At 63.7% G+C, this 57,671-nt stretch carries 46 protein-coding genes (1 of these 46 running past the window's edge); 22 read left to right on the top strand and 24 right to left on the bottom strand.

Annotation, left to right across the window (positions count from 1 at the left end; genetic code table 11):
* The 5 genes in view from GY769_06020 to hybB are tightly spaced (at most 35 nt apart) and all read left to right on the top strand, a layout consistent with a single transcriptional unit that may run on beyond the window.
* A protein-coding gene (locus GY769_06020) for a response regulator (protein MCP4201477.1) crosses the window boundary here: on the top strand, window positions 1-137 show its 3' end. It extends 658 nt beyond the left edge of the window; the window shows 137 of its 795 coding nt (coding positions 659-795); its start codon lies beyond the left edge, outside the window; the stop codon is at window positions 135-137.
* A gap of 4 nt (window positions 138-141) precedes the next feature.
* Complete coding sequence (locus GY769_06015; protein MCP4201476.1) at window positions 142-1,302, top strand: response regulator; 1,161 nt, start codon at window positions 142-144, stop codon at window positions 1,300-1,302.
* A 35-nt stretch (window positions 1,303-1,337) separates the two neighbouring features.
* Window positions 1,338-1,823, top strand: coding sequence for a hypothetical protein (locus GY769_06010; protein ID MCP4201475.1), 486 nt, complete (start codon window positions 1,338-1,340; stop codon window positions 1,821-1,823).
* Entirely contained in the window at window positions 1,816-2,664 is an 849-nt protein-coding gene (locus tag GY769_06005; protein MCP4201474.1) for a 4Fe-4S dicluster domain-containing protein, read from the top strand. Before GY769_06010 ends, GY769_06005 begins: the two co-directional genes overlap by 8 nt.
* Window positions 2,665-2,675: 11 nt before the next feature.
* Window positions 2,676-3,929 carry a Ni/Fe-hydrogenase cytochrome b subunit gene (gene hybB, locus GY769_06000; protein ID MCP4201473.1) on the top strand — a complete coding sequence of 418 codons (1,254 nt, stop codon included), beginning with the start codon at window positions 2,676-2,678 and terminating at the stop codon, window positions 3,927-3,929.
* A gap of 142 nt (window positions 3,930-4,071) precedes the next feature.
* Here hybB and hypE read toward each other — a convergent pair whose 3' ends face one another.
* The 4 genes from hypE to hypF are packed head-to-tail and all read right to left on the bottom strand — an operon-like array spanning window position 4,072 to window position 8,914.
* Window positions 4,072-5,163 carry a hydrogenase expression/formation protein HypE gene (hypE, locus tag GY769_05995; GenBank protein MCP4201472.1) on the bottom strand — a complete coding sequence of 364 codons (1,092 nt, stop codon included), beginning with the start codon at window positions 5,161-5,163 and terminating at the stop codon, window positions 4,072-4,074.
* Window positions 5,164-5,189: 26 nt separating this feature from the next.
* The gene (hypD, locus tag GY769_05990; protein ID MCP4201471.1) at window positions 5,190-6,284 is read right to left on the bottom strand and encodes a hydrogenase formation protein HypD; all 1,095 of its coding nucleotides are present in this window, start codon (window positions 6,282-6,284) and stop codon (window positions 5,190-5,192) included.
* Window positions 6,281-6,574: a HypC/HybG/HupF family hydrogenase formation chaperone gene (locus GY769_05985; protein ID MCP4201470.1), complete on the bottom strand. Its 294-nt coding sequence runs from the start codon at window positions 6,572-6,574 to the stop codon at window positions 6,281-6,283. Before GY769_05985 ends, hypD begins: the two co-directional genes overlap by 4 nt.
* 3 nt (window positions 6,575-6,577) lie before the next feature.
* The gene (hypF, locus tag GY769_05980; GenBank protein MCP4201469.1) at window positions 6,578-8,914 is read right to left on the bottom strand and encodes a carbamoyltransferase HypF; all 2,337 of its coding nucleotides are present in this window, start codon (window positions 8,912-8,914) and stop codon (window positions 6,578-6,580) included.
* A gap of 397 nt (window positions 8,915-9,311) precedes the next feature.
* Between hypF and GY769_05975 the strand changes: the two genes are divergently transcribed.
* Window positions 9,312-11,243 carry a GAF domain-containing sensor histidine kinase gene (locus tag GY769_05975; protein ID MCP4201468.1) on the top strand — a complete coding sequence of 644 codons (1,932 nt, stop codon included), beginning with the start codon at window positions 9,312-9,314 and terminating at the stop codon, window positions 11,241-11,243.
* A gap of 83 nt (window positions 11,244-11,326) precedes the next feature.
* Here the strand turns inward: GY769_05975 and GY769_05970 are convergent, their stop codons facing one another.
* From GY769_05970 to GY769_05915, 12 genes are all read right to left on the bottom strand, one after another.
* On the bottom strand, window positions 11,327-11,719 hold the full coding sequence (locus GY769_05970; protein MCP4201467.1) for a response regulator: 393 nt from the start codon (window positions 11,717-11,719) through the stop codon (window positions 11,327-11,329).
* The gene (locus tag GY769_05965) at window positions 11,716-12,243 is read right to left on the bottom strand and encodes a hydrogenase maturation protease (GenBank protein ID MCP4201466.1); all 528 of its coding nucleotides are present in this window, start codon (window positions 12,241-12,243) and stop codon (window positions 11,716-11,718) included. Before GY769_05965 ends, GY769_05970 begins: the two co-directional genes overlap by 4 nt.
* Window positions 12,243-13,697: a Ni/Fe hydrogenase subunit alpha gene (locus GY769_05960; GenBank protein MCP4201465.1), complete on the bottom strand. Its 1,455-nt coding sequence runs from the start codon at window positions 13,695-13,697 to the stop codon at window positions 12,243-12,245. Before GY769_05960 ends, GY769_05965 begins: the two co-directional genes overlap by 1 nt.
* Before the next feature lie 9 nt (window positions 13,698-13,706).
* On the bottom strand, window positions 13,707-14,252 hold the full coding sequence (locus GY769_05955; protein MCP4201464.1) for an NADP oxidoreductase: 546 nt from the start codon (window positions 14,250-14,252) through the stop codon (window positions 13,707-13,709).
* A complete protein-coding gene (locus GY769_05950; GenBank protein MCP4201463.1) occupies window positions 14,249-14,962 on the bottom strand; it encodes a 2Fe-2S iron-sulfur cluster binding domain-containing protein in 714 nt (237 codons plus the stop codon). Before GY769_05950 ends, GY769_05955 begins: the two co-directional genes overlap by 4 nt.
* Window positions 14,962-16,803, bottom strand: a complete 1,842-nt coding sequence (locus GY769_05945) for an NADH:ubiquinone oxidoreductase (GenBank protein MCP4201462.1) — start codon at window positions 16,801-16,803, stop codon at window positions 14,962-14,964. Before GY769_05945 ends, GY769_05950 begins: the two co-directional genes overlap by 1 nt.
* A 156-nt stretch (window positions 16,804-16,959) precedes the next feature.
* The gene (locus tag GY769_05940; protein MCP4201461.1) at window positions 16,960-18,573 is read right to left on the bottom strand and encodes an OFA family MFS transporter; all 1,614 of its coding nucleotides are present in this window, start codon (window positions 18,571-18,573) and stop codon (window positions 16,960-16,962) included.
* A 405-nt stretch (window positions 18,574-18,978) separates the two neighbouring features.
* Window positions 18,979-19,449: a GNAT family N-acetyltransferase gene (locus tag GY769_05935; GenBank protein ID MCP4201460.1), complete on the bottom strand. Its 471-nt coding sequence runs from the start codon at window positions 19,447-19,449 to the stop codon at window positions 18,979-18,981.
* Window positions 19,450-19,502: 53 nt separating this feature from the next.
* Entirely contained in the window at window positions 19,503-19,943 is a 441-nt protein-coding gene (locus tag GY769_05930; protein ID MCP4201459.1) for a hypothetical protein, read from the bottom strand.
* Between the two features lie 70 nt (window positions 19,944-20,013).
* Entirely contained in the window at window positions 20,014-20,334 is a 321-nt protein-coding gene (locus tag GY769_05925) for a carboxymuconolactone decarboxylase family protein (protein MCP4201458.1), read from the bottom strand.
* Window positions 20,335-20,353: 19 nt separating this feature from the next.
* On the bottom strand, window positions 20,354-21,094 hold the full coding sequence (gene deoD / locus GY769_05920) for a purine-nucleoside phosphorylase (GenBank protein ID MCP4201457.1): 741 nt from the start codon (window positions 21,092-21,094) through the stop codon (window positions 20,354-20,356).
* 31 nt (window positions 21,095-21,125) lie between these two features.
* Window positions 21,126-21,725 (bottom strand): hemerythrin, encoded by a 600-nt coding sequence (locus tag GY769_05915; GenBank protein MCP4201456.1) that lies wholly within the window; start codon window positions 21,723-21,725, stop codon window positions 21,126-21,128.
* A gap of 71 nt (window positions 21,726-21,796) precedes the next feature.
* Here GY769_05915 and GY769_05910 point away from each other — a divergent pair, with 71 nt between their 5' ends.
* The 11 genes from GY769_05910 to GY769_05860 all read left to right on the top strand — a co-directional run bounded on the left by GY769_05910 (window position 21,797) and on the right by GY769_05860 (window position 36,041).
* The gene (locus GY769_05910; GenBank protein ID MCP4201455.1) at window positions 21,797-22,531 is read left to right on the top strand and encodes a TetR/AcrR family transcriptional regulator; all 735 of its coding nucleotides are present in this window, start codon (window positions 21,797-21,799) and stop codon (window positions 22,529-22,531) included.
* Window positions 22,531-23,580: a 6-hydroxycyclohex-1-ene-1-carbonyl-CoA dehydrogenase gene (gene had / locus GY769_05905; GenBank protein MCP4201454.1), complete on the top strand. Its 1,050-nt coding sequence runs from the start codon at window positions 22,531-22,533 to the stop codon at window positions 23,578-23,580. The genes GY769_05910 and had overlap by 1 nt, the downstream gene beginning before the upstream one ends.
* A gap of 62 nt (window positions 23,581-23,642) precedes the next feature.
* A complete protein-coding gene (gene oah, locus GY769_05900) occupies window positions 23,643-24,755 on the top strand; it encodes a 6-oxocyclohex-1-ene-1-carbonyl-CoA hydratase (GenBank protein MCP4201453.1) in 1,113 nt (370 codons plus the stop codon).
* Window positions 24,752-25,513 (top strand): hypothetical protein, encoded by a 762-nt coding sequence (locus tag GY769_05895; protein MCP4201452.1) that lies wholly within the window; start codon window positions 24,752-24,754, stop codon window positions 25,511-25,513. Before oah ends, GY769_05895 begins: the two co-directional genes overlap by 4 nt.
* 8 nt (window positions 25,514-25,521) lie before the next feature.
* Window positions 25,522-26,682, top strand: a complete 1,161-nt coding sequence (locus GY769_05890) for a hypothetical protein (protein ID MCP4201451.1) — start codon at window positions 25,522-25,524, stop codon at window positions 26,680-26,682.
* 14 nt (window positions 26,683-26,696) lie between these two features.
* Complete coding sequence (locus tag GY769_05885) at window positions 26,697-27,989, top strand: hypothetical protein (GenBank protein ID MCP4201450.1); 1,293 nt, start codon at window positions 26,697-26,699, stop codon at window positions 27,987-27,989.
* A 28-nt stretch (window positions 27,990-28,017) separates the two neighbouring features.
* Entirely contained in the window at window positions 28,018-28,851 is an 834-nt protein-coding gene (locus GY769_05880) for a 2-hydroxyglutaryl-CoA dehydratase (GenBank protein MCP4201449.1), read from the top strand.
* Entirely contained in the window at window positions 28,851-29,693 is an 843-nt protein-coding gene (locus tag GY769_05875; GenBank protein ID MCP4201448.1) for a 2-hydroxyglutaryl-CoA dehydratase, read from the top strand. The genes GY769_05880 and GY769_05875 overlap by 1 nt, the downstream gene beginning before the upstream one ends.
* A 193-nt stretch (window positions 29,694-29,886) precedes the next feature.
* The gene (locus GY769_05870; protein MCP4201447.1) at window positions 29,887-32,610 is read left to right on the top strand and encodes a vitamin B12-dependent ribonucleotide reductase; all 2,724 of its coding nucleotides are present in this window, start codon (window positions 29,887-29,889) and stop codon (window positions 32,608-32,610) included.
* Between the two features lie 23 nt (window positions 32,611-32,633).
* Window positions 32,634-34,172: a multicopper oxidase domain-containing protein gene (locus GY769_05865; GenBank protein MCP4201446.1), complete on the top strand. Its 1,539-nt coding sequence runs from the start codon at window positions 32,634-32,636 to the stop codon at window positions 34,170-34,172.
* The gene (locus GY769_05860; protein MCP4201445.1) at window positions 34,173-36,041 is read left to right on the top strand and encodes a GNAT family N-acetyltransferase; all 1,869 of its coding nucleotides are present in this window, start codon (window positions 34,173-34,175) and stop codon (window positions 36,039-36,041) included.
* Between the two features lie 58 nt (window positions 36,042-36,099).
* On the opposite strand, the gene GY769_05855 is transcribed toward GY769_05860, so the two are convergent.
* Window positions 36,100-36,243, bottom strand: a complete 144-nt coding sequence (locus GY769_05855; GenBank protein ID MCP4201444.1) for a hypothetical protein — start codon at window positions 36,241-36,243, stop codon at window positions 36,100-36,102.
* A complete protein-coding gene (locus tag GY769_05850; GenBank protein MCP4201443.1) occupies window positions 36,240-37,478 on the bottom strand; it encodes a TonB-dependent receptor plug domain-containing protein in 1,239 nt (412 codons plus the stop codon). The genes GY769_05855 and GY769_05850 overlap by 4 nt, the downstream gene beginning before the upstream one ends.
* A 188-nt stretch (window positions 37,479-37,666) precedes the next feature.
* Between GY769_05850 and GY769_05845 the strand changes: the two genes are divergently transcribed.
* The 3 genes from GY769_05845 to GY769_05835 all read left to right on the top strand — a co-directional run bounded on the left by GY769_05845 (window position 37,667) and on the right by GY769_05835 (window position 44,025).
* A complete protein-coding gene (locus tag GY769_05845; GenBank protein MCP4201442.1) occupies window positions 37,667-38,485 on the top strand; it encodes a Crp/Fnr family transcriptional regulator in 819 nt (272 codons plus the stop codon).
* Window positions 38,486-38,949: 464 nt separating this feature from the next.
* Window positions 38,950-41,958, top strand: a complete 3,009-nt coding sequence (locus GY769_05840) for a TonB-dependent receptor (protein MCP4201441.1) — start codon at window positions 38,950-38,952, stop codon at window positions 41,956-41,958.
* Between the two features lie 60 nt (window positions 41,959-42,018).
* Window positions 42,019-44,025 carry a tetratricopeptide repeat protein gene (locus GY769_05835; GenBank protein ID MCP4201440.1) on the top strand — a complete coding sequence of 669 codons (2,007 nt, stop codon included), beginning with the start codon at window positions 42,019-42,021 and terminating at the stop codon, window positions 44,023-44,025.
* Window positions 44,026-44,045: 20 nt separating this feature from the next.
* Here GY769_05835 and GY769_05830 read toward each other — a convergent pair whose 3' ends face one another.
* The 3 genes from GY769_05830 to GY769_05820 are packed head-to-tail and all read right to left on the bottom strand — an operon-like array spanning window position 44,046 to window position 49,385.
* Window positions 44,046-45,797 (bottom strand): hypothetical protein, encoded by a 1,752-nt coding sequence (locus GY769_05830; protein MCP4201439.1) that lies wholly within the window; start codon window positions 45,795-45,797, stop codon window positions 44,046-44,048.
* A 38-nt stretch (window positions 45,798-45,835) separates the two neighbouring features.
* A complete protein-coding gene (locus GY769_05825) occupies window positions 45,836-47,677 on the bottom strand; it encodes a hypothetical protein (GenBank protein ID MCP4201438.1) in 1,842 nt (613 codons plus the stop codon).
* Window positions 47,678-47,681: 4 nt separating this feature from the next.
* Entirely contained in the window at window positions 47,682-49,385 is a 1,704-nt protein-coding gene (locus tag GY769_05820; GenBank protein MCP4201437.1) for a VWA domain-containing protein, read from the bottom strand.
* Between the two features lie 202 nt (window positions 49,386-49,587).
* Between GY769_05820 and GY769_05815 the strand changes: the two genes are divergently transcribed.
* Window positions 49,588-50,568 (top strand): tetratricopeptide repeat protein, encoded by a 981-nt coding sequence (locus GY769_05815; protein ID MCP4201436.1) that lies wholly within the window; start codon window positions 49,588-49,590, stop codon window positions 50,566-50,568.
* A gap of 64 nt (window positions 50,569-50,632) precedes the next feature.
* On the opposite strand, the gene GY769_05810 is transcribed toward GY769_05815, so the two are convergent.
* The 3 genes from GY769_05810 to GY769_05800 form a co-directional block, all read right to left on the bottom strand.
* Window positions 50,633-51,853, bottom strand: coding sequence for a PLP-dependent transferase (locus GY769_05810; protein ID MCP4201435.1), 1,221 nt, complete (start codon window positions 51,851-51,853; stop codon window positions 50,633-50,635).
* A gap of 168 nt (window positions 51,854-52,021) precedes the next feature.
* On the bottom strand, window positions 52,022-54,142 hold the full coding sequence (locus GY769_05805; GenBank protein ID MCP4201434.1) for a TonB-dependent receptor: 2,121 nt from the start codon (window positions 54,140-54,142) through the stop codon (window positions 52,022-52,024).
* Window positions 54,143-54,316: 174 nt separating this feature from the next.
* Window positions 54,317-55,195 carry a hypothetical protein gene (locus GY769_05800; GenBank protein ID MCP4201433.1) on the bottom strand — a complete coding sequence of 293 codons (879 nt, stop codon included), beginning with the start codon at window positions 55,193-55,195 and terminating at the stop codon, window positions 54,317-54,319.
* A gap of 665 nt (window positions 55,196-55,860) precedes the next feature.
* Here GY769_05800 and GY769_05795 point away from each other — a divergent pair.
* Window positions 55,861-57,671 (top strand): HDOD domain-containing protein (locus tag GY769_05795; protein ID MCP4201432.1); only part of this gene is annotated, 1,811 nt, incomplete at its 3' end.

Below are 57,671 nucleotides of genomic sequence, written 5' to 3'. Positions count from 1 at the left end.
CCAATCCGCTGATCCGCGACTCGATCGAGCTCATCAATCGAGATCCGTTCGGCAAGGGCTGGCTGACCCGGATTATCCCCGACAACCTCGACCGCGAGCTCGATTTCCTCGATCAACGCTGGCTTCAGATGGAGTAGCACCATGGTTGCAGTTCTCGTCATCCTCACAGTTGTTGTCTTCTTTCTCGTCGACCTGGCACTGCGCGTGTCGCTCAAGAAGATCGAGCAGTCTCGCCAGCGCAGAGAGCGGGAGAAGGCGCTGGACATCGGACTCAAGCTCGAGTTCGCAGACGAGGCCCGGAGTCTGAAGCGGGTGACCGTCGAAAAGCCCAAGGCCAGAATCCTGGCGATCGACGACGAACCGGTAATCCTCGACAGCTTCCGCAAGATCCTCGTCCTGGCAGGCTACTCGGTGGACACCGTCGAAACGGGCCAAGAGGCTCTGAGCCTGTTACGAAAGAACGACTACGACTTCGTCTTCACCGACTTGAAGATGCCGGGTCTCGACGGGTTGGACGTCACCAAGGCCTCGAAGCATCTGAGACCCGACATCGACGTCGTGATGATCACCGGCTATGCCACGATCGAGTCCGCGGTCGACGCGATGAAGTACGGCGCCATGGACTATGTGCAGAAACCGTTCACCGAGGACGAGTTGGTCGATTTCACCGACCAACTCGTCATCCGGCGCCAGGACCGAATCGAGCGGCAGACCCCACCCAGGGTGCGCCTGGTCACCGCCTCGTCTCAAGAATCCGAGTCCAATCATGTGGTCAACGTTCCCGGCGGCATCTTCGTCTCGCCCCATCACACCTGGGTGAGCGTCGAAGTCAACGGCGAAGCCCGAATCGGCCTTGACGACTTCATTCACAAGTCGCTCGGACCGACGGACGACATCACCTTCCCCGATCCGGGCACCAAGGTCAGAAAGGGGGCACCACTGTTTACGATCTCGAGGGGCGAGCGCTCGCTCACCTTTCCTTCGCCACTGGACGGAAAGATCACGCGGGCAAACCACGAGCTCACCTATCACCTCGACCTGCTCAGGCGCCGTCCCTACCAGCTGGGCTGGATCTGCTCGGTCGAGCCCGACAACCTGAGTGCGGATCTGACCGAGCTGACTATCGGCTGCGATGCGGTGCCCTGGTACGAGCAGGAGATCGTGAAACTTCGTTCCGCTGCGCAAGCTCTCGAACAGGAAGCGGGCGACGCGCAGGAGCCCGGCGCAAACGAGGAGAGTCGCTCCTTCGACCTCGCGTGGTCCGCTTTCGCCCACGCCTTCCTGAACTCGCAAGCCGCATGACCGGCGGTCGGAAGCATCGGACGAGCCGAAGAAAAATGTTCGCGTTCCGCCCAGCCGTCGTCCTGACCGCTCTTCTGATGGCGCTGCCGGCCGAAAGCCAATCCCCGGAGCTCGATCGCGAGCCGCCCGAGGTCATCACCAGTTTCACGGTCGCGGGAACCGTCGACTTTCCTCACTCGATGCACGCCTCCGATTTCGAGATCGAATGTGTTACCTGCCATCACGAGACCAACGCCGCGGCACTGAGCATTCCCCATCAGGAGTACTTCGATGACTTCTGGATCGAGTGCCAGACCTGTCACCTGTCCGAAGCTCCGCCCGCCTCTCCTCAGGCCTGCTCAGCCTGCCACCACTCGTCACCCACCACCATTGCCGACGAGACCCTGAGTGCCAAGGTCGTCATTCACCGGAGTTGCTTCGAATGCCACGAAGGCGGCACCGGCCGAGACGCGTCACGCGGTTGCAGCCTCTGCCACAAGGCAGACGCTTCCGACGCGAAAGAAGGGGATCAGCATGGATAGGAGAGGGTTTCTCAAACTCGCCGGAGCGGCCGGAGCCGCGGCGGCTACCGGGCCGGCCAGAGCTGACTCCCCTCCGGAACCGGACAGCCCTGAGTTCTGGGGCGTTCTCGTCGACACCACCCGCTGCATCGGCTGCCGCGCGTGCGAGCGCTCGTGCTCGCTGACTCACGATCTCCCCGTACCCGACATCGAGAACGACGATCTGCTCGAGCACGAAAGACCGACCTCAGACCATCAGTGGATGGTGGTCAATCGCTATGAAACCAGCCGCGGCGAGGTGTTCGTCAAGAGACAATGCATGCATTGCTGGCAACCGGCTTGCACCGCGGCGTGCCTCACCAACGCCATGCACAAGACCCGCAAAGGGCCGGTGATCTGGCATCCGGACAAATGCATGGGATGTCGTTTCTGCATGGTCTCCTGCCCCTTCGAGATCCCCAAGTTCGAGTACAACTCGTGGAATCCGAAGATCCAGAAGTGCAACATGTGCTGGGAAAGGCTGGGAGAGGGCAAGAAACCGGCCTGTGTCGAATCCTGCCCGACCGACGCGCTGATGTTCGGCAGGAAGCGCGACCTGATGGAGATCGCCCGCATTCGTATCTACAACCATCCAGACAAGTACGTTCACAACATCTACGGCGAGCACGAAGTGGGAGGTACCGGCTGGCTGTATCTATCGGCAGTGCCCTTCGAGGAGTTGGGTTTCCGAACCGATCTCGGGACGACTCCCTATCCCGAGTTCACCCGTGATTTTCTCTACGGCGTGCCGCTTGTCCTTTTCGGACTGCCGGCACTGCTTCTCGGCTTGAGCTTGCTCGCCGAGAAGGAGTCGGAGCCGTGAGAAGGCCGTCGATGCTGGAGAATCGCGATCTTGGTGGAGAGCTCAGGCGCTTCGGCAGGTTGCTGCTCTCCGAGGCCAGGCCCAAGGGCAAGCTGCTGACTCCTTTTAACGTCATCTCGATCCCGGTCATCCTGCTCGGCCTCGGCATTCTGGTGGTCCGGTTCACAAAGGGCCTGGGAGCGGTCACCAACCTCTCTCAGGAATTCCCCTGGGGGTTCTGGATCGGCTTCGATGTCGTCACTGGCGTGGCCTTCGCCGGCGGTGCCTACGCAATCACCTTCGCCGTCTACGTGATGAAGCTCGAGAAGTACCACCCCATCGTCAGGCCCACGGTGCTCTCCGGTCTTCTCGCCTATGTGTTCTATGCCGGGGCGCTGGTTCTGGATCTCGGCCGGCCCTGGCACATCATCAATCCGATCATCGGCAACTCCTTCGGTTACAACTCCGTGCTCTTCCTCGTGTCGTGGCACTTCATGCTCTACATGCTGGCCGAGCTGGTGGAGTTCTCCCCGGTGATTGCGGAGTGGGCGGGCTGGAAGAAACTCCGCCGGATCCTGGGCGCGCTGACATTGGGAACCGTGATCTTCGGTGTCACGCTGTCCAGCCTGCACCAGTCCGGCCTCGGCGCCCTGTTTCTCATGGCCAAATCGAAGATCCATCCCCTGTGGTACTCGGAGTTCATCCCGATTTTTTTCCTGGTATCGAGCATCTTTGCCGGTCTGTCGATGATCATCGTCGAGGGCACGATCAGCCATCGCGTGTTCAAGGACCAGATCGATCCCGCCAAGCACCATACTTTCGAAGACATCATTCTCGGGCTCGGCAAAGGAGCCGCGATTTCGCTCTTCGTTTACTACTTCTTCAAGTTGCTCACTTTCGTCCACGACCGGCAGTGGACCTTGCTCACCGACGGCTGGGGCGCCTGGTACCTGGTCGAGATACTGGGCTTCGTGCTGTTTCCGTGTGTACTTTTCGCCTATGGCGTGCGCAACCGCAGTGTCGGCACGGTGCGCGTTGCCGCCGTCATGGCTCTGGTGGGCATCATCCTCAATCGTCTCAACACCTCGGTCATCGCCTACAACTGGACCGCGGCGGTCCGCTACTACCCGTCCTGGCAGGAGATCGTGGTGACGCTGATGGTGGTGTTCACGGAAATCTGGGTGTTCCGCTGGATCGTGCTTCGAATGCCGGTTCTCCGGGAAGCGCATGAGCTGCCTGCGCAGCGAGCCAGAGCCGGCGCGCCGATACCATCGACCACGGTGTAGGGAGCACGAGAAATGGAGACCTACTACTACGTCAATATCTTCGAGACCAAGGGGCTGGAGTACCTGCTTCTCATGGCCTTCCTGGTTCTTTTTGTCTTCCTGGTGAGGTACCTCAGAGGCCCCGACAAGGAACCTTGACCGGTCAGCAGATGCGTGGCAGCTGCTCGCCGGAGAGCATGTCGACGACTCGCAGGCCGCCGATGGACGAGCGCAGGACGACACGGCCGGGGTGGTCGTCGACGACCTCGCCTATGATTGCCGCCTGGGCGCCGAGGCGGTGCGAGCGCCAGAGCTCGAGCGCTTCCTCGGCACGATCGGCGGCGATGATGGCCAGACATTTGCCCTCATTGGCTACGTAGAGTGGATCGAAGCCCAGGATCTCACAGGCACCGCGGACCTCCTCGGACAGTGGAATCCGATCCTCTTCGAGAAGGACGCCCGCGTTCGATTGACCGGCGATCTCGTTGAGAGCGCTCGCGACTCCTCCGCGGGTGGGATCCCGGAGCACCCGCAGGTCATCCGGCAAGTTGTCGAGAAGCAGCTCGACCAACGGATAGAGGGCCGCCGAATCGGTCTCGAGCCGGGTCTCGAACTCGAGGCCCTCCCGAACCGACATGATCGCGATGCCGTGCTCGGCGATCGGTCCGTTGATCAGGATCTTGTCGCCGACCGACGCCCCCTCGGGCGAGATCTCGACGCCGTCGCGCAGCAGACCCACGCCGGTGGTATTGATGTAGACGCCGTCCCCCTTGCCCTTGTCGACCACCTTGGTGTCGCCGGTTACCACCCAGACACCCGCCTCTAGGGCGGCATCCCGCATCGACTCGACGATTCGCCAGAGATCTCCCATCGCGAAGCCTTCTTCGAGAATGAAGCCGGCCGAGATCGCCATCGGCTTGGCGCCGCACATCGCGACGTCGTTGACCGTGCCGTGAACCGCGAGCGATCCGATGTCGCCACCCGGAAAGAAGAGCGGCCGCACGACGAACGAGTCGGTCGAAAACGCCAGCCGCTGCTGCCCGGGAGAGCGCTCCGACCCCGAACTCAGGCCCAGCACCGCCCCGTCGTGGAGATTCTCGAGCACCGGATTGTCGAAGGCCGGAACGAACAGCTTCTCGATCAGCATCTGGCTAAGTCGCCCACCCCCTCCATGGGCCATTTGCACCATCGGATAGTCGCTGATCGGGATCGGGCAGGAGCCGGCGAACCTGGGCAGTGGATCTTTGTCGGACATGACTCCCCTACTCTCCGAGTGGTCGGTCAGGAGACTTTCACCCGGCCGTAGTGGTAGTACGCCGCGCAAGCGCCTTCCGACGACACCATCGGCGCGCCCAAAGGATTCTCCGGTGTGCATTTGGATCCGAAGGCCGAGCACTCGTGCGGTTTCCGCAAGCCCTGCAAGATCTCGCCGGCGATGCACTCTTCGGATTCTGCGGCCTCGATATCGCCAACGTCAAATCGGGTCTCGGCGTCGTAGGTGGCATACTCAGATCGCAGCCGATACCCGCTCTCCGGGATCGAACCGATGCCCCGCCAGGCACGGTCGCACGGCTCGAAGACTTGGCGAAGCAGTCTCTGCGCGGGCCGGTTGCCTTCGTAGGTGACCGACCGTGTGTACTGATTCTCAACGCCCGAGCGTCCTTCCTCGAGAGCCTTCAATGTCATGTAGCAGCCCTGGAGCAGATCCAACGGCTCAAATCCGGTCACCACGATCGGAATCTCGTACTTGTCGGCGATCGGCCCGTACTGCCAGTAGCCCATCACCGCGCAGACGTGCCCCGCGGCCATGAAACCCTGTACCTGATTGTGCGGCGCGCTCAAGATAGCCTCCATCGCCGGCGGCACCAGAACGTGCGAGCACAGAATCGAGAAGTTCTCCAATCCTTGTCTGTGGGCGGTCCATACCGACATGGCGTTAGCAGGCGCCGTCGTCTCGAAGCCGACGGCGAAAAACACCACCTGACGGTTCGGATTCTGCTCCGCGAGTTTAACCGCGTCCAGTGGCGAATAGACGATGCGGACGTCGCCGCCTTGCGACTTGACACTCAGGAGATCCGCCGACGTTCCGGGCACTCTCAACATGTCGCCGAAGGAGGTGAAGATCACCTCCGGCCGCCGGGCGATCGCGAGGGCGCGCTCGATCTGCTCGAGCGGCGTCACGCACACCGGGCACCCCGGGCCGTGAACCAACGTCACCTGCTCCGGCAAGAGCCGATCGATGCCGGACTTGATCAGAGTGTGGGTCTGGCCTCCGCAGATCTCCATCAAGCTCCAGGGCTTGGTAACAACACCATGGATCGCGTCGACGAATTTCCGGGCCTCGGGCTCGGAGCGATACTCGTCGACAAACCTCATGCCGCGCCCCCACGAGTCTCGTCCCCTGGGACCTCGCCCGGCTGCGGCACTTCGAGCTCGCCGAGCTCGTCCATCTCCCTCAGATACTCGAACACCTTCGCCGCCTCGTCTTCATCGATCTTGCTGATCGCGAAGCCGACATGAACCACGACATAGTCCCCGATCTCGGCCTCGGGCGTGTAGGCGAGGCACACCTCCTTGACGATGCCGCCGAAGCTGACTCGGCCCATATTCATGCCGAGCGGATTCTCCTCGATCGAAACCACCTTGCCTGGAACGCCAAGACACATTGTTCAGACTCCTCTCTCGAGCCGGGCCGCTGCAACAACCACCTGTCCAAAGCTGATACTGCCATCGTTGGGCGGCAACCGTCGATGCATCAGAACCTCGAAGCCGGCCCGACGCAACCGCTCGGCCGACCACTCCGACAGCAGCCGGTTCTGAAAGCACCCTCCGGCGAGAGCCACGCGCTCTTCTCCCAGCTCGCTGGCGACGTCCACGATGGCCTCGACCAGAGCACGATGAAACCTGGCCGCAATGATACCCACTGCGATGCCCCGCCGGAAATCGCCAAGCACCGCCTCGACCAGAGGCCGCCAGTCCAGTTCGAGCGCCACCGACAAGCCGTCGTGATGGCTCGTCTCGCTACCGGCTTCACGTGACTCGAGAGGCAACGGATAGGCACCCCGCTCCTCGCGGTCCGCGATGAACTCGAGCGCCATCGCCGCCTGCCCCTCGAACGCCACCCTCTGGCGCAAATCCAGCAGTGCGGCCACACCGTCGAACAACCGGCCCGCGCTGGTGGTCACCGGCGAGCCGAAACCGCTCGCGAGCATCCGGGCCAGTGGCGCCCGCTCGCCGTTCTCGAAACTTCGAACCGAGGCCAGATCGTGGCGCTCGAACCCAGCCTCGCCGAAGGTCTCCCACAACAGAGCCAGCGCGACCCGTCGAGGCTCTCTCACCGCGGCATCGCCGCCCGGCAGTCGGAACGGTCGCAGCGAGGCCACGCGCTCGAAGGCGGCCGCGTCCCCCGAGAGAAACTCGCCGCCCCACACCGAGCCATCGGTGCCATAGCCGGTCCCGTCCCAGATCACGCCGAGCGCCTTGCCCGGCTCGTCGTTATCCGCCAGGCAGGCGGCGAGATGGGCGTGATGATGCTGCACCGCGATCGTCGGAAGCGCTGCCAGTGGTTTGAGAATCGTGGCCGCCGGCCAACGAGACGAGTGGTAGTCGGGATGAAGATCCCGCGCAATCGCTACCGGCAGCACCTCGTAGAGATCCAGAAAGTCCTCGATCACGCGCTCAAAGGCCGCGACCGCCTGGGGCGTCTCCATGTCGCCGATGTGCTGGCTGATGAAAACCTTGTCACCGACGGCGAGCGCTACGGTGTTCTTGAGATGTGCACCCACTCCCAGAATGCACGGCAACTCCGCCGGCACCGAAACCGGCAGTGGTGCCCAGCCTCGCGCCCGCCGAAGTGGCTGGGCCTGTTCTTCCACCATGTGGAACACGCTGTCGTCGACATGACGCTCGATCGGCCGGTCGTGTAGGAGAAACAAGTCCGCGATTCGAGCCAGCCGCGCCAGTGCCTCTTCATTGTCGATCGCAATCGGCTCGTCCGACAGATTGCCGCTGGTAGCTACCACCGGCTTGTCGATTTCAGCCAGTAAGAGATGGTGAAGCGGGGTGTAGGCGAGCATTACACCCAGGTTCGGATTCCCGGGAGCCACTCCGTCGGCGATCTCCGACTCGGCAAGCCTGGGCAGAAGCACGATCGGGGCCCGTGACGAAGTCAGGAGATCAGCCGCCGCGGTCGCGACCTTGACCAGGGCGCGGACCTCGTCGAGATGGCGCACCATCAGAGCCAGTGGTTTTTCATAGCGACCCTTGCGCCGACGCAGCAAGGCCACTGCCTCGCCGTCAGTCGCATCCACCATCAAGTGGAACCCGCCCAGGCCCTTGACCGCGACGATTCGTCCCCGGCGAACCGCCGCCGCCGCCGCCTTCAAGGCTGCTTCCCCGCGAGCCAGTTCTCTGCCCACGCTATTCGCGAGAGTGAGGCGAGGACCACACTCAGCACAGGCGTTGGGCTGAGCGTGGAAGCGCCGATCGGCGGGGTCCTCGTATTCCCGCTGGCACCGCTCACACATGATAAAGCCGCGCATGGTCGTATTGGGGCGGTCGTACGGCAGCGACTCGATGATCGAGAACCTAGGTCCGCAATCGGTGCAATTGGTGAACGGGTAACCGTAGCGTCGATTGTCCCTGCCGAGTACCTCCCGAAGGCACTGGCCGCAGGTAGCGATGTCCGGCAGCACCGACACTGTCTTGTCTCCAGCTCCTTCGCTCGATCGGATCTCGAAGCCGCTCAGGCCCACCGGCTCGAGCCAGGCCGAGTCGAAACGATCAAGCACTGCATGCTCCGGATGCTCACTCCGGACTCTCTCGGCAAATCGCTCGAGCACCGCATGCCCACCCTCCACTTCCAGGATGACACCCCGGCTGTCGTTGAGGACCCAGCCCGCAATCCGTGCTTCACGGGCGAGGCGATACACGAAGGGCCTGAATCCAACCCCCTGAACCGCGCCCGAAATCTCGAGGCGCAAGCGCTGTGTCGTAGCCGAAGACAAGGTCAACCTCGAGCGTGATCATACGCTCGCTACTCCCGTCCTGGCAGCAGGCACGGTGACCCGCTTGGACTCCTGGCCGGTGGCGGCGCTGGTTCCGCCGTCGTGAGGCCCACCCCTTCGGGTATTGCCGCGCACCGGGCCGCATTTCATGCTGAAATGCGGTTTCTTCGAACGGTGACGTCCCGCGCCGGGTCCGTCGACAACGGCTTGAGCGCCGCCGGATCAACAGCGAGACTTGAGAGCTCAGTATGGCCCATCGTCTTTCGTCGCCAATTCTCACCGAAGTCTCAGAGCGCGCCGAGTGGTGCACCATGGAAGCCGCCCGCGGGCCGGCCACTACTCCGCCAACCGATCAGCCGAGGGTACCCTTGGTCCGAGCTTGGGCCTGAGGACGGTGATGAACATCGACCGCCGCAAACGTCCCAGAAGGCGATTCACGTTGGACCTGGCTGCAGGACGTGACGGTCTGCCGCGGCTCTGGGGACATCAGGGCTTCTGGCAAATCCGCCTGCGCTGGGCCGTGGCTCCACTGATGATCGTCGCGGTCGCCGCCGGGAGAGCACTGGGCTTCGAGTTTCAGGTCGTGCCGATCCTGATCATTGCTCTTGCGAGCCCCGCCTACAACGCTCTGTTTGCCTGGGTGTACAGCCGTCATCGCAATCGGATCGAGGCCGATCCGCGCCTGAATCGGATCTTCACTACGACTGGGGTGTTCGTCGACTACGCGGCGATGTTCCTACTCATTTACTACACCGGCGGTGTCTCGAGCCCGCTATCGGTGTTCCTCATCTTCCACGTCATCATCGCCGCGATCCAGTTTCCGACCGGCACCGCTTACGCCCTGGCCGGTGTCGCCGCCGGAGGACTCTGGATCTTTCTCATCGGACAGATCGGAGGCTGGCTTCAATGCCACCATGTCGCCTACCGCGCGGCGCCGCTCCACTATCTCGATCAGCCGCCCTACGCGATAGTCGTCCTGTCGGCTTTCACTGCAACCCTCTTCTTTACGGCCGGAATTGTCGGCCGCCTCGCGGACCGTCTCCGGGCCAGGGTCGGAGATCTCGCCGACGCGACCTCCAGCGTCGCGCGGGCCAACGTCCGACTGAGAAGCCTCTACCGCATGCTCTCGGCAATCGGCGCGGAGCGGCGGATGCAGCCGCTACTCGAGACGGTCACCGAAGAGCTGTCCAAGGTCACGAAAGTCCAAGCCGTCGCGGTCAAACTCCTGAGCGAAGACGGCAAAGAGCTTCGTTACGTGGCGGCTCATGGCCTTCCCGCCAGTGTCACCGCCGACAAGGTCGTCTACGTGGACCAAAGCCCGATCAACCAGCGGGTCGTCGAGGAGAAGATCCTCTTGGAGAGCCGCCTCGAAAGCGGCGACCAGATGCAGCTGCAGGAAGAGCTGCGCGAGCTCGGGATCCGGTCCGCGGTGCTGGCGCCACTGAAGGTCGAGGACCGGGTGATCGGAACCTTGGGCTTTTACGACCGCTCGTGCGACCGGTTCAGTGCTCGCGATCACGACTTTCTTCAGCTCGCAGCCGAGCTCGTGGCCATCGCCATCGATCACGCCCGAGCCTATGAGGCAATCGAGACCCTGATGCGCGAGCGCACCGAGTTCATGCTCGAGGTTGCGCATAACTTGCGGGCTCCCCTGGCCGCGGGCCTGAGCATCATAGACCTCCTGACCGAGGGCTATCTGGGTGAGCTGGCCGAGCCGCAGAGAGATCACCTGGATCGTCTCGAGAGCCGGCTGAGAGCGCTCAACCAGACCATCGGCGAACTCCTGGCCATTGCCCGGACCCGGGATCGAAGCCGCGAGATCGAAGACGTGGTCGTCGACCTCGGCGCTTTGGCGCGCTATACCGAACAGACCTTCAAGAACGAAGCCGCCGCACAGGCTCCCGCCTTTCGGGTCCCCGCCGATGCCGACCTACCCCCAATCGCCAGCGGCCTCGGGCTTCTCGAGAGCCTCATGGACAACCTGGTCTCGAACGCGATCAAATACACGCCCGAGGGAGGCCGGGTCGAAGTCCGTTTCGAGCACCCCGACACCGCCTCGGTGAGGATCGAGGTCGAGGACACCGGCATCGGAATCCCCAGCGACGAGAAGGGCAAACTCTTCCGCGAGTTCTTCCGAGCGAGCAACGCCCGCCGGACGACCGCACTCGGCACCGGCCTGGGTCTCGTACTGGTCAAACAAACGGTCGAACGTCACGCCGGCGAGCTCGATCTGAGCAGCGAGGAGGGGCAGGGCACCAAAGTCACGATCACGCTTCCGCTCGATCGGGAGGCAGCCCTCAACGCGCGACCGGAAAGGACCCCCTCTTAGATCGCGGCGCGGTTCGGTCGGCACGGAGACCGACCGTCTTGGCTACCGATGGTAGGCCGCCGGTGTCGCCTCGGCGCGAGGTCTCAACCTGTAGCTTCGACGGCCGGCAGCGCCGCACGCAGAACCGCTAACAGGCGGTCCTTCTCGAGCGGCTTCTGGAAGATCCCGGCGAGCCCCAGGGCGGCGTAGTCGGTCGTCATGCTGAGATTGTCGCCGACGGAGCTCAGCATGAAGACCGGGGCCTCGTTGTCGAGCAGCTTGAGCTCTCTCGCGAAACCGGTCCCGGCATCGACCTCTTCCATCATCAAGTCGAGAATAATCACATCGGGAACGGCCTTCTTGTACTCGAGCAGTCCTTCTTCGGCGCTCGCGGCGCCGGCGAAATCAAATCCTTCGGCTTCCAGGACGATCTCCAAGTACGAAAGAATATCGGGGTCATCGTCGATACACAGAACCAACGGCTTCTTCTCGGTCATTTCACATCCTCCGAATCGGCCGGTCGGCCGCCGCATGTTGACTCGCTCCGCCCCGGACCCGGTCGTTCCTCAAAACACCCATCGCGCAAGGCGTCGCTGAGAAAACCTGCAGTCGCTGCCAGGTTGGCCCGCGCGCGCGGGCTCAGAGTCTCGTCAAACGTGTCAAAGTCATAGCCTCGAATCCCCACCAACCAGGTTTCCGGCTCTCTGCCGAACAGCTCGCCGGTCAACTTCAGCAGAGCCTCGGGGCTGACGCTGTGGGAAGTGAAGCTGAGCCCCGTTTCGGCCGGGGCGAGCCGGCGGCACGAGAACGGCTCGGGGCCGCTTCGGTCCGCATCGACGAAGACAACCCGGTCGTGGCGCGCGATCTCGGCCGCATCCTCGACCTGCAGTTGGTAGTCCGACTCGACCGTGAGGCCGTCGTCGGCCTGGGCCTCGATTATTCCGGCCAGAGCCGGACCCAATCCGTCATCGCCGCGGCCGGGGTTTCCCCAACCCAGGACCAACGTCCGGAAATTCGGCATTAGGGCTTGGTTCTCCGATCGATGGTCTGGCCGTCGGCGGTTTGCAGGGTCACCTCGAGCGGCATCTGTCCCATCGCGTGAGTCGCGCACGACAGGCAAGGATCATACGCGCGAATCCCGACCTCGATGTGGTTGAGAAGGCCCTCGGTGATCTCGGACACTCCGGACAGGTGCTCTTCCGCGATTCCCCGCACAGCGCGGTTCATCGGTTCGTTGTTGCAAGTGGTCGAAACGATCAGATTCGCCATGGTGACCTGGTCGCTCTCATCAACCCGGTAGTGGTGGGTAAGTGTTCCCCGCGGCGCCTCGATCATGGCCACGAACTCCTCCCGGCGCTCGCCCGGCGGAACCACGATGTCCTCGCCCTGAAGGTCGTGGTCGTGGAGCAACTCACCGATCTTCTCGGCGGAGTGCAGGAGCTCGATCATCCGAGCCCAGTGGTAGGCCATGGTGACGTTGCAGGGAGCGCCAACCCCGCCTCCGATCGCCTCGAAGAACTCCTTCCTGGCCCCCTCGGCAAGCGGCGTGTCGATGAAGTCGCAAGTGTTGACTCGCGCCAGCGGCCCGACCCGGTACCAACCGGTCTCCGGTCCGAGTTTCTTCAAGAACGGGAACTTCATGTACGACCAGGGCCTGACTTCTTCGGCGATGACGTCCAGGTAGTCGTTCGGATCCACCTGATCGATGATCGAGTCGCCCATGGAGTCAACCGCCCTGAGATTGCCGTGGTACAGGTCCATGGCACCGTCCGGTCGAACGATGGACAGGTGGTTGGAGTCGAAAGAGCCGAAGGCCGCCACCCAATCGATATTGTCGAGGGTATAGCCCTTGGCGAGTTTCACGGCTTCGAGGCTCCACCCCAGCATCTGGTCCATTTCGGCCAGTAAGACGTCGCGCTCAGCGATCGACAGGTTCTTGTTGATGCCGCCCGGAATGGCGCCGGTTCCGTGCACCTTCTTGCCGGCCGTGACCTTGATGATCTCTTGGCCGAACTTGCGCATCATGACGCCTTGGACGGCCAGGTCCGGATGCTCAGCAATGACGCCGATGACGTTGCGCTTCTCCACGGGGGCGTCGAATCCGAACAAAAGATCGGGCGAGGCCAGATGGAAGAAGTGCAGTGCGTGAGACTGAAACATCTGGCCGTAGTGCATCAGCCGACGCATTTTCTCGGCGGTCGGAGTGAGCTCATCCGCTCCAATAATGCCGTCGACCGCCTTGGCGGCGCAGAGATGATGGCTCACCGGGCAGATTCCACACAGGCGCTGCACCAGCACCGGCAGCTCCCAGAACGGACGGCCCTGAATGAACCGCTCGAAACCGCGAAACTCGACAATATGGAGGCGAGCCTCCGAGACCTTTCGGTCTTCGTCGAGCAGGATCGTCACCTTGCCGTGACCCTCGACCCGGGTGACGGGCTCGATGACGATTCTCTCGGTCTTGGTGTTCGGCATGAGTATCTCCTAGTCGTACTTGACGAGCTCGTAGGGCAGCTCGACCGGCTGGTCCGTCAGGAGCGCGCTGAGCGCCGCCCAGAGGGTGTCCGCAGACGGCGGGCCCCCGGGCAGGTGGTAGTCGACCTTGACCACCTCGTGGCAGGGGTAGACCTTGTCGAGAAGCAGCGGGATCTCGACATCGTTCGGCACCTCACCGGTCGGATTCACCACGGTCGGGCCGTTGACAAAGGCCTCTTCGTAGCATTCCTCGAGCGGCACCATGTTGCGCATCGCCGGAATGCCGCCGTTGATCGCGCAGTCGCCGACCGAGATCAATACTCTGCAGTTCTTGCGGAACTCCTGCAGTACCTTGACGTTCTCCTCGTTCGCGCAACCGCCCTCGACGAATCCGATGTCAACCGGGCCCTGAATGTGCTTGAGGTCATTGATCGGTGAGCGGTCGAAGTCGACCAGCTCGATCAGCTTCAAGATTCGCTCATCGATATCGAGTAACGACATGTGGCAGCCAAAGCAGCCACACAGCGAGGTCGTCGCGATTTTAGGTTTGCTCATTTCGCCGTCCCCTCTTCCACGTCCGAGCCAATCGTCACGTGATCGAAACGCCGCGCCCCAACCGGCACCTCAAACCCGACCCGCTTCTTCAAGAGCGAGCCGGTCGGGCAGGCACCGACGGCCTCGTCGTCCACCGCAACCTCTGTATCACCCAAACCTCCCTCGGCGTTCACCGCGAGTCGCTTGTCCGGACCGCGGCCGACAAAGCCAAAAGCGTGCTTACCGTCCAACTCTCCCGAGGCTCGAACACAGCGGCTGCAGAGGATGCAGCGGTTGCGGTCGATGAACACCTCGGGATGGGTGGCGTCCAGCTCACGTTGTGGGAACATGAACGGGTACTTCGGTGCCGTGATGCCGAATCTGTAGGCAAGAGCCTGAAGCTCGCAGTTGCCGCTCTTCTCGCAGAACATGCAGAAGTGATTACCCTCGACGAAGAGCATGTCGATCAGGTTCCGCCGCAGGCCGCGCAGCTCTTCGGTGTCGTTCTCGACGATCATCCCGGGAGTCACGGGCTGCGTGCAGGCCGACTGAGGCCGCCCGTTCACTCGCACCGTGCACACCCGGCACGAGCCCGCCGGCGACAGGCCCTTCATCCAGCACAACCGCGGGATGTAGACGCCGGCGTCTTCGGCGGCCGCCAGGATGCTCTGTCCGGAACTGGCCTCGATCTTCCGGCCGTCGATGGTCAGTTGGATCCTCTGGTTTGTCATCACGACTCCCGTTCTGCGCCGAAATGAACGGATTCGCGGCCGGTCAGGCTCTTTGCCTCACCGAGCGCCGCCTGGATATCGAAGGTGGCGAGCTGACCGTCGGTGGGCTCGCTCAAGAGCTTCTCGTACTCGCCGCGAAAGTTCTCCAGGGTCGAGAGCACCGGATGCGGCGACGTCTGACCAAGTCCGCAGCGGCTCGTGGTCTTGACGGTCTGCGCGAGCTCTTCGAGGTACTCGAGATCGGCCTCCTCGGCGTTGCCGGCCAGGATCCGGTCCAGCCGCTCCTTCAACAGCACGTTGCCGACCCGGCAGGGCGTGCAGTAGCCGCAGCTTTCATGGATGAAGAACTTCAGATACTCGCCGGCGATCTCTGGAACGTTGCGATCGGGGCCGAAAACGGCGATCGCCCCACCGGTCGACAGATCGTCGAAACAAATGGTCCGGTCGAAGTCTCTCTCACCCACCATTCGACCGCTCGGGCCGCCGACCTGAACCGCGAACGGCTCGTCCGCTCCGCATATCTCGAGAACTTCGCGCAATCGGATTCCGAACGGCACTTCGTAGACACCCGGGCGTCGAATGTCGCCCGAAACCGAAAGCAGCTTGGTGCCGGTCGCTGCCGGAGTCCCCATCGACGAAAACCAACCCGAGCCCATCTCCAGAATGCGCGCCGCGCAGCAAAGCGTCTCGACGTTGTTGACCGAAGTCGGCTTGCCCAGGTAACCCTGCTGCGCCGGAAACGGCGGACGGGTCTTCGGTTCTCCGCGAAGCCCCTCCATCGAAGTGATGAGCGCCGTCTCCTCGCCACAGATGTAGGCGCCAGCGCCCATTTGGATACGAATATCGAAGTCGAAACAGTTTCGGCCGCAGACGTTCTCGCCCAGGAGGCCAAGGCGCCGGCGTTCCTCGAGAACGTGCTCGAGGAACTGTCGCAAGTACGCGTACTCGGCTCGCAGATAGACGATGCCCCGTCGGGCTCCGATCGCATAGCCGGCCACGGTCATCCCCTCGAAGAGCAGATCGGGTCGCTCGGTCAGAATCACGCGGTCCTTGAAGGTCCCCGGCTCGCCCTCGTCGGCGTTGCAGATCAGGTAGCGCTCGTCTCCGCCCGCGGCACGGGTGAACTCCCACTTCATGCCGGTCGGAAACCCGGCGCCACCTCTGCCACGCAGCCGAGCCGTCTTGATCTCGCGAATCACCTCGACCGGACTCATGGCCAGTGCCCGCTGCAGCGCGGAGCCCGGCGTCATCTTCCCGAAAATCACCGGGCCCGGCTGGCGCAAGTTGTTGTGCACCGCCGAGCGCACCAGGTCGTGGGCGTTGTTGCCGTCACCGTAGTCACGGATCAGGAGCTTCCTGAGGTCATCGGCGTTGCCATTCTCCTTGAGCACCTGGATGCCGCGCCGAGCGGTGCTCGGACCCAACTTCGGCATCACCAGGTCATTGACCATAGCCGCAGGCGCCTGATCGGACATGCCGATGCACGACGCGTACTCGAGGCTGAAGAGGCCATCGGCAGTCGTCTCTCCGAAACGGATCCCCAGTTCCTCCTCCAGGCCCGCCGCGACCCGATCGGCTCCCTTGAGCCGGTCGATCACGTCGTTGCACAGGCGAATCACGATCTTGCCACGCGGCTCCGAGTACAGAAACGTGTAGAACGAGACCACGCCCTCGACCTCCACCCTCGAGACTCCGAGCTGCGCCGCCACGAGGTCCATCGCCTCGCCGGCCACGCACCCGTGCTGTTCCTGCACCGCAATCAGGATGTCGAGCAGGCGGGTTCGATCGCTGTCGAAGGACTCGCAGATGTCGGTGACAGCTTCTTGGCTCAAGGCATTCATCCGTTTACCTCCTTGGAACCTTCGCCTTCTTTAGGGATTCTAGGGAGCTTCCCGATCCTCCGCACGACCCTAATGACGGAGGCCCGAAGCCCCGTCTTAGGGTGGGTGGGGAGCTACCCGACCCGTGAGGGGGTAGAAGCCAACGCCGACCGGTCGTCAGGCCCCGCCGACCGGCTCCGGGCGGTGCGGCAGATACTTGAGGGATAGCGCCAGTGCCGCCGACACCAGGCAGAGCACGGCCGCGAGCGAGAACGCCGCGGCATAACTGCCGGTCATGACCTTGGCGGCGTTGCCGGCAATGATGCCGACCACACCGGCGATGCCGTAGGAGGTGAACACCCAACCGTAGTTCGCGCCCAGGTTGCTGGCACCGAAGAGATCCGCCGTGGCTGAGGGAAAGAGCGCGAAGTTGCCGCCGAAGTTGAATCCGACGACGGACGCCGCGATCGCCAGCGTGACCTCGGTTTGCATGCCCGCGAGCACGAACAACGTGATCGCCTGCAAGGTGAACATCGCAACGAACGTCATCGTGCGGCCGATCGAGTCCGAGACAAAGCCCCAGACAATCCGGCCCAGGGCATTGAAAATCGCTAGCCAGCCGACCGCGGCTGCGCCTTTCAGCATCAGGCCGCTTTGATCGGCGGACGTCAGCGAACCCACGGCTTCGGCCGCGGCAACGAGCTGCTCGCCCGCAAACACCTTGATGATGCCGATCACCATCAAACCCGCCATCGCGCCGCTGAAGAACATCAACCAGAGGGCGTAGAAAGCCGGTTGACGCACGGTCTGCTGCCAGGTGGATTCCTCCGTGTCCGCAACGGTGGCTGCCTGCGCGGTGGCGCTCGCCTGCTCGACGGTCGGCGGGTTCTTGAGTAGCAGCGCCCCGAGGGTCACGACCACGAAACACACGAGACCGTGCACCACGAAGAAAGGCACGATGCCGAATTCGCGGATGAAGCCGAGAGCTCCGAATTCACGGCTGAACAGATAAGCGCCGAAGCCGAAGCCTGCAACCGCCAGACCGCTGACCAGTCCCTTGTGCTGCGGGAACCACTTGACCAGAGCCGCGATCGGGCAGACGTAGGCAAAGCCGATCCCAGCACCCACCACAAAACCGATCGTCCCCCAAAGCACGAAGAGCCGATCAAGAGACTCGAGCTTGCCCACGTACTGGTTGCCCAGCAAGACCGCGGCCACGATCACCGTGGTGGCGATCGCGATCGGACCGTAGCGCGCCATCACACGCCGCTCGGTGTCGAGGTGGCCGAAGAGAGCGTGGTAGAGCATGAGCGCAACCAGGCAGACGAATCCCGCGAAGACCGCATGAGCAATGTAGAACACGATCGAGTTGTTCATGAAGGCGCTCAGGAGGAAGCCGGCGCCCATCAGGACGGCTCCGATGATCGCGGGAAGACGTGGCCCCTTGAGGTCCTGGAACCTCCCGGCGACCACCATCACCAGAGCAAACGTCAGAATGCAGATCGAGAACGCGTACTTCAAGTAACCCTGTGAGACCGCCACCTCTCGGGCCACCTCTTCCTCGGTGGCAACCACCTTGAGGCTCGCAACCGGTTCACCTGACGCTACGAGATCCGCATAGGTAGCCTCGGAGATGACGTCGGGAAACACCTCAGCTGTCAGCGGCTCCCAGAAAATGCTGTAGCCGTACACCGTTCCCAAGATGAGCTGGACCATGATGGCGCCGACCAGAACGCCGAAGCGCGTGTAGCCGGTTGAAGTTGTCGAAGATGAGGTTATGGGGGCTGGCATGGGAAGGGGCTCCTGTGGTTGGTAAGAACGCCGAATGCGAGCCTAGCGGTCGTTCTGCCCGGAGTGCACCACCCTCGCGGGCAGGAAAAGCAGAGAGCCCTCTCACCCAATGGACCGTCGCCAGGCTTCCCGCCATCAACAGCGCCAGCAGGAGCACGAGCCAGACCGAGAGCGCAGGGACATGTAACGACCAGGATGGACACTCCTCGACTCGCCTCCACTCGCCACGCCGGATCCTCGCACCGCCTCACACTGGCTCAGCCACGACGAGGTCGACACCGGCGTCTAGGCCCGAAAGCACGCGGAGACCACTGACGGTTTGCGCGAAGCGGCGCGCAGGCGAGAGCCCGATCCGTTGAAGGCCTCCTAGCTCGAGCCGGCCCCTGGAGAATCGCCTGCCGACAGCTACGTCGTCAGTTCCTTCTCGAACCAGAGGTGGGCACACGGATTGTCATTGAAGGGCGCGACTTCCTGATAGCCGCGTTTGCGATACATCACCTGGGCCTCGTGAAGAGCTCGATTGGTGTCGAGCCGAACCATCCGGTGGCCGAGTTTCACCGCATGGGCTTCCAGTGCCTCCAAGAGTCTTCCACCCAAACCAGTGCCACGGACCGACGCTGCAACCCACATCCGCGTGATGAGTCCAATTCCGGGCCAGCCGGTCGTGAGTGCCCCGCATCCCACCGACTCATGCCCCAGCCTGGCGACGAGAAACACTCCAACCGGCGGAGTCAGTTCCTCCGGGCTCGGCCCGGGGTGGCTGTCGGGATCGAAGCCGCCCTCGAACCTCTCCTCGAGCTCCGAGTAGTACTCGGCCAGGCACCAGCGGGCATCGACGCTTCGAGGGTCAGCCACTACGATCTTTGCGGCTATCATGGCACTTCGACTCTACTCCCCACCATCGCGGCCAGCCAGAGCCCGGACGGTCACTAGAGGTCGCGCAGATGCGCGGCCGTCAGATTGAAGGTGCTGCCGAAGCCCGCGACCAAGCGGCCCTTGCTCACCTCCAGCTCGATCAGCGAGAAGTCAGCGAGTGCAAAGTGCCGACGGCCTGACGGGAGCCGTTCGAGATAGACAGCGCGCGCCTCTTCATAGTCGTTGTCGGCTCTCCCGATCCGGCGGACCGTGCCCTCCAGGCTGACCCTCGGAACCTGAAAGGGATCACTCTCGGGTTCGGCCGCCGCGCCGACGAGACCGCTCCATGGGGCCCCGTCTCCCAACCCGCGACTGTGGCGCGCCAGCGCCGAAACGTGAATCAGGAGAGATCCCCGACCGGGCCAGGCGGCGAACGGCACTTGCCCGACGTAAGGCCGGTCCTCGGCCAGCACCCCGAGCGCAAGCAGGCGCGCCCCTCCGAGCAGGCGACGCAAGTGCTCTCCCCCTTTCGAGTCTGCTGTCGGTCGCCTGCTGGATTCGGCCATTACCGGTTCCGGGGTTGCCCTATTCCTTGCCCACGATGTCCTGAACCCAGCAGTATGCTGCCACGGTCGACGGCATCCCGAGAGTCCCGGCTGCCAGAGCGACCGTCTGCGCCAGCTCCTCAGGCGTGATTCCCATGGCCAGAGCCTTGCGAGCGCTCGAATGAACGGCGCCCTGGCGAAGCGCTCCGATGGCGACGCCGAGCTTTACCAAACGGGCCGTCTTCTCGTCCAGTGGCCCGGATTTTCCCTCCTCATGGATCAGCTCCCACGCCTCGGCGAGTCTTGGATACCTCTGGGTGAACGCGATAAAGGCCTTGGGGGGCTTTGGCTCTGAGCTCATGCAGTCTCCTTTGATCTTGCTAGTCGGTCCGCCCGGACAAATGGCCATCCAAGAGGAGTGCCTCCAGAGCCAAGTGCACCATGCCGTCGAACGTCGTCTGACGCTCGTCCGAACCCAGGTGCTCATCGGTGACGATCTGGTCGCTGACCGTGAGAATCGCCAGACAGCGCGCGCCACGCTCGGCGGCGAGACCGTAGAGCCCGGCCGCCTCCATCTCTACCGCGAGAACCCCCATTCTTCGCATGGCTTCAAAGGGTTCGGGCCGCATGTCGTAGAACAGATCGGAGGTGTGAACCAACCCGGCCCTGGTCGCGATTGCTTGCTCGTCGGCAACCCGCGCCGCCGCTCGGAGTAACCAAAAATCGGCAACCGCGGCGAAGTCATCGCCACCATAGCGACGGCGGTTCACAAACGAATCAGTGCAGGCTCCTACTGCCAGAATTATCTCTCGCAGCTTCACGTCGCCTCGTACCGCACCGCAGCTACCGACCCGCACCAATCGACGCACTCCGTACTCCGCGATCAACTCGGTGGCGTAGATAGAAGCCGAGGGGACTCCCATCCCGGTTCCCATTACCGAAACCGGCATGTCTTTGTAGCTTCCGGTGAACCCCAGCATACTGCGCACGGCCGTGACTTCTCTGGCGTCGTCGAGGTGATGCTCGGCGATGTGCCGAGCTCTGAGAGGATCGCCGGGGAGCAGGACGGCTTCCGCAAAGTCGCCGGATTGTGCACTGATGTGAGGTGTAGGTGTCGGCATGGTGGCGCTGCCCCTCCGGAATTGGGGTGACCTAGGCGAGATTCCACCTGGTCTCGAGCCGAACGGCGATTTCCTCGAGCTGCTCTCGGGTCTTGCCGTCGAACGCTCTGCAACCGACGTCGCAGAACTTCAGTCGCAGCGACTCCTGGTCCGCCTCGCTCAGCACTCGGTCTCCCATCTGAAAGAGAACGTTGTCCTCCTTGAAGATGTGATTCGTCAACAGCAACAGGTAGTTGTCCGCGGCAGCGAGGAAGCGATCCTCAGCTTCGTCGGCTCCTGCTCCGGCATTGGCGCTCCTGGCCTCCAGGGCCTGTCCCATCTCGCGCGTGTAGCCACGGGCGAGACGATGCTCCTCGAGCATGACGCCGATCGGACCGCCGTCCCTGGGGATGCCACGGACCTCGAGCACCGGAAAGAGCAGATCTTCCTCCTTGGCATGGTGGCAGGCGTCGGCGAAAAGGCGGAAGAACTCGACCGCGCTGGCAAACGAGTCGGCTTCGAAGCCTTCCCCGGCGCGAGCCCTCCTTACCAGCGCCTCCAACACCGCCAAGACTCTCAGGATGACTTTGTGCTCGTTCTTGAGCTCGGCGGTCGGGGCGATCTGCGCTTGTGAACCCTCTGCTTGCGTCATGTCGGGACCTCCTCGTCGGGCGCAGTCTAGCACAGTTGACTAACGAACGTTCGTTAATCTAGACTGGGCTCATGAAACGAAATGATCCCCGCCGGCTGCAACAGCAGAGACGGAAGATCCTGGAGGCCGCGGCCCGGTTCATCGCCAGAAACGGCTACCACGGGATGACCATGCGCGCCCTGGCCAAGGCCACGAGCAGGAGTCTCGCGACCGCATACAACTACTTCTCATCAAAGGAGGAGATTCTCTTCGCCCTGCAAGAAGAGGCGTTCAAGTCTTTGATCCACGCGGCCGAGAGGGCCCTCGAAGAGGTCCGGCCGCCGAGCGAGCGGCTGTATGTGTTCATTCTCAACCACATCTCCTACTTCACCGCTCACGCCGACGTCATGCGCGTGTTGGTTCATGAAGCCGGGTCGCTGCCGCCGGCCAAGCGGAGCGTGATCCGGAAACTCAAGAGGCGCTATTTCGAAGTCGGAAGAGAGGTGCTTGAGCAGGTTCTCGAGGAAGGCTGTGGCCGGCCGGGCGCCTCGGGACGATCGGCCACGGACACGGCGAGCCCGGTCGAGCTCGAGCGCATTACCTACAGCCTTTTCGGAATGCTCAACTGGATCTACAGCTGGTACGAGCCCAAGCGTCACGGAGACGCTCGCGAGCTGGCTCGCACGATGCGCCACCTCATCCTCTGTGGCGCTGTCAAGAGCTGCCCCGCGATCGAATCGCAAACCGAGCTCGAGCCCAACCTCGAGGTAATCGAAACGCTGCCGCTGGTCGGCGGTCCGGCTTCGAGGCAAAGGAGGGCCAGCTGATGACCGCCGATCGCCTCTCTTCCTGGCGCATGACCGAGGCCGGCCAGCCCCTGGAGCTGCAGGAGAATCCCCTACCCAAACCAGAGCCAGGTGAGGTGCTTTTGAGAATCACGGCCTGCGGCCTTTGCCATACCGACTTCTCGTTTCTCTACGGAGGAGTCCGGCCGAACGCACCGCTGCCCTTGACACTCGGCCACGAGATCGTGGGACAAGCGGTCGCGGCCGGCCCCGGCGCCGAGGATCTCGTCGGCAGGAACCTGCTGGTCCCGGCCGTCCTGCCTTGCGGCGACTGCGCCCTTTGCCGCTCCGGCCGCGGCAACGTTTGCCGGCGACAGAAGATGCCCGGCAACGACTTCCACGGTGGCTTCGCTTCGCATTTTCTCGGCCCCGCTCGGTTCCTGTGTCCGGTCCCTGAGAGCCTGACCAAGCTCGAGAGTCTGTCCGTCGTCGCCGATGCCGTCGGCACCGCCTACCAATCGGTACTGCGTGCCGGAACTGCCGCGGGCGACCTGGTCGTCGTGGTCGGCGCCGGCGGTGTCGGCACCTTTGCCGTCCAGACAGCCAAGTACCTGGGTGCGCGGGTCGTCGCAATCGATATCGATGAGGGTCGTTTGCAGGCGATCTCGAGCTACATCGACTTGCCCCTGAACGCCGCCGAGTCGAGCGTCAAGGAGATTCGGAGTGCGATCGCGGACTTCGAGGGCAGAGAGGGCGGCCAACGCCATCGACGAAAAATCATCGAGTGCTCAGGTACCGGCGCCGGTCAGCAGACCGCCTATTCGCTTCTCACCCACAACGCATCGCTCGCGGTCGTCGGCTTCACCATGCAGAAAACCGAGCTCCGGCTTTCCAACCTGATGGCCTTCGACGCGACGGCGTTCGGCAACTGGGGTTGCTTGCCCGAGCACTTCCCCGAGATCCTCGATCTCATCGCCGGAGGTGAACTCGAGATCGAGGCCTTCGTCGATTACCACCCGATGCGACGCCTCAACGAACTCCTGGCCGACGAGCACCATCGCCGCCGGCCGATCCTGATTCCGGACTTTTAGCAGCCCGTGCTAGACGGCCAGATGACCGAGCGCCCTATCACGGACTGCTGAGGAGATCTCTGATGCGAGAACCAGCCACCAAAAACCACGAGCTTCTGGCCGACGTCGAGTTTCGGCACATTCAATACGAGCGCCGACCCCTGCGGCAGCCGGACGGCCAAGCGGTCGAGGGACTCTTCAACGCCTGGGTCGTACTCGATAATCCTCGCCAGCTCAACTCCTACACGACGGATGCGGTGAAGGAGCTGATTCTGGCCTTTCGCCGCGCGTCCATGGAGCGCGACGTGGTGTGCGCTGTCTTCACGGCGGTCGGCGACCGCGCCTTCTGCACCGGCGGCAACACGGCCGAGTATGCGGAGGTCTATGCCGGCCGACCGCTCGAGTACCGCCAGTACATGCGGCTCTTCAACGACATGGTGACCGCGATTCTCGAGTGTGACAAACCGGTGATCAATCGCGTCAACGGGATGCGGTTGGCCGGAGGGCAGGAGATCGGCATGGCTTGCGACTTCACCCTTGCCGCGGACACCTCGGTCTTCGGTCAAGCCGGCCCCAAGCACGGTTCCGCGCCGGACGGCGGATCGACCGACTTTCTTCCGCTCTACGTCGGCTTCGCCCGAGCGATGGAGTCTTGCACTCTGTGCGAGGTATGGAGCGCCTACCAGGCCGAGCGCTTCGGGCTTGTCAACGGTATCGAGCGAGTGCTCCGAGACGACGGCGAGTGGGTCGCCGACCCGCGGGTGATCACCGACCGCTGGCTCGACAAGGAGGGTCACATCGTTCATGGCGAGCTCAAGCAGGGCGAAGAGCTCGTTCGAGCCAAGGAGCGCTTGCGCGCCTGCCAGATCGACTTCTCCCGCCTCGACGCCAGCGTGGAAGAGCTGGCCTGGAAACTGGCACTCACGATGCCCGACTGCACGACCAAAACGATCGAATCACTGCGCAAACACAAGCTGCAGCACTGGCACCGCAACCGCGAGTCCAATCGAGCTTGGCTGGCTCTGAATATGGCTACCGAAGCCAAAGCCGGATTCCCGGCCTTTCATTTCGGAGAGCGTGGTCATCGGGAAGTCGACTTCCTCGACCTTCGACGCCGCCTCGCCGCCGGCCAGGCCTGGAACGACGAGTTGATCGCCGCGGTCTCGCCTCCAAAGAAGAAGGAGATTGCCCGATGACCCTGACCGTTCACAGAACCTCCGATGTCTGCCGGCTGCACCTCGATGCGCCACCCGGCAACATCCTGGATCACGCGCTCTGCCTCGAGCTGGCCGAAGCCATCCGGGTGCACGGAGGCGATGCCGATCTCAAGGCCTTCCTGCTGACGGCCGGCGGCAAGAACTTCTCCTACGGAGCCAGCGTCCAGCAGCACGTTCGAGGGGAGGTAGAGACCTTTCTGCCGGCTTTCCACGACGTCTTCGAGGCCTTGATGGCGAGCGACGTACCTGCGGTTGCGGCGGTGCGCGGCCGATGCCTGGGCGGCGCCTTCGAACTGGCGGGTTTCTGCCACTTCCTTGTCGCGGAGACCAACGCCGTCTTCGCCTTACCCGAGATTCAGCTCGGCGTCTTTCCGCCGGTGGCCTGCGCTATCTTCCCGGAACTGCTGGGACCGGCGATTACGGATAACTTGGTCCTGGGGAGTCAACAGCTTGCCGCTGGAGACGCGGTCGCCTGTGGCCTGGTGACCCGGCTGTGTGAGGAAGGTGAGCTCGAGCAGGCCGTCGACGCGTTCCTCAAGCAGTCGATCCTGCCGCGCTCGGCGAAAGCCTTACGACTGGCGACGCGCGCACTCCGGGAGACGCTGAACGAAACGGTCCGCCATCGCCTGCCGGAGCTCGAGCGTCGTTACCTCGTCGATCTCATGGCCACACAGGACGCCGAGGAGGGCATCAGCGCCTTCCTCGACAAGCGTGATCCAGCCTGGGTCAACGCCTAGAGAGAGCCGTGAGCCGAGTCTTCAGCTGGAAGAAAGACGATCCGGACGGGGTCCTCGCGGCTTGCCGTGAGCTGCTCGAAGATACGAGCTTCCCGACCGTCAGGAAGTGGCGTCAGAGTGGCGGCAAGGTAGTGGGCCATTTTCAGGTCTACTTCCCCGAAGAGCTCGCACATGCCGCGGGCCTTTTGCCGGTCAAGGTGCGGGGGGCGGTCGTCGAAGCCACCCAGGCGGAGTCGCGATTCGGCTCCTATCTGTGCTCGATCCTGAAGACCTCCCTGGAGTTGGCCCTTTCCGGGAATCTCGAGCTCGACCTCTTCGTCAGTCATCCGATTTGCGACGCCGCCCGCAACCTGGCCGCGATCTGGGGACGGAACGTCGACTATCCCAGCCAGATTCTCTATTTGCCCCAGAATGCCAACTCGGCCCACACCGCCGAGTACCTCACCCAAGAGTACGCTCGCATGCTGCGCACTCTCGAGAAAGTCGCCGGCCGATCGGTGAGCGAGACCGACCTGCGCGCCTCGATCGCCGTCTTCAACGAAAACCGAGCACTTCTGCGCCAGCTCTATGCCATCAAGCGCGACACACCCTGGCTGCTCTCTGCCGAGGAAGGCTACGTCCTCACCTCGCTCGCGGGCATCTTGCCGCGCGAGGAGCACAACGAGCTTCTCGAATGGCTGCTGCCGTTGATTCGAAAACGCGACCGCAAGCGTCAAGACCGCATCCGGGTGGTGTTCGAAGGCGGCTTCTGCGAACAGCCGCCGCTCGACCTCATTCGAACCATCGGCCGCTCCTGCTACCTAGTCGACGATGACTTCCTGATCGGCCTTCGCTGGCTGGTCCAAGACGTGATCGCGACCGGAGACCCGCTGGCAGATCTGGCGCGGGCGTACCTGGAGACCTCGTCCTATAGCCCGGTCCAGCATGACCTACGCAAGCCCAAAGAGAAGATGCTGCTGGCCCGGATCGAAAGCTCGGGAGCCGACGCCGCGATCGTTGGGGCCGCCAAGATGTGCGAGCCAGGCCTCGAAGAGCAGGTCGCCTACACGCAGGCTCTCGACGAGCACGACATCCCCTACTTCGTCACCGAGTTTCAGGAATCGATGTCGAGCTTCGAGCACATGGAGCTTCAGCTCGAGACCTTCGCCGAGAACCTTCTCTTCGCCTGAGAGGTGCCCAACAGATGGAAGCACACGACACCACGAAGATCATCGGACGCGGCCACGAGCAGGGCTCATTGCTGTTCAAGAACTGGTTCGATGGTCTCTCGGGAGTTGCCGAGCGCAGCGAGGCATCGGCCTACGTCTTCGTAATGGGCAGCTTCGTCGAGATCCTCCGCTGCTTCGACCTGCCGGTGGTCTTCCCCGAGATCAACTCTCTGCAGATGGCGGTCCGCCACGTCGCCCACGATTACCTCAACGAAGCCGAAGACTTCGGCTTTTCACCCGATATCTGCGGCTACGTCAAAGCCGACGTGGCGGTTCAGCTACGCGGGGGCGAGCACCCCGCCGGCCGCATTCCGACTCCCACCCTGGCGGTTTTGACCAACGCCTGCAACACCTACATCAAGTGGGCCGAGATCTGGGAGCGCCTGCACGGCACCCGGGTCTTCACCCTGGACGTGCCTGGGACTCGGGAGGTGGGTGCCACCAGCCGCCCCGGTAGCAGCGACTTCGAGACCGACCGACGGTACGTCGAGGGGCAGATACGCGAGTTGATCGGCGCCTGCGAAGAGATCACCGGCAAGGCCTTCGATATCGACCGCCTACGCCAGGTACTGAGCGACTGCAACACGGTCAGCAGCTCCTGGAAGCGAATCATCGATCTCAACCGGAGCCGACCGGCGGTGTTCAACGCGCTCACCGACGGTACCGTGTTTCTGGGTGTGGCCAACGGCCTGAGAGGCACTCCCGAAGCGGCGGGCTATTTCTCCGACCTGGTCGAGGAGCTCGAGTACAAGGCTGAGAACGGCATCGGCACGCGCACCGAGGAGGACTACCGGTTGACCTTCGTCGGCGTTCCCTGCTACCCGATCTTTCGCCGGTTCAACGAGCTCTTCACCGACTGGGGTGGTGTCTTCGTCAACTCCACCTATCTGTGGTTCGCTTCCGGGGGCACCAATCTGGGTTTCGAGTACGACCTGGAGCACCCCCTCGAGAGCCTGGCGGAAGGCGTTCTGCTTTCGGTCCGCGATGCCATGGACTCGATGTTCCAAAGCGATCGGGTGATCGGCAGCATGATCGAAGAGTTCTCCATTGATGGCGTCGTATACCACCCAATCAAGAGCTGCCGCACGGTTTCGACCGGCCTTGCGGACAGCCGCCGGGCGTTGCTGGCGGCCCATGATGTACCGACGCTCTTCATCGAGTCGGACATGATGGACAAGCGCGTCGTCTCGGAGGCCCAACTCAAGAACCGCGCCGACGCCTTCTTCGAAGGCCTCGCCGCGCGCCGGCTGCGAGAGGCGGCTGGCTAGGCCGCGAGCCACAGGAGAGGAGTAGTCAATGGCTTTTGCAGCTGGAGTAGACATCGGCTCGACCCAGACTAAGGCGGTCGTGCTCGACGAGCACGAGCGGATCGCCGGCCGCGCCCTCATCGACACCGGCGCCAACGTCGTGACCGCGGCCGAGAAGGCCTTCGAGCTCGCCATGGCGGACGCCGAAGCCACCGACCAGGACATCGAATGCGTGATCGGAACCGGTTATGGCCGCTATCAGATCAACTTCGGCCACGACCAAGTCACCGAGATCAGCTGCCATGCGCGGGGCGCCACCCACATGTTCCCGGAAACCCGCACCGTCCTCGACATGGGCGGCCAGGACACCAAGGCAATCAGCGTGGCCCCGGCGGGAGACATCCTGGATTTCTGCATGAATGACAAGTGCGCTGCCGGCACCGGTCGATTCCTGGGAGCGGCCTCGACCGCCCTCGAGATCCCGCTCGACGACCTCGGCCCCACCGCTCTAGCCGCCCAGAAATCGGTTCGAATCAGCACGACATGTACTGTCTTCGCCGAATCCGAGATTCTCTCGTGGCTCGGACGCGGGCAGAAGATCGAGGACATCCTTCTGGGCGTTCACGAGTCCATCGCCTCGCGCTCGCTCGGGCTGTTGAGGCGCGTCGGAATAGAGCAAGAACTGACGTTCAGCGGCGGCGTCGCGAAGAACGTCGGTATGGTCAAGACCCTCGAAAGGAAGCTCGGCTTTCCGATCAACGTCAGCTCCGAATCGCACTTCCTGGGCGCCTTGGGCGCAGGCTTGTTCGGTCTCGATCGAATTCGAGCAGGCCAGCGCCCGGCGCTCCTCCGATCGAACCGCCTGCGCCAGGAGGTCTCCTGATGCTGACCGCCGGAATCGACGTCGGATCGACCTACGCCAAGGCGGTCATCCTGGCGGACGGCAGAGAAATCGTCGGCACTGCGATCGCTCGAACCGGATTCCGCCTGCCCGAGGTTTCACGACGCGTTTACGGTGAGGCTCTCGAAGCCGGCTCTCTGCGTGAGAAACAGGTTTCCTACGTCGTCGCCACCGGTTTCGGCCGCCATCAAGTGCCCTTCTGCGACGTCCGGGTCACGGATCTCACCGCTGCCGCTCGAGCCGCAAGCTTCTTCTTCCCCGCGACCCGCACGGTGCTCGACATCGGCGGCCAGACCATGAAGGCATCCAGGATCGACGACGCCTCCAAGGTCAAGTCCTTCCGCCTCAACGACAAGTGCGCCGCCGGAACCGGCGCCTTTATCGAGAAGACCGCCCAGTACATGGGCTATCGCACAGACGAGGTCGGCGCCTTGGCGGCGACCTCCAAGGACCCGGCCCCGATCTCGGGCGTATGCGCGGTCTTTGCCGAGTCGGAGGTGATCAACCACTTGTCTCTTGGACGGCCTCCCGCTGACATCATGCAAGGCGCGATCGTCTCGCTGGTGGGACGCGCCGTGCAGCTCATGAAGCGAGTGAGGATGGAGCCCGAGTACACGCTCCTGGGAGGAATCCTGCGCTTCCCGACGATGGCCACCGAAGTGCGGCGTAGCCTCGGCACTCTCGGCAGCCGTGTCAACGTACCGGAGGGCGACCTGGTTCAGTTCGCCGGGTCCCTTGGAGCGGCCTTTCTCGGCTATCGGCGACTTACCAGGCCCGATCCGGCCGTCTTGCCAGCTGCAACCCCCACCGCTGCAGGGGTTTAGGCACTGTGACTCGCATCCATCTAAATAGCTTTCAAAAAAGAACTTTTTGCCCTACCCTACCCGTTGGGGTGTGGCGGGGGCACCGTCCCCTCCGTAACCTCAAACCGCCCAATCGGGCAGCACGAACAAGAGCACGAAAGGTCGGGAAAAACCGGGGCGGGCGGTGGCAAAACCGGCGCGGAACTCAGGAGGAATCGTGGATCCCAATAGGCTCAACCAGCAGGACGCCGAGCAGGCAGAACCCAAAGACCGACCGGCACTGCGCTTCGGGCGTCGGTTCACCGAGCCCGGTGTCCACCCCTACGATGCTGTCGCATGGGAACGGCGTGACGCCGCGATCAAGGACGAGAGCGGCAACACCGTATTCGAGCAGAAGGGCGTGGAGTTTCCCGAGTTCTGGAGCTTGCAGGCCACCAACGTGGTCACGAACAAGTACTTTCGCGGAACCGCCGGGACCTCGTCGCGCGAAAACACTTTGCGCCAACCGTTCGATCGCGTCGTGAACACGATCACGGGCTGGGGCCGGGCCGATGGCTACTTCGCCACCGACCAGGACGCGGAGGTCTTCGCTTCGGAGCTGTGTCACATCCTGCTCCACCAGATGGCCTCGTTCAACTCACCGGTCTGGTTCAACGTCGGTATCGAGGACCAGCCGCAGTGCTCGGCCTGTTTCATCAACTCGGTCGAAGACACCCTGCCGTCGATTCTCGACCTGGCCAAGACCGAGGGCATGCTGTTCAAGTACGGCTCCGGCACGGGTAGTAATCTCTCGACGCTGCGATCCTCGCGAGAGGGTCTCAAGGGCGGCGGCACCTCTTCCGGTCCGGTGTCCTTCATGAGGGGATTCGACGCCTTCGCCGGCGTCATCAAGAGCGGCGGTAAGACGCGGCGCGCCGCCAAGATGGTCATGCTCGACATCGACCACCCTGACATCGTCGAGTTCATCGACAGCAAGGCCAACGAAGAGAAGAAGGCCTGGGCCCTGATCGAGGCCGGCTACGACGGAGGTTTCAACGTCCCGGGCGGCGCCTACGACTCGATTCTCTTCCAGAACGCCAACCACTCGGTCCGGCTCACCGACGAGTTCATGGAGGCGGTCGAGCACGACGGCGAGTGGACGACCCATGCCGTTCAGGGCGGCCAGGCGATGGACTCGTACTCCGCCCGTCACCTGATGCGCAAGATCGCCGAGGCCACTTGGGTCTGCGGTGACCCCGGTGTCCAGTTCGACACCCGGATCAACGAATGGCACACCTGTTCCAACACGGCTGCCATCACCGCCAGCAATCCTTGCAGCGAGTTCATGTTCCTGGATGACACCGCCTGCAACCTGGCGTCGCTCAACCTGATGGCCTTTTACGACGGCGACGAGGAACGCTTCGAAGTGAGCCGCTTCGAGCGTGCCTGCGAGATCTTGATCACGGCCCAGGAGATCCTGGTCGACAACGCCGGTTATCCGCGTCCTTCGATCGCGAAGAACTCCCACGACTTTCGTCCCCTAGGGCTCGGATTCGCCAATCTGGGCGCCCTGCTGATGGCTCGCGGACTACCGTACGACTCGGACGCGGGCCGGGACTACGCCGCCGCGATTGCCGCGCTCATGTCGGGAGCGGCCTACGCCCAATCGGGCCGGATGGCGGCGGCCCGAGGTTCCTTTCCAGGCTTCGACGAAAATCGCCGTCCGATGCTGCGGGTCCTCAAGAAGCACCGTGACTCCATCCAGCGCATCGACGCCGCGCACGTGCCGCTGGAGATTCTCCAGCGCGCCAAGGAAAGCTGGGATGAGGTGATCGAGCTCGGCAAAACCCAGGGAATGCGCAACAGCCAGATCTCGGTGATCGCGCCAACCGGCACCATCGCTTTCATGATGGACTGCGACACCACCGGGATCGAGCCCGATATCGCCCTGGTGAAGTACAAGCGCCTGGTCGGCGGCGGCATGCTCAAGATCGTGAACCGCACGGTACCGCTGGCGCTCAAACGTCTCGGCTACAGCGCGTCCGAGGCCGAGAGGATCGTCACATTCGTGAATGAGAGCGACACCATCGAGGGCGCACGCGACCTGCGGCCCGAGCACCTGCCGGTTTTCGACTGCGCCTTTAAACCGGCCAGTGGCAAGCGCTCGATCCACTTTCGGGGCCACCTCGAGATGCTCGGAGCGGTGCAGCCCTTCGTTTCAGGGGCAATCAGCAAGACCATCAACATGCCCGATGAGGCGACCCCCGAGGAAATCGAGGCGGCCTACATCGAGGGCTGGAAGCTGGGCTTGAAGGCGATCGCGATCTATCGCAACGGCTGCAAGCGCAGCCAGCCACTCTCCTCGAAGGTCTCGGCGACGGCGAAGGCCAAACCGGTTCGCCGCAAGCTCCCGGACGAGCGCCGGGCAATTACCCACAAATTCGTAGTCAGCGGCCACAAGGGGTATCTGACGGTGGGTCTCTACGATGATGGAACTCCCGGAGAGATCTTCGTGGTCATGGCCAAAGAAGGCTCGACCATCTCCGGTCTGATGGATGCCTTCGCCACAGCCATCTCTATCGCTCTGCAGCATCACGTGCCGCTCGAGACTCTGATCGCCAAGTTCGCGCACACACGCTTCGAGCCCTCGGGCTTCACCAACAACCCCGAGATCCCGATCGCCAAGTCCGTTTCAGACTACATGTTTCGCTGGTTGGGCTCGAAGTTCCTGAGTCCCGAGAAGAAACGCGAGCTGGGCATCGTGCTGCGTGAATCGGCAGACGGCGGGGAGGAGATCGCGGCCGCGGAGGTTGACGAAGACGAGCTCACGACGAGCGCGGCCGCTACGTTCCAGTTGCAGACCGATGCGCCCAGCTGTCAGGATTGTGGCTCGATCATGGTGCGCAATGGCACCTGTTACCACTGCCTCAACTGCGGTGCCACCAGCGGATGTGGTTAGGCCCGCTCGCTTTCTCTAACTAGATACACCGGCGACGGTTTCTGGACTTGTCTGCCCGTTCGCTCGTGGCCTTGCTCGCGGTCCCCGCCGGTCGGGCCCTTGGCCTCGAGCGACGGCTGGAGGCCCTTGCGGGGGAAGCTGCCGCGATCGCTCCAGATGTCAAGCTCACCCTCAAGGCCCGGCCGCGCAGAGTGGCCATTTTGCCCGGCGCCCGCACTCCGGTCTGGTCTTTCAAGGGCCGAGTCCTTGAAGGCGGCAAAGATCGGCTCGAGTCGATCCCGGGCTCGTACCTGGGACCGATCCTGCGGCTCGACACCGGCGACCGCGTGGCGCTCACCTTCAAGAACCGTCTCGCCGAGCCGAGCATCGTGCACTGGCACGGCTTGCACGTGCCGGAGGCGGCCGACGGCCACCCGCGACTGGCGGTGGGACCGGGAGATAACTACCACTACTCGTTCGAGGTCCACAATCGCGCCGGCACCTACTGGTACCACCCCCATCCCCATGAGAGAACCGGCCCGCAGGTCTATCGGGGCTTGGCGGGGCTGATCATCGTCAGCGATGCCGAAGAACGAGCGCTGGACCTTCCCCGCGGCGACTACGACGTTCCCCTGGTCATCCAGGATCGAAATTTCAACTCGACGAACGAGCTCCGCTATGACGGCAATGCCCGGGTCGGCTTCCTGGGCGAGACGATTCTCGTCAACGGCCGCCCCGACTACGTCCTCGACGTCGACAGCCGCCCTTACCGCCTGCGACTGCTGAACGGCTCCAACTCGCGGATCTACAAACTCGAGTTCAGCGATCGGACACGGGTGCGGGTCATCGGCACCGATGGTGGTCTGCTGCGCAAGCCGCTCAAGCGGCCCTATCTGACACTGGGTCCGGCCGAGCGGCTCGAGCTCTGGGTCGACTTCGGAAACCGAAGCGCCGGAGAGGAGCTCGTGCTCCGCAGCCTAGAGTTCGACCACGGCGGTTTCGGCATGGGAATGACGGGCGGCGCGCTCCCTCAGGGAGCGACCTTCGACGTCATGCGCTTCCGGATCGCACGTGAGGTCGACACTCCTCAGCCCGTCCCCAGGCGGCTTTCGAGATTCCCGAAACTCAAGCTTGCCGACTCGGTCAATGCCGACCGGCCGAAGAAGTTCCGCTACCGCATGGATGCCGGGCGCTGGACCATCAACGGTCGCACCTTTGAGATGGAAGCCGTCGCGAAGGAAGAAACATGCGACCTTGGCACCCAAGAGGTGTGGGACGTGGTCAATCAATCGGGCGATTCGGGTACCGGCGAGGGCGGCATGCTCATGCCTCACCCGGTCCATCTCCATGGGCAACAGTTCCAGGTGATCGAGCGCTCGGTGCCGGATCGCTACCGAGCCGTCTGGGACACGGTCGCGGACGGCTATGTCGACAAGGGCTGGAAGGACACGGTGCTCTTGATGCCGGGGGAGCGCGTTCGGTTCTTACGTCGCTTCGACGATTATCGCGGGCTCTTCCTGCACCACTGCCACAACCTCGAGCACGAGGACGCCGGAATGATGCGCAATTACCGGGTCGTCTAGATGTCGCAAATCAACTGGCAGAAGCGCTTCGCGGACAAAGTGACCACCGCGGCCGAGGCGGCCGCGGTGGTCAAACCCGGTAACCGAGTGTTTGTCGGGTCCGGAGCCGGCGAGCCCCAAGCGCTGGTCGAGGCCCTGTCGGCCCGCGACGATCTCCAGGACACCGAGATCGTTCACATTCTGACTCTTGGGGTGGCGACGTACGCGGAGCCCCGATTGGGCAACCGTTTTCGTCACAACGCCTACTTCATCGGTCCCAACGTCCGCGATGCCGTCCGGGAAGGTCGCGCCGACTACACTCCCATCTTCCTTTCCGAGATCCCCAGGCTCTTCCGGTCCGGTCGCGTGGTGATCGACGTGGCAATGATCGAAGTCAGCCCGCCCGACGAGCGTGGCTACTGTAGCTACGGCGTATCCACGGACATCGTCAAGGCCGCGGCCGAGTCTGCCGACTTCGTGGTGGCCGAGGTCAACAGTCAGATGCCACGAGTGTCCGGGGATTGCTTTATTCACGCCGACAAGCTCGATCTGATGGTTCCCAGCGACCTGCCGATTCTCGAAGCGGTCCAGGGGCAGCCGGACGAGCTCTCGAAACGAATCGCCCGTCACATCGCCAATCTGATCGTCGACGGCGCCACCCTGCAGCTCGGCATCGGTACCGTTCCGGACGCCGTCCTCCACTACCTGACCGATTTCAAAGACCTGGGCGTCCACACGGAGATGTTCAGCGACGGCCTCATCCCCCTGGTCGAGCAGGGCGTGATCAACAACTCGAAGAAGACCTTGCACAGGGGCAAGATCATCGCGAGTTTCGTCATGGGCTCGCGCAAGCTCTACGATTTCATCGACAACAACCCGCTGATCGAGTTCCACCCCACCGAATACACCAACGATCCGTTCATCATCGCCCAGAACGAAAAGATGATCTCGATCAACTCGGCTATCGAGGTCGACCTCACCGGCCAGGTTTGCTCGGATTCGCTCGGCAAGATGTTCTACAGCGGTATCGGCGGGCAGGTGGACTTCACCCGCGGGGCTTCGAGGTCCAAGGGTGGGAGGCCGATCATCGCGTTGCCGTCGACGGTCAAGGGAGAGACCGTCTCGAGGATCGTGCCTACCCTCAAGCCGGGCGCCGGGGTCGTGACCAGCCGCGGCGACGTTCACTACGTCGTAACGGAATACGGCTCGGCCTATCTCCACGGCAAGACCGTCCGCGAGCGGGCGGTGGCGTTGATCAACATCGCTCATCCCAAGTTTCGCCCCTGGTTGATGGCTGAGGCGAAGGAGAGGCATCTGGTCTACGCCGATCAAATCGAGCTGCCCATCCGACCTTCGACGTATCCCGAAGAGTTGGAGCGCTGGCTGGAGCTCGAGGACGGCTCGCGCGCTTTTCTGAGGCCGCTCAAGCTCTCCGACGAGGGCCTGGTGCGGGATCTCTTCTACAAACTCTCACCCGAGTCGATCAACTACCGGTTCTTTCAGCTGATCAAGACCATGCCGCACGAGAAGTTGCAGCAGTTCCTACGGATCGACTACGAAGCCGACATGGCCCTGGTGGTGCTCACGGGTTCAACCGACGAGGGGGCCCAGATGATCGCCATCGCGCACTACCTGAAAGATGCCCACAGCAACTTCGCCGAGGCGGCATTCCTGGTGCGCGACGATTGGCAGGGCAAGGGCATCGGCACCCGGTTGATGACCGCCCTGGCGCAGGCCGCGCAGATCCAGGGCATCGCCGGCTTCACCGCGGACGTGCTGGCCGACAACAAGAAGATGCTGCGCGTCTTCCACGGCTGCGGTTACGCTCTGGAAAGCCGGCTCGAGGGGAACGTGTACTCGCTGAGGATACCGTTTCGCCAGCCGGGCTGAGCTGGCCGGGACTGTCACCCCGGGTCTGCGGCACAAAAAACCTGGTGGACCATCCCGGCTAGGCCACCCTCTCGAGGCCCTTACGGAGCCTCTTGAGCTTACGCTTGCGCTGCTTCTTGCTCAGCGCCGCCAGCGCCGGACAACGCCTGCAGGCCTTGGCCTTGCGCCGGTACTTCTCGCAGCAGCTCGATTTGAGTTTCATCTAGCCGTGTCCCTGCGACCCTGAAAAGCCGAGCGAAAAGCCGAACAGGACGGCTTGCGGCCGGCCCGGCCTGAGCCCGGCTGGGCGCCGGGCCGCGACGCCTCGAGGCCCTTGACCTGCACCTCTCCACCATTGAATTGATTGCCGGTTCCCTGCCCACCGCTCGAAACGGTGTCGTTGCCCAGCAGGTTCTCGTAGTCGTCGGTCGCGGTTAGGTTCCAGCGATCTCTCGGCTGGAGGTAGTAGCTCAGCTGGATCTGCTCGTGATCTGTCGTGATCCGGTCGCCAGCCGACGAGGAGTACCGCCGGAAGGGATCGCGATCGAAATCCTCCTGCGTGAGTCCCAGATAGGTCTCGTTTCCGACCTGTTCGGTCTTGCCGAGCTTGACTTCGAGGGCCTGATAGACGCGGGCTCCGATGGGACTGCTGAACCGGAACTTGCCCATGTAATCGTCGAGGTCGAAGCCCGTGCCGCCCCTGCCGACCCTGTCGACCCTGTCTCCACTACCGCCACCTCCGTCGATCCGCTTGAAACCGTCACTCTCGAGTTGGAAGGTCTCGACAAGCCAACCGAAGCGCTCGCCGGAATCACCTACGCTCGCCCGGGCGCGCGCGAACCCCTCCTGCCCCACGCTGAAGCTGACGCGAGCTCGCATGGAGTCCGGAATACTCGCCGACAGGTAGTTGATCGCTCCGCCATTCGTGTAGGGCCCCTGCCGTATGGCGCCCGAGCCCTTCAGAATCTCGAAGCCCTCCATGCGCCCGGCCGTCGGCGAGTAGTAGGCCGAAGGGGCGGCGTAGGGAGCCGGGGCGATGAGTACACCGTCCTCGAGAAGAGTGATCTTCTGACTGCGCTCGACTCCGGTGCCTCGAATGCCGATATTCGGGCGCAAGCCGTAGCCGTCTTCCTCCTGAATGTTGAGCCCCGGCGTCTGACGCAATACCCGGTGAATGTCCGAGTACTCTTGCCGCTCGAGCTCCTCCGCGGTGATGACGTGGGCCGAGCCGGGAATGCGGCGAGCCTCCTCGGGTGTGCCGATCACCAGGAGCTGCTCGAAGAGCTCTTCCGGCTCGGCAGGGCTGTCTTGCGACGAACCGGCTGCCGCTGTCTCCGACGGGCGCTCGGGCTCGCCGTTGACATCGGCGAGCACACGCGGCTCGCCTGCCAGCAACGCCGGCAGTGCCAGCTGTGCCAGAGCGAGAGCGCACCGACCAATCTTGCGGGAGGTGATCATTCGTCTTGTGACGCCTATCAAGAGCGATCGCATCGGAGCGGACCAGCCCGCCCCGGGATGACGTCCCGAGCTTTGCGGCTCTCGGGCCCAGTGTCATTGATCTAGGTCAAGCGCGGCCCAGCGCGCTCCGGGGCCGGAGCCCGGCCGGGGCTTGAAAAATCGGACTAAATCGGTCCACAATCACCTCCATGTGCATCGCCTGCGTGGACGACCACGCCGCTGAGCTGGTCTGCGAGGAACGCCTTCCGGACTACCTGAGGCAAACCCACCTGTTCCAGGACCTCACCGATCGGCAGATCGAAGAGGTCGTAGCCGGCACTCGAATCACCAACCTCGAAGACGGCCATGGCCTCTTCAGCCAGGGCGACTCGGCACGCTGGTTCTACGTCCTGCGGGCGGGGCACATAGCCCTTTTCCGGCAGTCGGCCGAGGGTCGCGAAAGCATCATCGCAATCGTCGGCCCGGACGAGGTTTTCGGCGAAGAGCTCCTTTTTTTGGAGAGCGCCAGCCACGACCTCAACGCCAGAGCCGTGGGCGAGTGCACTCTACTCTGCATCGACCGGCAGCGATTTCGCTCGTTTCTGAAAAGCTCGCCGTCGCTCGGCTTCCGCCTCATGGGTACCTTGTACCGACGGCAGAAACTACTTCTCGATCACATCGAGCGACTGACTCTCCAGGACGCCACCCAGCGACTCATGGCCTATCTGCTGGACCAGGTCGGTGACGACGGCGGGCCGCAACGCCTGGAGCTGGCGCTGCCCAAGGGCACTCTGGCCGCCCACCTCTCAATCCAGCCGGAGACCCTGTCCAGAATCCTGACTCGGCTCAAAGAATGTGACTACCTGCACGAGGAGGGGGACGCTCTGATCGTACAAACCGAAGCGATGCGGGCGGGTCTCATGTGCCAGAGATGCGAGCAACGCTGGGGCTGCCCGGGTCCTGGGCGACTCTACCGAGACCCGGGTGCCGAAGAAGCCTCTTCAACCACCGCCACCGCCGCTCGGTAGAGGCCCCTCAAGCCCCCGCCCGAGGGGCGGCGAGCCCTGGCGATCGACCGACGCGGCGGCAAAAGGAAGTCGGCACCCCTACCCCGCCGGGCGGGACTCTCGCCGGCACGAACAATTGGCTCCTTCCAGTTGGCGTCGGGGGGTGCAATTTCTTGAATCGAGCCGGTGCATCCAATTGAATCGCGCCTCAGAACGGGGTTCTTGCGCCACTGGCTAATCCTTTCCTAGCAATGCAGATAGCAAGAAAGCACTCGCGCCGATTAGAGGGCACAGCCTATGCAACTCTCACCATTGTGATGTGGCGACGGCTACGAAGGCCCGTGCATCCGGGCGGGATATCACCTGCCCGACCGTGCTGGCAGGTTGCGGATGTTTGTGAAAGACTGTAGGTTGCATAATAAATTACAAAAGCAGGGGGATGGACTCTCTTGCTTCCAATCGTTAACCAAGAAAGGAGAACGATCATGAGGAGGAACTCAGGCTTCGTGGCCGCCGTGGCGACGCTACTCCTGGCGATGCCACTGGTAGCGCCGGACGCGTTCGGCCAGACCACCGGCCGCATTGAAGGCCAGGTGGTGGGGGTCGAAGGATCGGCCTTCCCCGGAGTCACGATCACGGCGACCAGCGATAGTCTGCAAGGGCCGCGCGTGGTCGTGACCGACTCGAACGGCAACTTCCGCTTCCCGACGGTGCCACCGGGCGTCTACACCATCAAAGCGGAGCTCGATACCTTCACCACTCTGGAACGCGAGGGGGTCAAGGTAGGTATCGACCGGACCGCCACGATCGCGATGCAGATGGCGCCGGCGACGGTTTCGGACCAGATCATCGTCACCTCGGAGACACCCCTCGTCGACACCCAGAGCTCGTCGTCAGGTGTCAACATCACCGACGATCTCTTCGACCAGATTCCGCTCGGGCGCGACTTCTACAAGGTCGCCCAGGTCGCCGCGGGGACCGGTGAGGACCGCGAGGGAACCACGATCTCCGGCGCGACCAGCGTCGAGAACCAGTACATCGTCGAGGGTCTCAACACCACCGGCGTCGAGCTGGGGCAACAGAAGAAGGCGCTCAATTTCGAGTTCATCGAAGAGGTCCAGGTCATCACCGGCGGCCTGCCGGCCGAGTACGGCCGGATCACCGGTGGCGTGGTCAGCGCCATCACCAAGTCCGGCGGCAACACCTACAAGGGCGATGCCTTCGGCTACTTCGAGGATCCGGATCTCAAGGCCGACAACTCCACTCAGGGTGACCTCCGGGACGACGCCTTCCAGGTCGTCGAGATCACCGACCAGCAGGACATCGGCTTCGACCTCGGCGGCTACTTCGTCAAGGACAAGCTGTGGTTCTTCGGCGCCTTCAACCGGGTCGAGAACACCGAGAGAAAGACGCTCATTCGAGACATCCCGGTGCCCGGCGGCAACGTGGCCGGCGATACGGTCGACACCGATTTCGAGACCGATCTCTGGGCCGGCAAGCTGACCTGGAGCGCCAACAGCAGCAACACCCTGACGATGTCTGCTTTTTCCGACAAGGGTGAAGAGGCGGGTGACGTCGCCAACTTCGACTACCAACAGATCGACGGCCCACCCAGCACCTATCTGGGTAACCGGGAGTTCGGCGGCACCGACTACATCGGCCGCTGGGACGGCGTCTTCGGATCGTCCTTGGTGGCGGAGGCCGCCTTCGGCACGCACAACGAGGAAGACAAGATCAGTGGACCCGGCAAAAGCATCGTTCATATCATCGACCAGTCCGTATCGGGTAGCCCGACCTCGGGCGGTTTCGGTTTCCACCAGGACACCGAGTTCGAGCGCGACGTTTTGAAGCTCAACGTCAGCAAGTTCCTCGGCGACCACGAGTTCAAGCTCGGCGCCGACGAGGAGACCGTGTCGGCGGTCAACGCCAACTGGAACGGTGGCGCCGGCCAGCGCATCTATATCCGGCCCCTGCGAACGGACCAGCAGCACTATCGTCACCGCTTCTACGTCGACGACGAAGCCCCGGGCTTCGATGCGGACGACCCGTCCACTTGGACGCTGCTGGCGCCTCTAGTGTCGACGCCTGAGACCACCAACACCTCGTACTTCGCCCAGGACAGCTGGCGGGCTACGCCCAACCTGACCGCCAACATCGGCGCACGCTTCGAGCGTCAGGAGATCGGCGACCGGTTCGGAGTGAGCCAGATTGACCTGGACGACAACTGGGCGGCTCGGCTCGGAGTCGTCTGGGACGTCAAGAAGGACGGTCGAAGCAAGCTGTTTGCGAACTACGGCCGCTACTTCCTCAGCATCCCGATGGACATCAACATCCGGGCGTTTGGCGGTGAGGTGCAGTGTTTCTGCTACAACTTCTCGCCCGATCCGGCCGACTTTGCGCCCGATCCGGATGCACCCGAGAATTCGAGGCTGCTCGGCGCCGGCGGCACGCCGGTCGATCCCTCGCTCTCCGGTCAATACGTCGATGATTACCTGATCGGCTTCGAGTACGAAGTCCGGCCCGACTTAGTCGTCGGTGTGCAGGCCAGCTACCGCGATCTCGGCCGAGTGGTCGAGGACTTTCTCGTCGTCGAAGAGGGCGACTACTTCATCGCCAACCCGGGCGAAGGCCTCGGCACCGCGGTGACCTTCTACGACTACTACTACAGTGCCCAGTACAACTACGGGGTCGACTACGGTTTCCCGAACGGTGACCCGATCACCGACTTCACCGCCCCGGTCACTTCGCCGACGCGTGAGTACACGAGCGTTCAATTCACCGCGCGCAAGCGTTTCTCCAACAACTGGCAGCTGCTCGGCAACTATGTCTGGTCGCAGCTCGAGGGCGACTACGACGGTGCCTTCCAGGTGTCCACCGGACAGCTGGATCCGACCATCAACTCGGCGTTCGACTACGCCGATTTCCTGGTCAACGCCGACGGTGACCTGTCGCTCAACCGCGAGCACCAGTTCCGCGTCGACGGCAGCTACCGGTTCAGCGAGGGCAAGGCGGACGGTTTGACGATCGGAGCCTCGGCTTCGTTCAAATCGGGCTTCCCGCTGAATGCCTACGGCTACAGCTCGGCTTACAACAACCACGAGCTGTATCTGGTGCCACGAGGATCGCTGGGTTCAGGTCCGGATCTCTATGAGATCGACGTCCATTTCGGCTACCCCGTGAAGGCGGGCAACTTCGAGGTCAACTTCCTGCTGGACATCTTCAACCTCCTGGATCGCCAGAAGCCTTTCCGGCTCGACGAGCGGTTCAACCGGCCTGAAGATGGTCACTGTGCGGACGATGGCAATACGACCGGCATCGATCTCGACCTGTGCAACAACATGGGTGGCATCCGCAACGTGACCGGCACCCTCGACGCGCTGGGGGCGGTCAATCCGGGCGATTCCACCAACCCGAACTTCCTCACCAAGGCGTTTCGCAGCACCGATTACAGCGGGCAGCGAACGGCTCGGATAGGAGTACGTTTGAGCTGGTAATCGCGCACTGACAGCGTGATATAAGGGGTCTCCTCCGGGAGGCCCCTTTTTTTGCACTCCGTGAAGAAATACCACCTCCCGAACCACCCGCGAGCTGCACTCGCTCGACGCGCTCTGCTGGCCTGCCTGCTCGTGATCGGCTCGCTTCAACTCGGTTGCGGAGCCCCGGACGAATCCGATCCGTCCCGAGCGGTGGCTTCCTCGATCGCCACGATCGCCCGTCAGGCGAAACCAGGGAACCGGGTCATCTTCGTCGGCCTCGACGGCGCCGACTGGTCGCTGCTCGATCCCTACATGGCCAAGGGCGCGATGCCCAGTCTCGAGCGCCTGGTCGACGAGGGACAGGGCGGCGTGCTCTGGTCGCTGCGACCGGCTCTCTCGCCCTTGGTCTGGACGACCATAATGACCGGCACCAGCCCGCTCGAGCACGAGGTACTGGACTTCGCCCGCTTCAACCCGGTGAGCGGAATCAAGGAGCCGATCACGGCGGATGAGCGCAAAGTTCCGGCGATATGGAACATGCTCACCTATGCCGGCAAGAGCACGACGGTCCTCGGGCTCTGGGCCACCTACCCGGCCGAGCCGATTCGCGGACTGGTCGTGTCCGACCGCCTGTTCTCGTTCCTCTTTCACGAGGACGAGCCGCCGTCGGGAGTCGCCTACCCGCCCGGGCGCGAAGCCTGGGCGCGGGCGGCACTCGAGCGCGCCGAAGAGACGGTCGATTTCGACCGGCTGTCCGAGTACCTGCCGTGGCTCTCGCGGGCGGAGTTCGAGGGGCTTCGTGGTATCGACGACCCCTACTCGCACCCGGTGAGCGCGCTGCGCCGCATCCTGATCGAGACCGAGCTCTATCACGCGCTGGCCATGGACTCGCTCGGCGACGAGCAAGCGGATCTCACCGTGATCTATCTTCAGGGAACGGACTCGATCGGCCACGTGTTCGCTCCGTACGCTCCGCCGCGACAGCAGGAGGTCACGGCCGAGGACTACCAGCGCTACAACCGGGTCCCCGAGCTCTACTTCCGCTACGTCGACCGCCTGCTGGGTGAGTACCGCGCCCGGGCCGAGGCCACCGGCTCGATCCTCATGCTCGCCTCCGACCACGGGTTCAAGTGGCACGAGGGGCGCCCCACGCATCTCTCCAGCTTCGCCGGGGCGACCGCGGCCAAGTGGCATCTACTCAGCGGCATTTACTTGCTGTGGGGCCCCGGCGTCGAGTCCACTCAGGGTCACGGTGGCCAGGGCAAGGTGGCTCAGGTTTGTGCCACCCTGATGGACCTTCTCGGCCTGCCCCCGGGGCGGAGGGTGACCGGTCCGTCGCTTCTCGAGAACGGCTCGGATGACTCCGAACCGATCGACTACCGAAGTCACTATCGGCCGGTCGAAGGAGTGGCCGTCGACGCCGCGGTGGCCGAGAGGGAGCTCGACAAGCTCCGCGCCCTCGGCTATCTCGGTACCAGCGAAGCCGAGAGCGCCGAGCTCGAGCGAACCGATCTACAGCCGACTTGGACCTCCGGCGCCTACAACAACGCCGGCCTCCTTCTCCGAGCCGAAGGACGGCCGGAGAAGGCACAGGAGGCCTTCGAGCACGCTCTGGACAAGGATCCGAATCAGGCCTCGGCGCTGTGGAACCTGAGCGATCACCTCTTCCAGGACGAACGCGACGTCGATCGCTCGGACGAGCTCCTGATACGAGCTCTCGCCAACGGTCTCCCCGAGGGCGTGCAATACCTGGTGGGTCGAGCGATCGGCTACCAGCGTGCGGACCAAGTCGAGCGTAGTCTCGCCCTTCTCGAGCGTGCCGTGGAGGTACGCCCCGACGAGTCCGAATTGTGGCTGTTTCGGGGCCGCTACCGCATCGGTGCCGGCGCCTGTCGGGATGCCCTGACCGACTTCCAGCAAGCGAGCCGGCTCGCGCCTGAGAACCCGGCGATTTTCGCCTCGGTGGGGGTAGCGCACCTCTGCCTGGAAGAGCCCGCAAGCGCAGCCCGCGCTTTCCGGCAATCACTCTCTCTGGACCCGAATCAACCTCAGGTGCAGGCCTACTTGCGACAACTACAGCAATAGCGCCTGGGAGGGCCAACCTGCTAGGGCGGCTTCTTCTGCGGGCGGACAAGGGGAGCGACACTGCCACCCCAACTGCCCGTGGTGAGCTCCTCAACCACGACCACCACGGCACCCGTGTCAGGCGGCAGGGTCACGTGAGCGGAGTGCCCCCAGTGCGCTCCCTCTCTCAAATCCTGCTCCCACACCACCTCGTGATGGACGAAGGGCACCCGCTCGGGAAAGTAAATCGCCGTCGTGACCCGAAGAGCCGCGCCGTCGAGGCTGCGTCGTACCGCGTCGAGCGGAGCGAGATGAAGTCGGGCCGCAAGCGTGGCACCGCGATCCTCCGTTTCCGCGGAGTCGAACAGGACCATCGACTCGAGCTCGAGATCTCCCAGCCGCCGCCCCTGAGCGATCAGCTGCGCGCGATTCAATACCACCTCCTCCGGGGTTTCGGAGCCCACCCAGCGAGGCGCCTGGATCTTGAGACCGGGGCGCTTGGCTCGGACCTGGAGGCGGTGGATCCTGCCGTCCGGCAGTCGGGAAGCCTGGTAGGTCAGACGAATCCGGTCGGCGAGGTTGGTCACCGCGTTCTCCAACTCCTTCTCACTGGTCAGGAGCTCGCCGCCCGAGTCCCGCGCGAGCTGGAGAAGGGGCTCCAGGGGCCTCGACATCAGGAACCTAGCAGCGCCGAGGGAGCTCGTCCTCTGACCGGAGCCGGCGTCCTGGACGACCGAGGTCCCGCTCTCGCTCGCCGGGGCCGCCATCCCCGCCCCGAGCTCTCCGAGAGCAACGCCGACGATGGTCCAGTTGCTCCCCACCAGCACCCGCGCCATTTCCTCCGTCAACGATCCGAAGGCCAGCTCCTGGAGCTCAGGGGAGAGCCTCGACTCGAGCCGCTCCTCCACCCCCGCCAGGTAGAAGTCTCGCGGATCGACGTCGTAGCCGTCGCTGACCAAAATCAGCGCCCGCGGGCTCTTGGCTCGGTAGCGAGCGAGGTGGCTCAGCAACAGATCGCGCCGCGCCTGGATAATCGCCCTTTCCTGCAGTAGCGCTGAGCGGATCTGCAACTGGCGGCCACCTTCATCGGTCTGCCGAGCGGCCTGTCGCCTCGCCAGACTCTCGACGCTCCCCGGTCTCCCCGCAGGCGCAGTACTGCCCCCGACCCCGCCCGGCGAGCGCTGCGAGCTGATGGCCTCCTGATCGGCGATCGTCCGCAGGTACCTGCGTCGGACGCCCGCGACCTGAGACTGTCCCCGCACCTTTTTGGCGACCCTGGCGAGCGCCGTGCGGACCGCTCCCGCGTCACGCGTCGCTGCCTGAAGTATCGTGACCGACTCCTCGGCCAGGGTAACCTCCACCAAACCGAGGTCCGCCAGCCGCCCGGCCTGCTCCGCGAGATTCAAAGCCGCGATCTTGACCGCCCTTCGGCCGCAAAGAGCCTGATCGAAGTAAATGACGGTGTGCCAATCGCGCTTGCGAGCCCCTTCTTTCGCAGCGGGCGGCGCGCCCGAGTGAGCTTCAGTAGCAGGCGCTTGCGAAGCACTCTCGACTCCGATCACCGGTTGAATGACGCCGTCCTCCAGGACTTCGAAGTCGTCCGGTCCGAGATCCGCCGGCAGCCCGCCGCCCTGGTCTCGGACCAGAATGAACAGATCGACGGCGGTAACGGCGATTCGCTCCGAGAACGAACCGCCCTTCTCTCCCTCGTCCTGCGCAGCGGCCCCGGCCAAGAGCGCGCCGAAGCACAGACCGACCGCGGTACCCGCCGCGCAAAGCCTCTTGCGTCTCATTTCAACACCTCTCGAGAATCTGAGTTCCGTCCGTCGAATCACTCCCCTTTGGGGCGGACGAGTGGCGCGACGCTACCGCCCCAGCTGCCGCTGCCGAGCTCTTCGACGACGACCACGACCCCGCCGGCGCTCTGAGGAAGGCTCATTCTTGTGGTGTAGCCCCAATTATCTCCTTCGCTCAGATCCTGAGCCCAGTGCATGGAATGGTGAACGAAGGGGTCGCGGTCCGGGAAATAGACCGCCGTCGTCACTCTGAGAGTCGCTTGCTCCAGTTCGCCGCGCACCGGTTCCAGCGGGACCAAGTCGAGCCGCGCAGCCACAGTGGCGCCGGGATCGCCGTCTCTCGCCGAGTCGAACAGAACCATCGCTTCGAGACGCAAGTCGCCGATCTGACGACCTTGAGCGATCTGCCGGGCGCGGCTGAGAGCGATCTCCTCCGGCGTCGCCGAGCCGACCCAACGCGGCGCCTTGATCTCGACGCCGGGGCGCCGAGATCGCACCTCGAGGCGATGGATCTTTCCGTCCGGTGGCCGCGGCGTCTGGTATGTCAAAAGAACTCGCTCGTTGAGCCCGGAAACTGCGGACGGTACGCCGCGCGGGTCCGTCAACAGATCACCGCCGGTAAAATCCGCCAGCTTGGCGAGGGGCTCCAGCGGCGCCGACAGCAAGAAGCGAGGCAAGCTCTCGGACGGCGAGCGTTCACCGGCATTGAAACTGTGGCTGATGGAACGCCCTCTCTCGCTGGCCGCGCCCGACAGATTGGCCTGCAGATCTCCCAACGCCAGACTCAAGGTCGTCCACCCGCTGGCGGCGAGCAGGCGAGCCATCCTATCGGTCATGGGCCCGAAGCTCGCCTCCATGAGCTCAGTGCTCAAGCCCGAGCGGATCTCCTCGGGAACACCAGCAAGATAGAAGTCTCGAGGGTCGCTGTCGAAACCGTCGCTTACCAAGAGCAACGCCCGCGGTCCACTTGCTGGATAGACGGCCAAATGCTCGAGCAAGAGATCTCGCTGGTGGTCGATGACGCGAACCTCCTGCTGCAGAGCGGAGCGAATCTGCATTCGCCGACTGCTGCCGTGCTCTCTGCCGAGGCTTCGCCTCTCCGGAGGCTGCAAGCTCGCCGGCCCTCCGGAGCTGGCACCAGCCGACCCGGGGGTGCGGTTTCCGCGGATGACACCGCGGTTGCTAACCTCGGCCGCCAACCGGTCATCCAAGCCTTGAATGTATCTGCGTCGGATTTGACTCACCGCCTCGCGACCGGGGTTCTTCCTACCGGCTCGCACGAGGGCCTGCCGGAGAACCTCAGGGTCGCGGGTGGGTGGCTGCAGGGTCTCGACAGCCGTGGTGGCGGCAACGATCTCCACTTGCCCCAGGTCGGTGAGAGCCTGAGCTTGTTCGGCAAGAGTGCGGGAAGCCGCCTTGATGGCGCGCCGCGAGCAGAGAGCCTGGTCCAGATAAATGACGATTCTCCATTCGCGGCCTGCGCGCGCAATGGCGACGGCTCGTTCACTCGGAGCTATCTCAGCCATGGGCTCAGCCAATGGCTCGGCCAACGGCTCGGCCACTGTCTCGACTAGCGGCTCAAATGCTGGCTCGGCCGGCGGCTCGCCCAGCAGCTCGAGCCCGATGACGGACTGCGAAACGCCATCCTCGAGAACTTCCAGATCCGCGATTGCGAGGTCGGCGGGAAGGTGGCCGGACGCGTCGCTGACCTGGAGTACGATGCCCACCGCGGTAACGTCGACTCGGCTCCCGACCGAACTCTGAGGCATCTCGCCGGCGCTCGCCGAGCTCGCGAGAAAGAGAAGCTGGCCGATGACCGGGAATGCGGCAAGACGCAGCCGGCAGCAAACGGTGATGGGCTGGCGGGCACCGAACATCTCTCTAGCCCTCTCCGACAACCAGGTAGCGGCTGACAAACGAGCTGGTGTGGCCCAGGTCGTCGCGCAGCCCGATCGCTACCTTGTGCCGGCCGGGTCTCATCACGAGCTGGGTCTCGTAGACCAGCGACTCCTCGAGCGCCGCTTCGAGATGCTCGCTCGGAATCCGGATCGGAATCGGCGCCTGCTCCACCGGTGAGATCCCCCCCTCCTCGTCCATGGCCGAGATGAAGACTCGCACTCGGGCTCGGTGCTCGCCTCCCTGGGGAATCAGAACGACCTCATCGAACGGCACGCGGACAAGCAAGGTTACCAGGTACAGCCCATCCTCTCGTCGCCGCTGAGCTCCCAGATCGACTCCGACACGCACCGGGTTGCTGTCGACCCCGTAGAGCAAAGCGGAGGTCGTACCGTCCACCATGTGATTCTCGACGCTCTTCGACCGATAACCCTCGCGATGGCGGACCCGCAAGTCTTCGCGCCGCACCCGAACCTCGATCTTGTGAAACCGGCCGTCGCTGGCGTGGGCCGGCCGGAAGCCGAGCGAGTAGTACGACGTGAAATCGCCGGCGATCCGTCGCAAGCCCGGCCCGACGTCGTTGGTATTGACCACGGCCAGGCCGCCCGTGGTATCGGCGAGAAAGCGAATCGGACTCTGCAGATTCGCAACATGCAGCGCGTCGATGTCGGGGCCGATCGTCTCCCAGCCGCCGCCCTTGCGCTGGATCGCGTCGGCTCCGTACGTCCGCAATCCGCTGGCGTCGATCGCGTAGAAAGTGACCCGGTTGGCGTTCGCGGTGGCGGCCAGCTCCTGAATCCGGCGCGACGCATCGAAAGCACGGACTTCGCTCAGAACCGACACGTCGTCGCTTCTCTGCTGGACGGCATAGAACAGCTCCTGAGCCGGAATCATCGGAAATCCGTCGCTGACATGGAGAATCGCCTTGCGCCCCGGCAACCCGGACAGAGGCCCGATGAAGTTCTTGAGAGCGTCGATCGTGAACGAAAGGTCGTTGGCGACCGACTGCGCGTGTTGGCGGATCCTATGGATCAGCTGCGTAGTGTCGCCGGCATCGCTGTTCTCGATCTCGTCCAGCAGATCTCGACGCTCTGCGTCTGCCCTCGTCAAATGCCCACTCGTCGACTCCATCTCGACAAGTGCCTCGGCGATCGACGCGATATCGCCCGTGAACGGACGTTCCACCTTGAGGAATCGATCATAGGAGACCAGCATCACCTGGTCCCCTTCTTCTACGTTCTCGAAGAGAAACGTCCGCACCCGGCCCAGTACCCGATTGCGGTCCAGCGGGCGAACGTTGAAGTTATCGATGAACACGACGAGGTGAAGACGTTGGTCCTCGAGCCGGCGCGGAACCGGCCGCGGCTTGTCGCGTTCCGGTACCGCGGGCTGTACTGGTGGCGCGGCAGCCGTCGCCGGACCGGCTTGGTCTTCGGTCTCGCGCGCGTAGAAATTGGTTACTTCTACCTGACGACCATCCTCGTAGATCTCGAAGTCGTCGCGCGTCAGCCCGCCGACGTGTGTCCCTTTCTTGTCGGTCACGATGACCTCGACATTGACGACGTTGACCTCGACCGTCTCCACAAACGTCTCGCCCGGGTCTGCGGGCGTGGGCCGGTCTTGTCCGGCAAGGCCGGGCGACACCGACAAGATGAAAGCGACGGTCCACGAAACCGGGAGTTGCTTCATCTGGTTCCCTCCGTGCCGCTTGCGCGAGGAATGCGTGCACGGGGCCTCGACCGGCGGCTAGAAAAATCCTAGCACGCCCGACTCCTGTTCTTCGCGCCGAACAAAGAGGAACGGGCTTCGCCTATACTTTCCCGGGGGCCGGATTTCAGGGAGCCGTCCAGCAGGTCTGGATACCCCCTAGGTTCCACGGAACGGAGGATTGATGAGAGGAATAGCAAGAGTTCTTGCCATCTTGGCCGTCGGCTCTCTTGCAGTCGCCACACTCCAGGCGCAAGCACCCGGCAGGCTGTCAGGCGTCGTCTCGGACGAGACCGGAAAGCCGCTTGCCGACGTCCAGGTCACCGTGACCGACCCGGAGGTGTCGTCGTTCAGTCTGTCGACGAAGACCAACAAGAAGGGGAAGTACGCTTTCTTGATCAAGGACGTCACCAGGCCCTACTTGTGCCAGTTCGAGAAGGAAGGCTTCCAGACCTTGGAGCTGACGATCAAGATCCCGTTCAACTCGAATCTCGAGAAGAACCTCACCATGCCCTCGCTCGAGTCTCTGCAGGCCTCCGCCGCGAACTTGCCCGCCCCGACCCCAACCGAGTCCGAAACCGGCTCGGTGCACGTCAATCCGGCAATCCTCGTGTTCAACGAGGGAGCGGCAGCCGCCTCTGCGGGCGATCTCGAGACCGCCGAGCAGAAGTTCGACGAGGCGATTACCCTGGACCCCGATCTTCCCGAAGCGCATGCCGCCCTGTCGGCACTCTGGCTCGCAAGTGACCGGTTCGCCGAGGCGGCCACGGCCGCGGACAGAGCGCTGGAGCTCGAGCCCGGGAACATCCGGGCCATGGAGATCCGCTACCAGGCACACAAAGCCCTGGGCAATGAAGCGGAGGCCGCGCAGGCCCTGGCCGAGCTCCAGGCAGCCAGTCCGGAGGCCGCGCAGCTTGACCGCTACAACCGCGGAGTCGGCCTCTTCAACACCGGCGCGATCGAGGAGGCCAAGTCGCTTTTTCTCGAGGTTCTCGAGCTCGACCCCGGACACGCCCGCAGCCACTACATGCTGGGAATGTGTCACGTCAATTCAGGCGACAACGCCAAGGCCAGGGAGCACCTCGAGCGGTTTCTCGAGCTCGCTCCCGATGACGCCGATGCAGCAAGCGCCCGAGAGATGGTGCGCTATCTGGGGGGAAGCTAACCGGCTTCGCACCCCGGGCCCCTTCGCCTCATACAGGATCGGCTGCTGAACCCAAGCGCCAGCGTCAGGCGGAGTCGAGTCCGGCCGCGACCGGCGTTTCCACCAGGGAATCGAGCGCGGCTTCCAGGTCCTCGACCAGATCCTCGGTGTCTTCGCAGCCGACCGCCAGGCGGATCAGGTTGTCGGTGATGCCGGCTGCTTCCCGGGCCTCGCGGGACATGCTGGCGTGGGTCATCGAGGCCGGATGCTCGATCAGCGTCTCGACACCTCCCAGAGAGACGGCCAGGGTCGCGAGCTTGACCCTCTCCATCAGCAGCCGACCGCTCTCGAGGCCACCTCTCACGCCGAAACAGAGGATGGCACCCGGCCCGTCCATCTGCCTGGCAACCAGCTCGCGCTGCGGGTGATCGGCCGCTCCCGGGTATCTCACCCATTCGACCGCCCGATGCGCGTGGAGCACATCGGAGATCGCCGACGCGTTGAGCTGAGCTTGCCTCACTCGCAGGCCCAGCGTCTTGAGCCCCCTATGCACCAACCAGGCCTGATGCGGATCGATGCAGCCGCCATGGTGGTTGAGCACCCCACGGATCTCTTTGCGTTGACTCTCGGTCGAGGTGATGATCATCCCCGCCACCACATCGGCGTGGCCGTTCAGGAACTTGGTCATGCTATGCACCACGACGTCCGCCCCGAGCTCCAGAGGTCGCTGCAACACCGGCGTCGCGAAGGTGTTGTCGACCACCAGCAGGAGGTCTTGCCGACGCGCGATCTCGGCACAACCCCTGATGTCGGAGAGCCTTATCGTCGGGTTCTCGGGCGTCTCGATGTAGAGGATTCGGGTCTCCGGCCGCAGTGCGGCCACTATGTTGTCCAGATTGGACGTGTCTACAAAACTCGACTGGACCCCGAATCGGCGAAAGTGCTTCTCCACGACAACGCGGGAAGGCCCGTAAACCGAGTCGGTGCCGACCAGGTGAGCTCCGGCCTCGAGATAAGTGAAGAGAACCGTGAAGATGGCCGCCATGCCCGAGCTCGTCGCCAGCCCGGCATGGCCGCCTTCCAATGAGGCCACCGCCTCTTCGAGGGCCGCCACGGTCGGATTCCCCATGCGGGTGTAGATGTAGCCGTCAGCGGTGCCCTCGAAACGAGCCGCGCCCTGCTCCACGGAATCGAAAACAAAGGTAGACGACTGGTAGATCGGCACGGAGACCGCGCCGTGGAGCGGATCCGGTCGAGCGCCCGCGTGCACGGACCTGGTGTTGAAACCGCCTTTTGACTCTCGCATTCTCGGGCACCTCCTGGATCGGTCGACAGACAGAGCCAACGACTATCCTAGGCATTCCGGCCGCGGCAAGAACCGCATCGGCAGGTGGGCCTACCCCACTCGAACGGGCGGTCAACGTCTTCCGATGCCGAGGGCTCGAACCGGCGGCGCGCTCCTGCGCTCAGGTCTCTAGCGCTCCCAGCTCAAACCCAGCGACGGCATGATCCCGAACCAGGACTCTTCGTTGAAGACCGGAGTGTAGCCTCCGTCCGGCTGCTGGACCCAACTCCAACCATCGATCTCGATGCCGCGCAGATTGTTCTGGTCGTAGAGGTTCTGAACGTCGACGAAGAAGGTCAGGCGCCCGTTTCGGAGCCGAGTGACCCGGCTCGCGCGAAGATCCAGCCGATGGTAATCGGGCCAGCGCTCGGCATAGAACGGGCCGACTGTATAGGCGAGGCGCCCCGAGCCGTCGGGCTCCCTCACCCACTCGCCCGAGACGTCGGTCGCCGGCCAACCCGTGTGGAACAACCATACCCAGTTGAGATTCCATTTCTCGCCGACGTGCCAGTTGGCGTTAGCCGTGAAGGCGTGGGGTTGATCGTTCGAACGCAACTGCTTGCGCCCATCGACCTCATCCTCGATCGACGAGAACGTGTAGCTCAGCCACCAGTTGAGCTTCCTCCGCACCGGGCTCCTGAGGTAGGTCTCGACGCCCTCTGCCAGCACGCTGTCAGGCGCGATCCGGATGAGGTCGGGCGCGACCTCGGCGATCGGCTCGAATGGGTTGAAGAGCGTCTCGTAGCGCGGCCGAGGATCCCTGACTTCACGCCGGTAGGCATCGATCCGGAGGCTGTAGCCCTGAAACCATCGTTTCTCGAAGCCCAGGTTCAAGTGCTCGGCACGCTGGACCGGATAAAACTCGGTCTCGCCGAACTCGACGTCCAACTCGTGGACTCTTTGAGACTGGTAGAAATGCCCCCAGCCGGCGCGCAGCACGCTCTCTTCAGCCAGCTCCCACACCAGATTGAGCCGCGGGCTCGCCTGGCTGTCGTCGGCGAGAGTCTGCTCGTCGTAGCGCCCTCCAACCTCCGCCGTCAGGTGCTTGCCGATCCGAGTCCGATCGGCGATCCAGAGCGAGTACTGCTCGCCGCTTTCGACACCCAGGTAGCGAGTGGTTCGCACCGGCGGCGGAAACCGCGGGTCGTCGATGAAGTTATCGTCTTCGATCTCGTTGAAGTAGTCGTAGTCGGCATCACACGAGCGCGCTTGGAGACCGGCCTTCAAGTAATGACGATCAGAGGCTGCGATGCTCCAATCCTGGCGCAGATCCAGCACGTCCAGTACGCGGTCATCGAGCATGTCGAAGTGCTCCGCGTACTCGCTCCATAAGATCGATCGATCTCGATCTACGCGGGCCGCCGAGACGATGCTCTCGACCACGGTCTTCGAGCCCAGAATGGCGCGATGGCTCGCGCCCAGTGTCGAATTGCCGTAGGCGGTCCGAAGCGTGAGCTCCTCGGCACCGTCCACCTCATCGATGGTCAGGCTGTCGTCCGCGCTCAGCAGCTTGAAGGAAACACTGTGACTCGGGTTGAGGTCGTAGTCGAGCTTGGTGAACAGATCCCAGTAGCGTGGCTTCCACTCGTCGTCGTCCGACTTGCCCTGATCCTCTCCGACGAAGTTCATGATCAAGTCGAGGTAGCCGCGCCGCGCCGAGCTCAGCCAGCGCCCTTTGTCCTCGGCAAAGCTGCCGGAGCCTCCCACCCACAGATTGGAGAAGCTCACCCCGAGATTCGTGCGCAGCTGTGACGGCCGGCTGGTGGTGAGATCCAGAACACCGCTCATCCGATCGCCGTACTCGGCCGGGTAGCTGCCCGGGATGAGATCGACGGCGCCGATCACTTCGGGATCCAGAATATTAAATACGCCTTCGAAGTCTTCGAGATGAAAAGGCTCGAAGAGCTCCAGGCCGTCGAGCCGCACGAGCAGCTCTTCGTGGGGGCCGCCACGGACGTTGAAGCGGGCCGAGAAGTCCTTGCTCGAGATCCCCGGGAGAATCGAAACCGCCCGAAACAAGTCGTCGCCGAAGTGCGGCAACTCCATGATCTGCTCACGGTTCAGATCAACCACGGTGACGGGCTCGTCTCTGAGCAGCGAGTATCGGGCCGTGACCACGATCTCGTCGAGGGCTACCGGAACGGCGGTCTCCTCGGGAGTCTCCTCCTCGGCAAGCTCCTGCGCCGCCACCGGGCCGGCCATCACCACCGTCAGAATGCAGATCATCGACAAAAGCTGGCTGGTTCTCATCCTGTCCTCCTCGGCGATCCGAATTAGGCTCTCTACGGGTAACGCGCTCTTCAGGCGGCGACTCCGCAGGCACGGTCGCTATGACCCGGGCACACGGAGCCTCACCGGGGCGGAGCCCGGATACCCGGACGGTCTCCGCCGATTCCCCCGCTGACGAAGCGCTCGGGACTCCGGCTAGGCACCGGCCCGCGGTCGCGCCCCACCCTCCCACCACCGCAGCACTCGCAACGCTCTCAGCGTGTTCCACCTCGACGACCGCCGGATCGACTCCATCTGGAACCAGTAACGGGCGCGATAGCGATACTCCAGAATCCAGCGTCCGTCGTGGCGCCGCTTGCTGCGCAGCAGCCCGATCGCGTCGCCCAGGCGCGTGTCCCTGGGCGCGTCGACCGAGCGGAAGTAGTCCAGCGCGCGCAGGATGTCGAAGTGCCATTGCGGCGGAAAGGCGAGGCGCAGGAAGTCTCGCTTGATCACCTCGCCGGTGCGATGCGAGCGAAACAGGCGGTGCGCGAGCAGAAACTCGCGCCCCCGTCGCTGGGCCGCGCGCACGACGCCGAGCTCTCTCGCCTCCCTCGCCCGATGCCGCTCGTAGTACAGCAGGCCCTCGAGAGCCAGGATGGTCGTGTTCATCGACGAATGCGTGGCGCCCTGCGGCCGCTGGCAGTTCCAGCCGCCGTCGGCCATCTGTTCCTCGAGTAGACGGCTGGCGATGATGTCGAGGCGCTGGTCGTCGAAACGAAACCAGCTCAAGATCGAGAGCACCATTCCGGTCACGCAGGTTTCGGACCGCCCCCAACCGAAACCGATGCCGCCGTCGCGGTAGAGGCCCCGATCGAGCAACAGCTCACAAGCCCTGCGTGCCTGTCGATTCCCCGGCGGCAGCCCCAAGTCGCGCAGCAACAGCATGGTGTAGGTGGTGGAGATCCATTTGGGCGAATACATCCGGCCGGCCCAGGTACCTTCGGGGTCCTGCAGCGCGAGCAGCCGGGCTCCCCAGCCCTCGGTCGCCACCCTGCGCTGCTCTCGGGCGAGAGTGCTGGCCGCCGTTTCCATCAGGTCCCGGCGCACCTGCCAGCGGATGGCCGGGTCGCCGGCCAGCAGCCAGGACAGGGTCGACCTTGACACCGATTCAGCAGCCACCGCCTGATTCTAAGCCTCCGGTTGGCTCTCGGGCGTGGGGCCCCAAGGAGCCGAGCTCAAAAACTGCGCACGCTCGACAGGGAGGCAACGTCCGCAGGATCGGAAAAATCGACCGCCAGATCCAGCTGCGATCTTCTAAAGGCCAAGCCGAGACCGAAGGCCAGGTGCAGCTCGTCGGTTCCAGGCCGGAACAGCGAGCGCTCGACGGGATCCTCGGTGGTCGCGCAGCTGCGGTGATCGGGATCCGGCAGGGTTCGTGAAGGCCGCGGTCGAGTCGTCGGCCAGGGCGGCGAAGGCCCCACCCATCCCCAGGCTTCGGGCACCCGGGTTGGAGAAGCTGAACTGGAAGGTCACCAGTCCTTCCGCACCTTGGCCGAGCCGGCCGACCTGCAACGCGTGTCAGGGCAGGGGCCGCTGCCGCCCCTCGGGGTGGCAGCGGAATCTCGATGGCCGAACAGGCACAGGCCGATCGACTCGGGAATAGCGCTCAGACGGCCGGACCCGGCTCTTGCGGACTCGAGGCCTGAACGTCGCGCTCACCGGTAGAGGCCAGGTAGGCCGAGGACCGGGGGAATCCGATGAACGAACCCGTAAGCCGTCGCCGCCGACTGGGTCGGGCCCTACGGGCCCGGCTGTGCTCCCGGCGTCTCCCACCCGCTCTCGCGATCACCGCCGTCGTCTTGACGCTTCCCGCCCTCGGTATCGGCTGGCAGATGGACGACCATTTCCAACGGCTGGTCATGTTGGAGAGGGGCGCGGGAGATCTGTCTCCGATGGCGGCGTTCTCGGTCCTCGACGGCGACACCGAGCTCAACCGACACTATCGAGACCTGGGGTACCTCCCGTGGTGGACGCCCGACGACTTCCGCCTCGCTTTCTTGCGGCCTCTGGCGATCGCGACCCTGTGGCTCGACTACCAACTCTGGCCGGATTCCTCGACGCTGATGCATGGGCAGAGCCTGTTGTGGTTCGCCGCCCTGGTCGCGGCCACGGCGCTCCTCTATCGACGCATCATCGAACCGGCGTGGGTCGGCGGTCTGGCCGCGCTGCTGTTTACCCTGGACGACGCCCACGCGTCACCCGCTGCCTGGCTGGCCAACCGCAATGCGCTTCTGGCCACGCTATTCGGCGTGCTGTGCCTGGTGGCCCACGATCGCTGGCGTCGCGACAACTGGAGGCCCGGCGCCTGGATCGCTCCCGTTCTTCTGGCCCTCGGTCTGCTCTCCGGCGAGATCGCACTCGCAACGACTGGATACCTCTTCGCCCATGCCCTCTTCCTGGAGCCGGGAGGACCCCGTCGGCGCGGTCTCCGCTCACTCTGGCCCTGCGCGGTCGTGGTCGCCGGCTGGGCCGCTCTCTACGTCGCCGGCGGTTATGGCGCCTTCGGTTCGGGGCTCTATCTCGACCCGCTTCGGAGTCCGGTGGCCTACCTCCAGGCCGTGTTCGAGCGGGCGCCGCTTTCACTCATGGGTCAGTGGACGCCGTTGCCGGCCGAGATCGGCGCCCTCCTGCCGCCGGACGCGAGCCACGTCTGGTGGCTCGTGGCCGTCGTATTGGCCGTCATCGTCCTCGCGGCCCTGGTGCCCGAGCTGCGCGGTGACCACACGGCCCGCTTCTGGGGCCTCGGCATGGCGCTGTCTCTCTTGCCTATTTCCGCGACCTTCCCGTCCAACCGTCTGCTTCTGTTCGTTGGGCTGGGTGCTATGGGACTGCTGGCCCGTTTTCTCGAAACGACGCTGGCTCGGGGTTCGAGCACCGGCGGTTGGGGCCGTCGCTTTCGGCTGGCTCTCGCCTGGGCATTCGTCGTCTCCCATCTCGGACTGGCACCCCTTCTCCTGCTCGCGGGGCCGGCAGGCATCCAGGCGTTGGGTGACCCGATACGCCTTGCCGCCGCGAGCCTCGGCACCGACCGTCGAATCGCGGAGCAAGACCTGATCGTGACCAACGCCCCCGACTACTTGTTGTTCGTGACCAACCTCCCGACCCTGCAGGCCCTGGAAGGCCGCCCGATCCCGCGGCGAATCCTGGCACTATCGACAGGACCGACGCCTATCAAGCTGTCGCGATCGGGCGAGCTGACTCTGCGGGTAGAGCTTGAACGGGGCCTGTTCGCCGGCCCGCCGGGCCGCCTGCTTCGCGACCCGGAGTCTTCGTCCACGGAGATCGCCGCACGACTGGAGATGGATCCGGGGATGCACGTAAAGGTCCTGAAGACGGTGAACTCCGCGTCTTACGGGCTGTCGACCGAGGTGAACAGTCTACTGCAAGCGACCAACTTGCTGGGGCGCGCGCGGTTGGAATCCATCGTGGTGGCCATCGCCGTCAAAGCCGTCATGCCGAAGCTGGAAACCAGCGAGTTCGACCTGGCCGGGTTTTGGCGTTCGGCGGC

This window comes from bacterium (assembly GCA_024224155.1).
Taxonomy (GTDB): domain Bacteria; phylum Acidobacteriota; class Thermoanaerobaculia; order Multivoradales; family JAHEKO01; genus CALZIK01.
The sequence above is the reverse complement of the archived record's forward strand: the minus strand, read 5'-3'. Positions and strand labels throughout refer to the sequence as shown.

What these genes read in the sequence shown, in the direction of transcription:
- GY769_06015 (MCP4201476.1), top strand. Translation starts at nt 142, where the DNA reads ATGGTTGCAGTTCTCGTCATCCTCACAGTTGTTGTCTTCTTTCTCGTC.
- GY769_06010 (MCP4201475.1), top strand. Translation starts at nt 1,338, where the DNA reads ATGTTCGCGTTCCGCCCAGCCGTCGTCCTGACCGCTCTTCTGATGGCG.
- GY769_06005 (MCP4201474.1), top strand. Translation starts at nt 1,816, where the DNA reads ATGGATAGGAGAGGGTTTCTCAAACTCGCCGGAGCGGCCGGAGCCGCG.
- hybB (MCP4201473.1), top strand. Translation starts at nt 2,676, where the DNA reads ATGCTGGAGAATCGCGATCTTGGTGGAGAGCTCAGGCGCTTCGGCAGG.
- hypE (MCP4201472.1), bottom strand. Translation starts at nt 5,163, where the DNA reads ATGTCCGACAAAGATCCACTGCCCAGGTTCGCCGGCTCCTGCCCGATC.
- hypD (MCP4201471.1), bottom strand. Translation starts at nt 6,284, where the DNA reads ATGAGGTTTGTCGACGAGTATCGCTCCGAGCCCGAGGCCCGGAAATTC.
- GY769_05985 (MCP4201470.1), bottom strand. Translation starts at nt 6,574, where the DNA reads ATGTGTCTTGGCGTTCCAGGCAAGGTGGTTTCGATCGAGGAGAATCCG.
- GY769_05975 (MCP4201468.1), top strand. Translation starts at nt 9,312, where the DNA reads ATGAACATCGACCGCCGCAAACGTCCCAGAAGGCGATTCACGTTGGAC.
- GY769_05970 (MCP4201467.1), bottom strand. Translation starts at nt 11,719, where the DNA reads ATGACCGAGAAGAAGCCGTTGGTTCTGTGTATCGACGATGACCCCGAT.
- GY769_05965 (MCP4201466.1), bottom strand. Translation starts at nt 12,243, where the DNA reads ATGCCGAATTTCCGGACGTTGGTCCTGGGTTGGGGAAACCCCGGCCGC.
- GY769_05960 (MCP4201465.1), bottom strand. Translation starts at nt 13,697, where the DNA reads ATGCCGAACACCAAGACCGAGAGAATCGTCATCGAGCCCGTCACCCGG.
- GY769_05955 (MCP4201464.1), bottom strand. Translation starts at nt 14,252, where the DNA reads ATGAGCAAACCTAAAATCGCGACGACCTCGCTGTGTGGCTGCTTTGGC.
- GY769_05950 (MCP4201463.1), bottom strand. Translation starts at nt 14,962, where the DNA reads ATGACAAACCAGAGGATCCAACTGACCATCGACGGCCGGAAGATCGAG.
- GY769_05945 (MCP4201462.1), bottom strand. Translation starts at nt 16,803, where the DNA reads ATGAATGCCTTGAGCCAAGAAGCTGTCACCGACATCTGCGAGTCCTTC.
- GY769_05940 (MCP4201461.1), bottom strand. Translation starts at nt 18,573, where the DNA reads ATGCCAGCCCCCATAACCTCATCTTCGACAACTTCAACCGGCTACACG.
- GY769_05935 (MCP4201460.1), bottom strand. Translation starts at nt 19,449, where the DNA reads ATGATAGCCGCAAAGATCGTAGTGGCTGACCCTCGAAGCGTCGATGCC.
- GY769_05925 (MCP4201458.1), bottom strand. Translation starts at nt 20,334, where the DNA reads ATGAGCTCAGAGCCAAAGCCCCCCAAGGCCTTTATCGCGTTCACCCAG.
- deoD (MCP4201457.1), bottom strand. Translation starts at nt 21,094, where the DNA reads ATGCCGACACCTACACCTCACATCAGTGCACAATCCGGCGACTTTGCG.
- GY769_05915 (MCP4201456.1), bottom strand. Translation starts at nt 21,725, where the DNA reads ATGACGCAAGCAGAGGGTTCACAAGCGCAGATCGCCCCGACCGCCGAG.
- GY769_05910 (MCP4201455.1), top strand. Translation starts at nt 21,797, where the DNA reads ATGAAACGAAATGATCCCCGCCGGCTGCAACAGCAGAGACGGAAGATC.
- had (MCP4201454.1), top strand. Translation starts at nt 22,531, where the DNA reads ATGACCGCCGATCGCCTCTCTTCCTGGCGCATGACCGAGGCCGGCCAG.
- oah (MCP4201453.1), top strand. Translation starts at nt 23,643, where the DNA reads ATGCGAGAACCAGCCACCAAAAACCACGAGCTTCTGGCCGACGTCGAG.
- GY769_05895 (MCP4201452.1), top strand. Translation starts at nt 24,752, where the DNA reads ATGACCCTGACCGTTCACAGAACCTCCGATGTCTGCCGGCTGCACCTC.
- GY769_05885 (MCP4201450.1), top strand. Translation starts at nt 26,697, where the DNA reads ATGGAAGCACACGACACCACGAAGATCATCGGACGCGGCCACGAGCAG.
- GY769_05880 (MCP4201449.1), top strand. Translation starts at nt 28,018, where the DNA reads ATGGCTTTTGCAGCTGGAGTAGACATCGGCTCGACCCAGACTAAGGCG.
- GY769_05875 (MCP4201448.1), top strand. Translation starts at nt 28,851, where the DNA reads ATGCTGACCGCCGGAATCGACGTCGGATCGACCTACGCCAAGGCGGTC.
- GY769_05860 (MCP4201445.1), top strand. Translation starts at nt 34,173, where the DNA reads ATGTCGCAAATCAACTGGCAGAAGCGCTTCGCGGACAAAGTGACCACC.
- GY769_05855 (MCP4201444.1), bottom strand. Translation starts at nt 36,243, where the DNA reads ATGAAACTCAAATCGAGCTGCTGCGAGAAGTACCGGCGCAAGGCCAAG.
- GY769_05850 (MCP4201443.1), bottom strand. Translation starts at nt 37,478, where the DNA reads ATGATCACCTCCCGCAAGATTGGTCGGTGCGCTCTCGCTCTGGCACAG.
- GY769_05845 (MCP4201442.1), top strand. Translation starts at nt 37,667, where the DNA reads ATGTGCATCGCCTGCGTGGACGACCACGCCGCTGAGCTGGTCTGCGAG.
- GY769_05840 (MCP4201441.1), top strand. Translation starts at nt 38,950, where the DNA reads ATGAGGAGGAACTCAGGCTTCGTGGCCGCCGTGGCGACGCTACTCCTG.
- GY769_05830 (MCP4201439.1), bottom strand. Translation starts at nt 45,797, where the DNA reads ATGAGACGCAAGAGGCTTTGCGCGGCGGGTACCGCGGTCGGTCTGTGC.
- GY769_05825 (MCP4201438.1), bottom strand. Translation starts at nt 47,677, where the DNA reads ATGTTCGGTGCCCGCCAGCCCATCACCGTTTGCTGCCGGCTGCGTCTT.
- GY769_05820 (MCP4201437.1), bottom strand. Translation starts at nt 49,385, where the DNA reads ATGAAGCAACTCCCGGTTTCGTGGACCGTCGCTTTCATCTTGTCGGTG.
- GY769_05815 (MCP4201436.1), top strand. Translation starts at nt 49,588, where the DNA reads ATGAGAGGAATAGCAAGAGTTCTTGCCATCTTGGCCGTCGGCTCTCTT.
- GY769_05810 (MCP4201435.1), bottom strand. Translation starts at nt 51,853, where the DNA reads ATGCGAGAGTCAAAAGGCGGTTTCAACACCAGGTCCGTGCACGCGGGC.
- GY769_05805 (MCP4201434.1), bottom strand. Translation starts at nt 54,142, where the DNA reads ATGAGAACCAGCCAGCTTTTGTCGATGATCTGCATTCTGACGGTGGTG.
- GY769_05800 (MCP4201433.1), bottom strand. Translation starts at nt 55,195, where the DNA reads ATGGAAACGGCGGCCAGCACTCTCGCCCGAGAGCAGCGCAGGGTGGCG.